Below are 56824 nucleotides of genomic sequence, written 5' to 3'. Positions count from 1 at the left end.
GTCGCCGCCGTGGAGTCCGTCTCGTATCTGGGCCACGCCCTGCCCGGAGTGGTCGTCGCCCTCGCCCTGGTCGCCCTGTCGCTCCAGTTCTTCCCCGCCGCCTATCAGAGCCTCCCCGTCCTGCTCGCCGCGTACGCGGTGCTGTTCCTGCCGAAGTCGATCGGGGCGTCCCGCGCCGCCGCGGCGGCCGTGCCCCCCGCGCTCGAGGAGACCGCCCGGACACTGGGCGACGGCCCATTGCGCACGTGGTGCCGGGTCACGCTCCCCGCCATGCTCCCCGGGATCCTGGCGGGGTGGGTCCTCGTGGCCACCGCCGTGGCGAAGGAGCTGCCCGCGACGCTCATGCTGCGCCCCCTGGGGCTGGAGACGCTGGCGACGACGCTGTGGGCGAAGACGTCGCTCGGCGCCTACGGGGCCGCTGCCCCCGTCGGAGTGCTCCTCATCGTCGCGGGCATCGTCCCCGCCCTCCTCCTGGCGCGCTCCCTCTCCCGATCGATCCCGCGGTCCGACGCGGATGCGGATGGGCGGGGACGCCGATGAGTGCGCGCCTGCGCGGCATCCACGCCGCGCACGGTCCGATCGATGTGCTCCACGACATCGATCTGCGGGTGGGCTCGGGCGAGCGGGTGAGCGTCCTCGGGCCGTCCGGCAGCGGCAAGTCGACCCTGCTGCGCGTGGTCGCCGGGCTCCATCGTCCCCGCGCCGGCAGCGTCGAGATCCACGGGCGGGACGTCACCGACGCCCCACCGGAGCGACGGCGCGTCGGATTCGTCCCGCAGGAGGGTGCCCTCTTCCCGCATCTGGATGTCGCGGGCAACGTCGGCTACGGCATCCGCGGGCTGCGCGCCTCCGCCGCGCGGCGCGATCCCCGCGTGCACGAGCTGGTCGAGCTCGTGGGCCTGCGCGGACTGCATCGGCGGCGACCGCACGAGCTCTCCGGGGGCCAGCGGCAGCGCGTCGCGGTCGCGCGCGCCCTCGCGACCGCACCCGACCTCGTCCTTCTCGACGAGCCGTTCAGCGCGCTCGACGCGGCCCTGCGCCGCCGGCTCCGCGACGACGTCGCCGAGATCCTCCGGGCGCGCGGAGTGGGAGCGCTGCTCATCACGCACGACCAGGAGGAGGCCCTCTCGCTCGGGGATCGGGTGATCGTCCTGCGCGACGGACGCATCGTCCAGGACGACTCCGCCCGCGCCGTGTACGCGTCCCCCGCCGATGCCTGGACCGCGCGCTTCGTCGGCGAGGCGCTGGTGCTCCCCGCCACCGCGCGCGGCGACGTCGCGTCGTGCGCGCTCGGCGACCTGCCCCTGGCACGCACCGCCGGGGGCCGGATCGCCGTGGTCGTCCGCCCCGAGCAGGTGCGCGTGACCGCGGCGGGCGGCGGGGTCCCCGGCGTCGTGGAGCGGACGCGCTACTTCGGCCACGACGCCCTCGTGGATGTGGTCCTGGGCGACGGCACCCGGCTGTCCGCGCGTCTCGCCGCGGGCCGGGACCTCCCCGCGGGCGGTCCCGTGCGGGTCTCGGTGACCTCTCCCGTCGCCCCCGTGGCCGCCGACGGCTGAGCCGGGCGGCACCGGGGTGTCGCGGCGCGGCGGGTCGGCGGGGCGGGTTAGCCTCGATGTCATGACTCCGGAGGCTTTCGCGCGCATCGCCCCGGACCTCGCGGCACGCGTCGTCGCCGACTCCCGCGATCGCGTCGGGTGGATGCGGGCCCGCTCGCGCGGGATCACCGCGACGGATGTCGCCCAGCTCACCAGCCACACCGCGATCGCGCGCGCCGCCGACGCGAAGCTGGGCGCCGGCCGCGGCTTCTCGGGCAACGCGTACACGGACCACGGCCGCCGCCGCGAGCCGGAGATCGCGGCCTGGGTCGCGGCGACACATGGCATCCAGCCGTCGTCGGCCCTGTTCCACGCGGTCGTCGAGAAGCGCCACCTCGCGACGCCGGACGGCATCGCGGTCGACGCGGAGGGCCACGTGACCCTCGCCGAGATCAAGACGACGAACAAGACGTGGCGGTCCATCCCCCGCACGTACCTCCGCCAGGTGTGGTGGCAGCAGCACGTGCTGGGCGCCGAGCGCACCCTCGTCGTCTGGGAGGAGCACGACGGCTTCGTGCCCGTCGGCGACGAACCCCGGTGCGCGTGGGTCGACCGCGACGAGCGCGAGATCGGTCAGCTCGTGCGATTGGCCACGGAGCTCATCGACGAGCTCTACCGCCGGACGATGCAGCGGCGCGCCCTGACGGATGCCGCCGTGCGCCCGCGCGAGGAGTTCCGCGCGCTCGCCCTCGCCGACTGAGCGAGCCACGCGAGCGGTCGCAGCCCGGGGCGCCCCGACTCGGGGGATCGTCGACGTCGATAGTTGACGCGACTCAACGATAGGCGTATCGTTGACGCCTATCAACCATTGATCTCAGTCAACGACTCGACCCGCCGCCGGACGATCGCGCGGCGACGTCACCCGAAGGAACATCCATGTCGCACCCGTCCTCCGACGCCGTCGCGAAGCCCCGCATGAATCACCGCCAGGTGCTCGAGGCCCTCTCCGGCCTCCTCCTCGGCATGTTCGTGTCGATGCTCGCCTCCACGGTCGTCTCCACCTCCCTCCCCGTGATCATCCACGACCTCGACGGGAACCAGGCCGCCTTCACGTGGGTCGTCACCGCCACGCTCCTCACCACGGCGATCTCCACGCCGATCTGGGGCAAGCTCGCCGACCTCACGAACCGCAAGGTGCTCTACCAGCTCGCGATCGCGATCTTCGTGCTCGCGACCGCCGCCGCCGGGTTCTCCCAGTCACCCGAGATGCTCATCGCGTTCCGCGCCGTCCAGGGCATCGGCGCGGGCGGTCTCGCCGCGCTCAGCCAGGTGCTGATGGCCGACATCATCAGCCCGCGCGAGCGGGGCCGCTACATGGGCCTGTTCGGCGCGGTCATGGCCCTCGCCACGATCGGCGGCCCCCTCCTGGGCGGCGTCATCACCGACGCGTGGGGATGGCGCTGGAACTTCTTCGTGGCCCTCCCGGTCGCGGTCGTCGCCCTCATCCTCGTGCAGTTCACGCTCCACGCGCCCGCTCGCCCGAAGAAGAAGACGTCGATCGACTACCTCGGCATCGTGCTGCTGTCGACCTCGGTCTCGCTGCTGCTCATCTGGGTCACCTCGGCCGGCTCGGACTTCGACTGGTGGAGCATGCCGACGTTCCTGATGGTGGGCGGCGCCCTCCTCGCCGCCGTCCTCTTCGTGATCGTCGAGCTGCGCTCGTCCGAGCCGCTGATCCCGCTCACGCTCTTCCGCAACCGCACCTTCACGCTGTCGGTGGTCGCGTCCATCGCGACCGGCATCGCGATGTTCGGCGCGTCCGTGTTCCTGAGCCAGTACATGCAGCTCGCCCGCGGCGCGACCCCCACCGAGGCCGGCTTCATGACGATCCCGATGATCGGCGGTCTGCTGGTCGCCTCGATCGGGGTCGGCGCCCTGGTCACGAAGTTCGGGCGCTGGAAGCCGTACCTGATCGCCGGGGCGATCCTGCTCATCGCGGGCGCCTACCTGCTGTCGACGATCCACTACGACACCGACTTCACGTTGGTCTCCGTGTACATGTTCCTTCTGGGCGCCGGGGTCGGCATGACCATGCAGAACCTCGTGCTGGTCGTGCAGAACACGACCCGCCCCGAGGAGATCGGCGTCGCCAGCTCCGGCGTCACCTTCTTCCGGAGCCTGGGCGGCACCGTCGGCGTCTCGGTGATGGGCGCGGCCCTGGCCTCGCGGGTCACCGACCTGGTGGCCGAGCGCAAGGACGACATCACGGCCGCGCTCATGACTCTCGGCGACAAGGCGCAGTTCTGGGGGGAGCAGCTGCAGTCCGGCTCTCTGCCCAAGGTCTCCGCCATGCCCGAGGCTCTGCGCGTCGTCTTCGAGGACATCTACGCCAACGGCATCTCGCACTCGTTCCTGATCGCGGTGCCCGTCGCGGTGATCTCCTTGATCGCGATCGCGTTCCTGCCGAACAAGCCGCTGACGACCATGACCACCGTCGAGCGGATGCAGGCCAGCGAGGCCGACCTCGCCACGGTGTCGGTGCCCGCCGGCATGGCCGTCGTCACCGGTTCGGTGCGCACCGTCGACTCCGACGATGCGTCGGTCGCTCGCTAGGCTCGAGCCGTGACCATCGACGAACTCCAGGCCCGCACCGAGGCGGTGCGGGCCCTGGAGGCCGAGCTCGGCGAGCTCGTCAACCAGATGAGGCGGGTCCTCGCCGAGAACGCCGAGCGGGTCGCGCCGGGCATGCTCCCCGGCGCATACAAGGTCTTCACGACGATCGTGCGTCGCGGGCGCATCTCGCAGTCCGCCCTCGCCGAGGCGCTCATGGTCGACAAGGGGCAGCTCAGCCGCGCCGTCCGAGAGCTGGAGCAGCGCGGCTTCATCCGGCGCGACCCCGACCCCGACGACGGACGCGCGAGCATCCTCTCGCCCACCCCGCTCGGGGTCGAGCGCCTCGCCGCCGCCCGCGCGCCGCAGGAGAGCACTCTCGTCGCCGCCCTCGCCGCGTGGCCGGTCGACGACATCGGACACCTGACGCGGCTGCTGCACGCCCTCACCGCCGGAGTCACCCCGAGCTCCTGACCCGGACTCCCCGCGCACCCGCCCCCGTCCGCCGGTGAAGCTTCCCGGGGAGGTTTCCGGGGAGGTTATCGGTGCGGTAGCACCCGCGTAACACGGGCGAGACAATCGCCGGGTTGACTGGGGTCATCCAGGCATCCTGGTGGCAATGTCGACACGCACGCGGAAAGGCGACGGATGGCCGCTCGTAGTTTCCCCCGATTCCGCCCCCTGCGCGGCGCGGCCGCGGGGGATGCCCCGCACGCCGACGTCTCGCCGGCCCCCGAGACCATGCGCGCCGTCGTCTTCGACGCTCCGGGCGGCCCGGAGAGCCTGCACGACGCCACCGTCGCCACGCCCCGCCCGGTGATGAGCGAGGTGCTCGTGCGCGTCGTCGCCGCCGGCGTCAACCCGATCGACGCCAAGACGCGCGCCGGGCGCGGCGTCAGCAGTGCCATCACGGCGTACCCGAGCACGCCGGGGTTCGACTTCAGCGGGGTCGTCGTGCGCGCGCCCTTCGCCTCGCACCCCTTCCCCGTCGGCACCGAGGTGTTCGGGATGGCGGCGTACCCACGCACGGGCGGCGCCTACGCCGAGTATGTCGTCGCACCGACCCTGTCGCTCGCCCGCAAGCCCGCCGCGCTGTCGCACGCGGAGGCGGCGGGCGTGCCGTTGGCCGCCCTGACCGCGTGGGGCCTCGTCGTCGAGACGGCCCACGCACACGAAGGTCAGCGGATCCTCATCCACGCCGGGCCCGGCGGAGTCGGGCACTTCGCGGTGCAGCTCGCCGCCTACTTCGGCGCCCACGTGACGGCGACCGGCTCGGAGCGCAACCTCGCCTGGCTGCGCGAGCTGGGCGCCGCCGTCGTCATCGACCACGCCACCACGCGCTTCGAGGACGTCGTGGGCGAGGTCGACGTCGTGATCGACCTGGTCGGCAACGCGCACGACGAGACGGGGACGCGGTCGCTCACGGTGCTGCGGCCCGGCGGGCTCTACGTCATGGTTCCCACCGGGTCGTGGCCGGGCTTCGCCGAGTCGGCGGACGAGGCGGGGGTCCGTGCCACCGGCTACACGGTGATCCCCGACGGCGGGGTCCTCGCCACCCTCGGGCGTCTCCTCGAATCGGGCGCGATCCAGGTGTACGTCGATCGGGTCTACCCGCTCGACGAGGCCGCGGCCGCCCATCGCGACCTGGAGCGGGGGCACACGCGGGGGAAGCTCGTCCTCTCCGTCGGCGAGGCCTGACGGCGAGGCTCGACGAACGGCGCGGCTCAGCCGGCGAGCACGCGTCGCCCCTCGGCGACGATCTCCTCCGCGACGGCGTCGAGCAGGGCGGAGCGGAGGTTCCACTGCTGCCACGACAGCGGCACGTCGATGACCGGCCCGCCCAGCGCGACGAGCCGGCCCGATGCCAGGTGCTCCGCGGACTGCAGGCGGGGCAGCAGCGCCCAGCCGAGCCCGAGGGCGACAGCGGTCGCGAAGTCCTGCGAGGCGGGCACGCGATGCCTCGGCGCACGCGTCGGATCGATGCCGCGCTCGAGGAGCCAGCGACTCTGGAGGTCGTCGCGACGATCGAAGTCGATGAGCGGTGCGCCCTCCCACGTCGTGCGTGCGGCTTCCGCCGCGAGGTCGTCTGCGTCGCGCACCCGCGGCAGCCAGCGGGCGACGTAGGAGGGCGCGGCGACCGCCTCGTAGCGCAGCACGCCGAGCGGACGCGAGCGGCAGCCGCTGACCGGGGTCTGGCGCGAGGTGACCGCCCCCATCACGGTCCCGTCTTCGAGCATGCCTGCGGTGAAGTCCTGGTCGTCGCGGTGGAGGTCGAACACGACGGAATGCCGGGCGGCCACCCGCGCCAGGGGCGCGAGGAACCAGGTGGCGAGGGAGTCGGCGTTGACCGCCAGAGGAAGCGCGACGGGGCCGCCCGCCTCTCCCAGCTCGGACGCGGCCTCGTCCTCGAGCAGAGCCACCTGCCGCGCGAAGCGCACGATCGAGTGCGCGGCCGCGGTCGCCCGCACGGGCTTGGCCCGGACGAGGAGCACCCGGCCGACCTCGTCCTCGAGGGCGCGGATGCGCTGGCTCACCGCCGACGGCGTGATGTGCAGGCGGGCGGCGGCACCCTCCATGCTGCCGGCGTCGAGCACGGCGGCGAGCGTCGCGGCCCCGCGCGGAGAGACCCGCATGATGAAGCTCCTCTTCATCGGAGAAAGAATTCTGAGCTGGACTGTATCAGCCCCCGCCCCTAGCGTCGGAGCGTGATCTCCTCAGCCCTCGCCGGTCTCGGCCTCGGCCTGTCGCTGATCGTCGCCATCGGGGCGCAGAACCTCTTCGTGCTGCGCCAGGGCATGCGTCGCGAGCACGCCGTCGCCGTCGCCGCCGTGTGCGCGCTCTCCGATGCCGCCCTGATCGCCCTCGGCGTCTCGGGCCTGGGCGTCGTGCTGCACGCCGTCCCGTGGCTCGTGGAGGGCGTCCGGTGGGCGGGAGCCGCCTTCCTCGTGGGCTATGCCGCCCTGGCGGCGCGGCGCGCCCTGCGTCCGGCGGCGTCCGGCCTCGATGCGGGCTCGGGGGCGTCCGGCCTCGATGCGGGGGCATCCGGCCTCGATGCGGCTCCGGCAGCGCCCGGCACCGGCGGTGAGGCCGTGACGGCCGCGCACACCGCGATCCGCCGCGCCCCCGTCATCCTCACCTGTCTCGCTCTGACCTGGCTCAACCCGCACGTCTATCTCGACACGGTGTTCCTCCTCGGCGCGGTCGCGAGCACGCACGGCCCCGACCGGTGGTGGTTCGCCGCCGGCGCGATGACGGCGTCGGTGCTCTGGTTCTTCTCCCTCGCCCTCGGCGCGCGGCACCTCGGCCGCCGACTGGCGACTCCGCGCGCCTGGCGCGTGCTCGACGGCATCATCGCGATCGTCATGCTCGTGATCGCGGCGCGCCTGGTCTGGCCGCACTGACGGCCTTCCCCTCCCCCACCGCGCACGGAAGGATGGAGCCATGAGACGTGTGCACGTGGTCGTCGGCGGCGAGGTGCAGGGCGTGGGCTACCGCTACACGATGCAGCACGTGGCCCAGCGGGCGCGGGCGACCGGCTGGGTGCGCAACCTGCGTGACGGGCGCGTCGAGGCCGAGGTGGAGGGCACCGACGCCGCGGTCGGGACGGTCCTCGCATGGATGGCGGAGGGCCCTCGGGGCGGACGCGTCGCCTCGCTCGACCACCGCGACATCGATCCCGTGGGCGGCACCGGGTTCGACGTGCGCCGCGACGGCTGAGGAACGACGCAGGGCCCCCACCCGGAGGTGGAGGCCCTGCGCTCGCTCGACGGGATGCGTCAGGCGATGGAGTTGACGTCCAGCGGGATGCCGGGGCCGAACGTGGTCGACACGGCGCCCTTCTGGATGTAGCGGCCCTTGGAGCTCGACGGCTTCAGACGGACGATCTCCTCGAGAGCGGCCTTGAAGTTCTCGTCCAGCTGCTCGGCCGTGAACGAGGCCTTGCCGACGACGAAGTGCACGTTGGCGTGCTTGTCGACGCGGAACTCGATCTTGCCGCCCTTGATCTCCTCGACGGCCTTGGCCGGGTTGGGGGTCACGGTGCCGGTCTTCGGGTTCGGCATGAGGCCACGGGGACCGAGGACCTTGCCGAGGCGACCGACCTGGCCCATGAGCTCGGGCGTCGAGACGGCCGCGTCGAACGCGGTCCAGCCGCCGGCGACCTTCTCGATGAGCTCGGCGCCGCCGACCTCGTCGGCGCCCGCGGCGATGGCGGCCTCGGCGGCCGGGCCCGTCGCGAACACGATGACGCGGGCGGTCTTGCCCGTGCCGTGCGGCAGGATGACCGTGCCGCGGACCATCTGGTCCGCCTTGCGCGGGTCGACCGCGAGCTTGAGGGCGACCTCGACGGTGGAGTCGAACTTCTTCGAGCCGGTCTCCTTGGCGAGGTTCACGGCCTCGGTGGACGTGTAGAACTTGTCGCGGTCGATCTTCGCCGCGGCAGCTTCGTAAACCTTGGACTTAGCCATTGTGCGTTCTCCCCCTCAGTCCTCGACCGTGATGCCCATGGAGCGGGCGGTGCCGGCGATGATCAGCGAGGCGGCCTCGATGTCGTTCGCGTTCAGGTCGGGCATCTTCGTCTCGGCGATCTGACGGACCTGGTCCTTGGTGAGCTTCGCGACCTTGACGGTGTGCGGGGTCTTCGAGCCCTTCGCGACGCCGGCGGCCTTCTTGATGAGCTCCGCCGCGGGCGGGGTCTTCAGGATGAACGTGAAGCTGCGGTCCTCGTAGACGGTGATCTCCACGGGGATGACGTTGCCGCGCTGCGACTCCGTCGCGGCGTTGTACGCCTTGCAGAACTCCATGATGTTGACGCCATGCTGACCGAGCGCGGGGCCGATCGGCGGCGCCGGGTTGGCGGCACCGGCGTTGATCTGAAGCTTGATCAGGCCGGTCACCTTCTTCTTCGGTGCCATTCTCTTTCCTTCTGTCGAGCGCCCGCGTCCGTACGGATCGGGGCGCGCTTCCACACGACCGGCGGACCCGGAAGGTGGTGGGGATGCCGCGCGACGAGCGCGCAACCTCTTGATTCTACCGGATGCCGCAGCATCCGTCACGTCGACCGAGAACAGGCGATCATACGAGAACAGGACGATCCCCGGAGGGAACGTCCTGTTCTCGGCGGATGCCCTGTTCTCGGGCGGCCGACTACTGCTTGGTGACCTGGTCGAACGACAGCTCGACGGGGGTCTCGCGCTCGAAGAGCGAGACGAGGACGGTCAGCTTGCCGCTCTCGGGCTTGATCTCGCTGATCGAGCCCGGCAGACCCGCGAACGAGCCCTCCTTGATCGTGATGGTCTCGCCGATCTCGAAGTCGACCTCGGTGACGACCGAACGCGCCTGGGTGGCGGCCCCCTTGGCCGCACCCTTCGCGGGGGCGACCTCGGCGACCTGCACGAGCGACTTCAGCATGTTGAACGCCTCTTCGAAGCGCAGCGGGGTCGGGTTGTGCGCGTTGCCCACGAATCCGGTGACACCGGGCGTGTGGCGCACGACGGACCAGGTGTCCTCGTTGAGCTCCATGCGCACGAGCACGTAGCCGGGGATCCGGACGCGCGTGACCATCTTGCGCTGCCCGTTCTTGATCTCGACGACGTCCTCCATGGGGACCTCGACCTGGTAGATGTCCTCTTCGACCTCGAGCGAGCTCTTGCGCTGCTCGATGTTGGCCTTCACCTTGCGCTCGAAGCCGGCGTAGGAGTGGATGACGTACCACTTGCCCGGCAGCGAGCGCAGCTCGGCACGGTAGGCCTCGTAGGGATCCTCCCCCGGCTCGCCGGAGTCCTCGGCGGCTTCGGCCTCGTCGACCACGTCCGCAGCCTCGGCGACCTCGGCCACGAACTCCTCGTCGAGGGCGGGCGCATCGGGCTCGCCGTTGACATCCGGCCCGTCGTAGGGAGCGACGTCCTCGGCGGCCGCGGCGGCGACCTCGGCCTCCTCCTCGGCGAGGGCGTCGGTGAGGACCTCGGCGGCTGCCTCGGCCTCGGCGGCCTCGTCGATCTCCAGTGCGTCGTTCACGATCGCGTCCGCCTCCGGGTCGTCGATGTCGATCTCGTCGTACTCGTCGGCGTCGACCTCCTGCTCCTCCTCGTCCACGACGTGGACGGCGAGGTGCTCGGCCGGCTCCGAGGAGCGCTCCTCTGCGGCGAGGATGTTGCCCTCCTGGGCTTCGTCGTCCTCACTGGACTGCTCTGCGGCAGTGGCCCAGTCGACGTCGTCGGTGAACTTCTCAGACACGTGCGTTCTCTTCCATCGGGGGTGGGGGTCGGCGATCGGATGCCGTCGCTCAGGCCGGAACGCCGAAGACGACGTTCACCACCCAGGTGAAGAGCAAGTCCAGGCCGTACACGATCGCCATCATCACGACGACGAAACCCAGGACGACCGCCGTGTACTTGACGAGCTCCTGCCGGGTCGGGGTGACGACCTTGCGCAGCTCGCCGAAGACCTGACGGATGAAGAGGGCGATCCGCTGGAAGACGTTCAGCTTCTTCTCGCGGGGCGCGCTGCCTGCCGCGACGACCTCGCCGTGCGCCTCTTCCTGGACCATGTACCCACCCGTGTGCATTGCTCGGACTTGCCTGCGTACCAGCGTGAGACTGGCGCGCGTTCGTTATCAGCTGTGCGCTGACGCGCAGGGCGGACAGGAATCGAACCTGCAACCTGCGGTTTTGGAGACCGCTGCTCTGCCAATTGAGCTACCGCCCTAGAGATCCTGCGGATCCCGGGGTGAAGACCGACTCATGCTCCGCGCCTCTCGGGCACGGCGAAAGAATGCAGACTTCGACTGCACTGTCCAGTGTACGTCATGGCTCCGACGGCCGCGAACGGAGCCGGAGCCGTCAGTACTGCGCCGTGCCGTATCGGTCGGGTTCCTCGCCGCGGCGCACGTCGCGGCCGGACAGCGACGTCGGCTCGATGCGGACGTAGTTGTACTTGATCGTGGGGACCCAGGGCTTGAGCGGCAGGGAGTCCGCCGCCGCGACCTCCTCGGTCGTGTCGAGGCGACGCGCCCGCCCGCGGACCACGACGCTCCAGGCATCGGTGTCGGTGTACTCGTCGACCTCGAAGAGCACCTCGTCGTTGATGGTCAGCTCGGTGAGCTTGCTGCCCTCCGCGGTGCGGAAGACGAGGCTCTCGCCGTCCACGGTGTAGTTCACCGGGAAGATGTCCAGCACGTCGCCCACGCGGGTCACGAGCCGGCCCAGCTGCTGTTCCGCGAGGCGGTCCCAGCACTCGCGGTCATCGAGGGGACTGACGGCTTCCGTGGTGTCCATGACACCATCCTGCCCGCGGCACGGGGGCGGCGCCACCCGTCCCGGCCGGTCAAAACCCCGCTCGGACGGGCCGGGATCTCGCCTAGCCTGGAGTGATCCCGCCCCGCCATCCGACGTCCGGCGTGCGCGGAACGCCGATGCACCCCACGACCCACCGAGGAGCAACGCTGAACGAGAGCACCGCCCACCAGTTCCAGGTCGATCTGCGCGGAGTGATCGACCTGCTCAGCCGCCACATCTACTCGGGGCCCCGGGTCTACCTGCGCGAGCTCCTGCAGAACGCCGTCGACGCCATCGCCGCGCGGCGCGCGCTCGACGGATCCGGCGGTCGCGTCCGGATCACGCCGGTCAGTGCGATGTCGGACGAGTTCGTGATCCGCGACGACGGCGTCGGGCTGACCGCCGCGGAGGTCGCGGACCTGCTCGCGACGGTCGGGCGCAGCTCGAAGCGCGACATCTTCGACCTGCCGCGCAGCGACTATCTGGGCCAGTTCGGCATCGGCATGCTGTCGTGCTTCATGGTGTGCGACACCATCGTCATCCGCTCCCGCAGCGCCGCCGGAGCCCCCGCGGTCCAGTGGGTGGGCCGCGCCGACGGGACCTTCGAGGTCGGCGCCTGCGACGAGGACATCCCGGTCGGCACGAGCGTCCACCTCGCGCCGCGCCCCGAGACGCGAGCACTCGTGGCCACCCCGACGGTGCTCGAGCTCGCGGAGTCGTTCGCGGCGTACCTGCCCGTGTCCGTCGTCGTCGACCTGCCGGGCGGCGGCGAGAGCACCATCACGACCGAGCCGCCGTTCCTCTTCGGCGACCGCGAGACCCAGCTCGCGTACGGGCGGGACCTCATCGGCTCCGAGCCGCTCGACGTCATCCCGCTGTCGGTTCCCGGCACGCAGACCCGTGGCGTCGCCTATGTGCTGCCCTACGCGCCGCCGCCCGCCGCCCGGCAGAGCACCCGCGTGTACCTGCGTCGGATGCTCCTCACCGAGCGGGCCGACGACATCCTTCCCGACTGGGCGTTCTTCGCGCGCGCCGTGATCGATGCGGAGGGGCTGCACCCGACGGCCAGCCGGGAGTCGCTCGTCGACGACGACGCCCTGGAGCAGACGCGACGCGAGCTGGGCGACGCCATCCGCCGGTGGATCCTCGAGCTCTCCCTGCGCGACCCCGCGCGATTGGCGCAGTTCGTCGCGATCCACGACCTCGCCCTGAAGTCGCTCGTCCGTCACGACGAGGAGCTCGCGCGCTTCATCGTGCGCTGGCTGTCGGTGGAGACGACGCAGGGACGGATGCGCGTCGACGAGCTCGTGCGCCGGTCCCCGCACGTGCGCTACACCGAGACGGTCGACGAGTTCCGTCAGGTCGCGAGCGTCACCCCGGGCGGTGCGGTGCTGGTGGACGGCGGCTACGTGTACGACGCGGAGCTCGTGCGCCTGCTGCCGGATGTCTTCCCCGAGGTGACGGTGGAGCGCGTGAACGTGGTCGACGAGATCGATCGGCTCGATCTGCCCCCGCTCGACGACCGCGAGGCCACCCTGCGTCTCGAGCGTCGCGCCGCCGCGGCGCTCGTCGACGTCGACGTCGTGGTGCGCAGCTTCGATCGTCCCGAGCTTCCCGCGCTCTTCGTCTCCGACCCGGCCGTGCTGCGGGCGATCGACCGGGGGCGTGCACGCCGCGCCGGAGGCGCGCTGTGGGGCGGTGTCCTCGACCGTGCGGCCGCGGTGGCGGGCGAGACTCCCGGCGACTCCGGGCCCGCGTCACGGCTCTGCCTGAACTGGGCGAACGCGCTCGTGCGCGACCTCGCCGCGGCGCCGGACGGTCGGGTGTTCGCCCTCAGCGCCCAGCTCCTCTACGTGCAGTCGCTCCTCGCGGGACACCACCCGCTGAGCTCCGCCGACCGTGCGCTGACGACCTCGTCGCTGTCGGAGCTCGTCGGCTACGCCCTGCGCGCCGAGGCCTCCCCCGGGTCTCCCCCCGAACCTCCTTTCGCCGAGACCGCCGACACCCAGAACCCCCCGCACGAAGGAGAATCATGACGGGCTACGAGACTCGCATCCGCACCCTCTTCGAGGAGATCGACGACACCCCCTGGGGCCGCCGGGAGCAGGCTCTGGTCGCCGAGGCGGTCACCCTCGCGCAGGAGAGCGGCGATGAGCGCCTGGAGTACGAGGCGCGGCTGCGGCAGACCTCCAGCGCGAACATGAGCGGCGACACCGACCTGATGCTCACCTCGTTCGCCTGGTGTCTCGCCCGCCACGACGACGACCCCGCGCGCTTCCCCGCGGTGGTCGAGCCCGCCGGGGACCTGCTGTGGCAGTACAAGTGGATGGCCGGCGCGCTGTCGGGCTCGCCCGAGTTCGGGTCGGAGCAGATCGCCGCCGTCCTGGATGACATGGAGACGCACTACCGCCGCGCCGGCATCGGCGAGTCGGGCGTGCTGATGGCGCGCTTCGAGGACGCGTGGTCGGCCGGGCGCGCCGACGAGGCCGTCGCCCTGCAGGAACGGCTCGAGGCGACGCCGCGCGACGACTACAGCCACTGCGACGCGTGCGTGCGCAGCCAGTTCGCGGACTTCTTCGCCGAGACGGGACGCCCGGAGGACGCGATCCGCCTCGTGCAGGAGATGATCGACGGCGGCTTCTCCTGCGGCGAAGAGCCGGAGCGCGCTCTCGGACGCATCCTCGTGACGTACCTGCGGGCGGGGATGCTCGACGAGGCCCGCTCCGCGCACCTGCGCAGCTACCGCCTCGCCAAGGACAACGCGGCCAACCTCGACATCGTCGCCGACAACGTCGTCTTCTGCGCCGTGACCGGCAACGAGGCCCGGGCGCTCGCCCTCGTCGAGAAGCACCTGCCGTGGCTCGTCCACGACGGACTGGACGCCGCCGCGCACGAGATCGCACTGGCCTCGTTCGGCGTGGGTCTCGACGCGATCGCCGCCGCCGGCCACCCCGACACCCCCGTGCGGGGTTCGGACGCGCCCGAGCTGGTCGCCGTCTTGGGGGAGCACGACGGACCCTGGAGCGTCGCCGACCTCGCCCGCCGCACGTGGGAGGTCGCCGGGCGGATCGCCGCCGCCTTCGACGCCCGCAACGGCACCGACGCGCACGCACGGTCGCTCGCGCGCCTGCGGGCGACGGCCACGGAACGGTACGACGTGCCGATCCGCACGCACGAGTTCTCCGCGGCAGCTCCGACCATCGCCCCGCAGACGCCCGCCGAGCGCGTCGAGCGCGCCCTCGCACTGGGCAGCGCGGGATCCGTCGCCGCCATAGACGCCATCCGGGCCGCGCTGCCCGAGGCGACGGCCGACGAGCGCGTCGAGCTCACCTCGCAGCTGATCTCCGCGCTCGTCTTCGCCGACCGTGCCGACGAGGCCGCGTCCGAGCTGCCGGCACGCGTCGCCCTCCTGCGCGAGCGGGGGCACGACGCGCAGGCCGACGCGGAAGAGAGGCTCGGCCTCGTGCTCTTCGGCGTCGACCTCGTCGCCTCGCTCCCCCTCGTGGAGGCCGAGCTCGATCGCGTGGCCGACGCCGAGAGCGCGGTGCGCGCCGACCTCCTGGCGACGATCGCGACCGGACGGCTGTGGTCGGGCGCCTTCGCGGAGGCCGCCGATGCGGCCCGCGTCGCGGCCGACCTCTTCGTCTCCGCCGGTGCGACCCGACGCTCGCACGGGATGCGGCTCCTGCTCGTCGACGCGTTCGCCGCCGCGGAGGATGCGACCAGCGCCCTCGCCGAGGCCGATGCCCTCCTGTCGGACCCGGCGGTCGACGACGGCCGTTCGGCCCGCGCGCGGTTCCTGCGCGCCCGACTGCGCGGAGCGACCGAGGACTTCGCGCGGGGAGCGGCCGACGCCGACGAGGCGGCCCGGATCTCCCTGACCATCGGGATCGACGACGCGATGACGACGGACGCGTTCCTGCTCGCCGCGATGCTGCATGAGGACGCGGGCGACGCCGCCGCGGCCGTCAGCCGCTACCGCGTGGCGGCCGAACGACGCGAGGCCGCCGACCGCCCCGCCGCGGATGTTCGGTACCGCCTGGGGCGGGCACAGCTCGCCGCGGGCGACGCCGTCGAGGCCGCCGACACCCTCAACGACGTCCTCCGCGAGGAGAGCGAGTCGGGCGAGGACGCGGCGTCGCGGGCGATCACCGCCGAGATGCTCGCGCAGGCGCTCGACGCCGCGCAGGAGTACGGCAACGCCGTCGGCGCGTGGGGGTACGCCGCCGACCTGCGCGCGGAGGCGGAGGACACGTCCGGGCAGGCGTCCGCGCTCGTGCAGCAGGGGCGCCTGCTGGGGCGCCTGGGCGCGACGGACGAGGCCATCGACGTCCTCGGCGCGGCGGTCGACCTCGTCCGCGACGACGACGAGGCGGCGGCGCTCCGGGCGGATGCCCTGCACACGCTCGCGCAGGGCCACCTGCAGCGCGGCGACCACGACGAGAGCCTCGCCCTCGTCGACGAGGCCCTCGATCTCGGTCGCCGCCTGGACGCCGGATGGTTCGTCGCGGACGTTCTCGACACGCGGGCACGGGTACTCGGCCGGCGAGAGGAGACCGAGGCCGCCGTCGCCACCGCTCTGCAGGCCGCCGACGCGTTCTCCGAGGCGGGCGACGTCGGATCAGCGGCGGGATCGGAACTGCTCGCCGCGCGCCTGCTGCGTGAAGCCGCACGGGCCGACGAATCGGTCGCTCTCTACCGCGCGGCCTTCGAGCACGCACAGGCCGTGGAGCCCCTCCGACAGACCGCGGCCCTCGAGCTCGGCGACGTACTGGAAGGCCTCGGCCGCCACGCGGAGGCGGCCGAGATCCGCTCCGTGCTGCCGGCCTGAGCCGCCGGCCCGAACGGCGTCGGCCGGCGGCCGCGGCACCCGGACGACGCTCAGCCCGCGACGCGGACGAGCTTCTTGTTGACGAACTCGTCCGCCGCCAGCAGCCCCATCTCCCGCCCGGTGCCGCTGCGCTTGACGCCGCCGAAGGGCAGCTCGGGCGAGTCGGCGAGCACGATGTTGACGTAGACCATGCCGGCGTCGATCCGGTCGGCGACACGCTCGGCCTGCTCGGGGTCCGTCGTGAAGACGTACGACCCCAGACCGAAGGGGGTGGCGTTGGCGATCTCCACCGCCTCGTCCTCGTCCTCGACCCGGTAGACGACGCCGACCGGTCCGAAGAACTCCTCGCGGTAGGCATCCATCTCGGCCGTGACGCCGGTGAGCACGGTGCCCGGGTAGTAGGCGCCGTCGCGGACGCCGCCGGTCACGAGCGTCGCGCCCTGCGCCACGGCGCGGTCGACCTGCGCGGCGAGCCGCTCGGCCGCGGCGAGCGACGACAGCGGGCCGAGGACGGTGTCCTCCGCGAACGGATCGCCCACCGTGGCATCCGCCATCACGGCCGCGAACTTCTCCACGAACGCGTCGTACAGCGCGTCGATCACGATGAAGCGCTTGGCGGCGTTGCAGGACTGCCCGTTGTTGTCGAGGCGTGCCTCGGCGGCCATCCCCACAGCGGCGTCGAGGTCGTCCGTCGACAGCAGCAGGAACGGGTCGGATCCGCCCAGCTCGAGGGCGACCTTCTTGAGGTTGCGGCCGGCGATCTCCGCCACGGCGGCCCCGGCGCGCTCCGAACCGGTCACCGAGACGCCCTGCACCCGCGGGTCGGCGATGACGACCGCCGCCTGGTCGTTGGTGAGGCGCACATCGGCGTAGACGCCGGCGGGGAATCCCGCGTCGGTGTACATCTGCGCGATGGCGGCGGCCGACTCCGGGCACTGCGGCGCGTGCTTCAACAGGATCGTGTTCCCCACCGCGATGTTCGGCGCCGCGAAGCGGGCCACCTGGTAGTAGGGGAAGTTCCACGGCATGATCCCGAGCAGGACGCCCAGGGGCGCCCGACGGATGACCGCGGTGCCCTCCCCCAGGATGTCGATCGGGGTGTCCCCGGTGATCCGGTCGATGTGGTCGGCGTAGAACTCGGTGATGTCGGCGGCGAAGTCGACCTCGCCCTCCGCGGCCGCGAGCGGCTTGCCCATCTCCCGCACGATGATCGCGGCGAGATCGTCGCGGCGCTCGCGGTGCAGCTGCGCGACGCGGCGCAGCAGGTCGGCGCGTTCCGACGGAGCCGACCTGCGACCCCACCCGTGGAACGCCTCGTCGGCGGCCGCGATCGCCGCGTCCACCTCGGCGTCGGTGGCGGTCGGATAGGTCGCCAGGGTCTCGCCGGTGGCGGGGTTGACGACGGCGTAATCGCTCATGATGTCCTCATCGGTCTCGGGGTCGGTGGAACGGCGCCTCAGGGCGCCGGGATCAGCGTGTACTTCGTGGACAGATACTCGTGGATGCCTTCCAGCCCGCCCTCGCGGCCGACGCCGGACTGCTTCACGCCGCCGAACGGTGCGGCGGCGTTGGAGACGACACCCACGTTCAGACCCATCATCCCCGTCTCCAGGCGGTCGATCATCCGCACGCCGCGCGCGAGGTTCTCGGTGAACACGTAGGAGACGAGTCCGTACTCGGTGTCGTTCGCCAGGCGCACCGCCTCGTCCTCGTCGCGGAACGTGGCGATCGCGAGGACGGGGCCGAAGATCTCCTCGCGGAGGATGTCGCTGCCGGCGGCGACCTCGGTGATGACGGTCGGCTCGAAGAAGGTCCCCGGCCCGTCGATCGCCGATCCGCCGGCGCGCACGGTCGCGCCGCGCTCGACGGCGTCCGCGACGAGCGCGGCGGTGCTCTCGACGGCCTTCCGGTCGATCAGGGGCCCGATCTGCACCCCCTCCTCGGTGCCGCGCCCGATGCGCATCGCGCGGACCCGCTCCGAGACGCGGTCGGCGAAGCGCTCGGCGATGTCGGCGTGCACGATGAAGCGGTTCGCGGCCGTGCAGGCCTGGCCGATGTTGCGGAACTTCGCGGCCATCGCGCCGTCGACCGCCTTGTCGAGGTCGGCGTCGTCGAACACGACGAACGGGGCGTTCCCGCCGAGCTCCATCGACACGCGCAGGACGCCCTCCGCCGCCTGGGCGATGAGCTTCTTGCCGACCGGGGTCGAGCCGGTGAAGGACAGCTTGCGCAGCCGCGGATCCGCGATGATCGGCCCCGACACGGCGCTCGAGGTCGTCGTGGTGACGACGTTGACGACGCCGTCGGGGAGCCCCGCCTCGACCAGCAGCGCGACGAACGCGAGGGTCGTGAGGGGGGTGAGCTCCGGCGGCTTCACGACGACCGTGCAGCCGGCGGCGAGCGCGGGCGCGATCTTGCGGGTCGCCATCGCGAGCGGGAAGTTCCACGGGGTGATGAAGAAGCAGGGGCCCACCGGGCGCTGGCTGATGACCATGCGACCGGTGCCCTCGGGGTTCTCCCCGTAGCGTCCGGCGATGCGCACCGCCTCCTCGCTGAACCAGCGCAGGAACTCGCCGCCGTAGGTGACCTCGCCGCGGGCCTCCGCGAAGGGCTTGCCCATCTCGAGGGTCATCAGCAGCGCGAACTCGTCGGCGCGCTCGGTGAGCAGGTCGAACGCCCGGCGCAGGATGTCGCTGCGCGTGCGGGCCGGGGTGGCGGCCCAGGCGTCCTGCGCGGCGACGGCCGCGTCGAGGGCACGGATCCCGTCGGCGGGGGACGCGTCGGCGATCTCGACGAGCACGTCGCCGGTCGCCGGGTCGTACACGGGGAACGTTCCGTTCTCGCCGTCGCGCCACGCGCCCGCGATGAACAGGCGGCGCGGGACTTTCGCGAGCAGGTCGCTCTCGGTGATCATCGTGCGTTCTCCTTGGATCGGCGGAGGGAGGGAGGGGCATCCGTGGCGAGGGTCTCCCCACGGAAGAAGGCGGGGCGCTTCACCGACTGCCAGATCATGATCGCGATGCCGGTGACGATGATGGTCACGCCGAGCACGAAGACGAGGCCCACGCCGAGCACCTCGGAGCCGCTGCCGTAGTCGGGCGACATCGAGTCGATCAGCGTCGTCACGAACAGGACGGCGAGGATGACGCCGCCCACCAGCGGGAACAGCAGGGTGAAGAAGAAGCTGCGCGCCGAGTCGAACCACTGCCGGCGGAAGTACCAGACGCACGCGAAGGCGGTGATCCCGTAGTAGAAGCAGATCATCATGCCGAGGGTCAGGATGGTGTCGGAGAGCACGTTGGTGCTCACGACGCGCATCACCGAGTAGAAGCCCGCGGCGACGGCCGCCGAGACGATCGTGGCGAACCCCGGGGTGAAGAAGCGCGGGCTGACCTTCGCGAACGACGCGGGGAGCGCCCCGTAGTGGCCCATCGCCAGCAGGGTGCGCGCCGGGCCGACGAAGGTCGACTGGAGCGATGACGCGGAGCTCGTGAGCACCGCCAGCGACACGAGCGCGGCGAAGGGCCCGAGGATGGGCCCGGCGAGCGCGAAGAAGGCGTTCGACTGGATGTCGGGGTTGCCGAGGCCGAACTCGCCGTCGCCCGTGCCCGCGTACATGATCATCGACACGGCCAGCAGGAGGTAGAGGGACACGATCGTGACGACCGTGATCGTCGCCGCCCGGCCGGGCGTCTTCTCCGGGTCCTTCGTCTCCTCGTTCATGGTGAGCGTGACGTCCCAGCCCCAGAAGATGAAGATCGAGAGCGACAGCCCCGCGGCGAACGCGCTGAACGACGAGACCGCGAACGGGTTGAACCACTGCCAGTCGAACGGGGTCGCATCGAACGCCTGCCCGCTGGAGAACCGCGCGAACGCCGCGATCGCGAAGCCGACGAGCACGATGACCTGGAAGGTCACCAGGACGTACTGGAGCTTCTGGGTCGTCTGCATGTCGCGGTAGGAGACGAAGGTGGCCGCCACCACGAACAGCAGGCACACCGCGATGTTGACGGGGATGACCGCGGCCAGGTCCGCGATGCCCGGCTGACCGGTCAGCTGGGCGATCAGGAGGAAGAGGAAGTCCACGGCGATGCCCGCGAGGTTCGAGAGCACGATCACGGTCGCCGCGACCAGCCCCCACCCCGCCATCCAGCCGATCCAGGGCCCGAACGCCCGTGCGGCCCACGTGAACGACGTGCCGGAGTCGGGCATCCGGCTGTTCAGCTCGCGATAGCCGAACGCGACGAGGAGCATCGGGATGAACCCGACGAGGATGATCGCGGGTACCTGCACGCCCACCGCCCCCACGGTCGGCCCGATCGCCGCCGTGAACGTGTAGGCGGGTGCGATGCACGAGATCCCGATGACGACGGCGCCGATGAGGCCGACCGTCCCCGCGCTCAGGCCCTTCTTCGACAGACCGCCGGTGGGCGCCGTTGCGGTGGGTGCAGGGCTGCTCATCGTCGAGCCTCCTCGGTGAGATCGGAACGGGTGCGCGGGACGACCACGACCGGCACGGTGACGGCGCGCAGCATCTTCGCCGCCGTGGATCCCAGGAACAGGCGCCGCGGCTGCGCGAGCCGGCTCGATCCGACCAGGAGCAGCTCGCCGCGGTCCCACTCGAGGTGCGACACCGCGTCCTCGATGCTGTCTCCCGCGGCGACGACGACGTCGGCCGCGAGACCGGCGGGGAGCTCCGCCGCCGCGGCGGCGAGGACCTCGTCGGCCTCCGTGGACCCGGCGATGCGGATCGCGGCGGTGTCCGCCGACGCCGGGAGGTCGAACGGGAGGAGCGAGAGCAGCCGCACCGGCACGCGCACGGACTCGGCCAGAGCCGCGGTCGCACCGATGAGGGCGTCCGCGCCCGGGCGGGTGCCGATCGCCACGGTCAGCCGCGTGATCCCCGTCTCGGGGGCCACCTTGCGCGCACCGCGGGGAACGAGGACCACGGGGATGTCGGACGAGTGCAGCAGCTCGTTCGTGGTCGAGCCGAGCCGATGGCGCCCGCGCGACGCTCCGTCGGCCGCGCCCACGACGATGAAGGCTGCGTCGAGCTCGTCGCCCAGGTGGACGAGGCCCTCGGCGAACGACTCGGCGCTGCGCACGTGCGCGTGGCCGACGACCTCGGCGGGGATGCGGTCGATGGCGGCCGCGATCCAGGTCTGCGCCTGCTCGCGCAGGTGTCGCTCGTACCCGGCGTCGGGCGGCGTGATGACGCTGCGGGTCGCGCTGGGCAGGATGATGGCGACGTCCAGCACCGCACCGGTGGCCGCGGCCAGACGCGCGGCGAAAGCCACCGCATCGCGCCCGGTCTTCGTCGCCGTGTACCCGACGACGATGTGCGATGTCATGCACGGACCTCGTCGATGATCTGCGAGGCCACCAGCCGTCCCATCCGGATGGCGCCGTCGACGTGCTGGTAGCCCGCGCCGGCGAGGTCGCTGCACGCGAAGCGGATCGGCCCGACGGGCTCACGAAGGTGAGCCCCGTAGCGCGACAGCCCGCCGAGGTCGAAGCTCGCCGCGTACGCGCCGCGCGTCCACTCCTCACTCCCCCAGTCGCTCTCGTAGTAGACGACGGGGTTCTTCGCCTCGGGGCCGTAGTAGTGCGACAGCGACTCGAGGATGCGCTCCTTGCGCTCCTCGGCGCCGAGCTCGAACACCCCGTCGGCGTTGAGGTCGCTGACGAATCCGACGAGGGTGCCGCGCTCGTCGCCGTGGTTGGTGTTGTCGTACGCCTCGTGCGACAGCTCGTACGGGCTGAACGCCGTGCCGGACAGCCCCTGCTCGCGCCAGAACGGACGGTCGTAGACCGCGTGCACCTTGATGACGAAGCCCATCGAGATGTGCTGGTGCATCTGGTGCTGCAGGCGCGGGAGCGCGGGCACGAAGCCGATGCGCGGGTAGAGGATCGGGGCGAGGGCGAGGATCACCTGACGCGCCCGCACGGTCATCCCGTCCGAGACGACGGTCACGCCGGCATCCGACCACTCGACCGTGCGCACCGGCTGGTTCAGGAAGACGTCGTCGCCCAGCCGCTCGGCCAGCAGGAGCGGGACCTGCTGCAGGCCGCCGACGACGCGCTTGTCGAGGATGAAGTCCGCGTCGACGAGGTGGGAGTAGCTGCCCGCGCTCGCGGCCATGAGCAGCGACTGCAGGAGCGACATCGCGTGCGTCGGCTTGGTGAGCATCGCCGAGCCGGTCGCGAAGGCGAGGTTGCGCACCGCCTCGTCGTCGTCGGTCTGCCGGCGCAGCCACGCGTCCCACGAGATGCTGTCCCATTCGGCGGCCTTCTCGTGGGCCCACGGGCGGTCGGGGTCGATCTCGGCGACCATGGCGTCGAGGCGCTCGGTGATCTCGGCGATCGCCCGCTCGGTCTCGGGCGAGACGGGGAACATCTCCCCCGTGAAGCGGTGGGCCACCCCGTCGGGGCCGACGTAGACGCTGTCGCCCTCGCGGTACCGGCTGAAGGTGTCGAGTCCCAGGTCGTCGACCGTGTCGATCAGCGCCTGCTGGTCGGGCGAGATCCACTGACCGCCGATCTCGAGCATCGCGCCGTCGATCGTGTCGGTCCACAGTCGCCCGCCGACCCGGTCCCGCGCCTCCAGCACGGCGACCGAGAGCCCGGCCTTCTTCAGCTCGTTGGCGGCGGTCAGGCCGGCCGCCCCCGCCCCCACGATGACGACGTCACGGGTGATCTCGGTCATTGCGAACCTCTCCTTCGAAGCGGGTGGTCGGCCCCGGCGGGGCGGACGGTCAGTGGGCGGCCAGGGCCGCCGCGACGACGTCGAGTCCCTCGGCGAGCAGCTCGTCGGGGATGCTCAGCGGCGGCAGGAAGCGAATGACGTTCCCGTATGTCCCGCACGTGAGCACGATGACGCCCGCCGCGATCGCGGCCTTCGCCACCGCCGAGGTGAGGGCGGCGTCCGGCGCCTGGGTCTCGGGATCCACGAACTCGGCGGCGATCATCGCGCCGTGGCCGCGCACATCCCCCACGCGCGGATCCGACGCCTGAAGGGACTCGAGGCGGGCGCGCAGGATCCCCCCGATCTGCTGCGCCCGCCCGAGCATCCCTTCGTTCTCGAAAGCATCGATGGCGGCCAGCGCCGCGGCGCACGCGACCGGGTTGCCGCCGTAGGTGCCGCCGAGTCCGCCGCCGTGCGTGGCGTCCATGATCTCGGCGCGACCGGTCACCGCCGCGAGCGGCATGCCGCCCGCGATCCCCTTCGCGGTCGTGATGAGGTCGGGGACGACTCCGAAGATCTCGCTCGCGAACATCGCCCCCGTCCGGGCGAAGCCCGTCTGGACCTCGTCGGCGATGAACACGACGTCGTTCGCGCGGCACCACTCGACGATCGCGGGCAGGAACCCGTCGGCGGGGACGATGAACCCGCCCTCCCCCTGGATCGGCTCGATGATGACGGCGGCGAGGTTGTCGGCGCCGATCTGCTTCTCGATGAGGGAGATCGCCTTCGCCGCGGCGTCCGCCCCGGTGAGGCCGTCGCGGAAGGGGTACGAGGCCGGGCTGCGGTAGACCTCGGACGCGAACGGACCGAAGCCGCTCTTGTAGGGCATCGACTTCGCGGTGAGGGCCATCGTGAGGTTGGTGCGACCGTGGTAGGCGTGGTCGAAGGCGACCACGGCCTGCTTGCCGGTGAACTTGCGCGCGATCTTGACGGCGTTCTCGACGGCCTCGGCGCCGGAGTTGAACAGAGCGGTCTTCTTCGCGTGGTCGCCGGGCGTCAGCCGGTTGAGCGCCTCGGCGACGGCGACGTACGACTCGTACGGCGAGATCATGAAGCACGTGTGGGTGAACTGCGCGACCGCGTCCTGGACGGCGGCGACGACACCGGGGTGCGCGTTGCCCACGCTCGTGACCGCGATGCCCGAGCCCAGGTCGATGAGCGAGTTGCCGTCGGCGTCGACGACGACGCCGCCGCCGGCGGCGACCGCCTCGATCGGGACGGTGTGCGCGACGCCCGCGGCGACGGCGGCGGCCTTGCGCTCCAGCAGCTCCTGCGAACGCGGACCGGGGATCGCGGTGACGATGCGACGTTCCTGCGGAAGGGCGGGACCGCCCAGGAGGGTCGGGGAGGAGGTGCTCATGCGGGGAGCGTATGCGGGCGGCCCGCGAGGACACACCCGCCGCAGTGTACATTCTGGGAGTGCGCGCGTACGTCGCGTACATCGTCGACGGGGTCGCCCGTCCCTGCCCCGGAGGCGCGCGTGCCCGAGTCCGACCCGCCCACCCTGCCGACGCTGCGGGCTCTCCTGGCGCGCGCCGACCTCGATCTGCGCCTCGCCTCGCTCGAGGCGGACCTGCCCCACGACGCCCTCGACACCCCGCTGCGCTGGGTGCACTCGTCGGATCTCGCCGACCCCACTCCGTTCCTCGCCGACGACGTCCTGCTGCTGACCACGGGAACGCAGTTCGTCGGCGACGGCCCGTCGGTCGACACCGACGGCTCGGCGTTCCGCGGCTATGTGACGCGGCTGCGGGCCCGCGGCGTGCGCGGGCTCGGGTTCGGCACCGAGGTCGTGCGCGACGGGATCCCGCCGGGCCTCGTCGACGCGTGCCGGGACGAGCGTATGCCGCTGTTCGAGGTGCCCTACCGCACCCCCTTCATCGCACTCGCCCGCGCCAACGCCGAAGCGATCGCCGCGCAGGCGTACGCGCGGCGCAGCTGGGCCCTGTCGGCACAGCGGGCGATCTCGCTCGCCGCGCTCCGGCCCGACGGACTGGGGGCGACCGTCGCGGAGCTCGCCAGGCAGCTCGGCGCGTGGGTCGGCCTGTACGACGCGGCGGGGACCCTGACGCAGGGGCATCCCGCAGGGCTCGACGACGCGGCGCGCGCCGCCCTGGACGTCGAGGTGGGAGCGGTGCTCCGGCGCGGTGCGCGCGCCGCCTCGCAGTTCGATCTCGACGGGACCCGCGTGAACATGCAGACCCTCGGGCGCGGGGGGCACCTGCGCGGCCTGATCGCCATCGTGGGCGCCGACCTCGACCTCGAGGCGCGCAGCGTGGTGACCGCGGTGATCGCGATGGCGGGACTCGCGCTCGAGCAGAACGTCTCCATCGGACGGGCACGCACGGCGCTGCGGGCGGGGCTCGTACAGGCGCTGCTCGCCGGAGACCCGCAGCTGGCCCGGAGGGTGTCGCGCGAGCTGTGGGGGCCCCTTCCGACAGCGCCCGTGCGGGTCGCGGTCGCGCGCCTCACCCCCTCCCGCGCGGACGCCGCGACGGACTGGCTCGAGCTCCGCGTGGCCGAGCAGCGGGGCGTCCTCTTCCACGGGCGCGGCCCCGAGGGACACGTCCTCGTGGTTCCCGCCTCGGAGAACGCCGCCCTCACCGCCGTCGCCGGCCTGTTCGACGCCGCCGTCGGGTGCTCCGATCCGACGGACTACCCCGAGTTCGCCCGGGCGCACGGTCAGGCGGTCGTCGCCGTGCAGCGCGCACAGCCGGGCGTGGTGTCCGACTTCGCCGATGCGGCCGCCGGCGGCGTCCTCGCGGCGCTCGCGACCGATGACGGCCGCGCCCTCGCCGACGCGCGACTCGCCCCCTTGCGCGCGCACGACGCCGCGAACGGCACCGCCCTGGTCGAGACCGTGCGCACCTGGCTGGAGCGCGACGCGCGCATCGACGAGGCCGCGCAGACGCTCGGCATCCATCGGCACACGGTCCGGGCCCGCGTCGCCCAGGCCCAACGGGTGCTGGGGCTGGACCTGAGCACCTTCCCCGCGCGCGCCGAGCTGTGGGCGGCCCTCGTCGCCACCTCGTGACACAGGTGCGGTTCCGGGGGCCGGTCGCGGGGATTCGGGGGCCGGTCGCGGGGATCCGGGGGCCGGTCGTCGGATCGGTGGGGCGAGCGGGGTCTGCCGACACCCCGGAGGCGACACCCGCCCCACCGGTCCGACGACGAGCACGCCATCGGGCAGGTGGGGGTCAGCAGCCGCAGCTCTGCCGGACGACGAGCCGGGGCGCGAAGACGGCATCGAACCGGGTCTCGCCCTCGGGCGGGGCTCCCGCATGGCCGGCCAGGATGCGCGCCGCAGCGCGCCCCATCGCCTCCATGGGCTGACGCACGGTCGTGAGGGTGGGCGTGCTCAGCCGTCCCGCCAGGATGCCGTCGAACCCCGTCACGACGACGTCGGCGGGCACCTGGAGACCCTGCGCGCGCAGCACGTCGATCGCGAGGAGGGCGTGCTGATCGGTCGAGCAGACCAGGGCGGCGGGCAAGGCGCCGCCGTCGATCAGGGCGTGCAGCTGCTCGACGAGACGGTGGTCGCCCTGGACGGTCGCATCGATCGGCTCCGGCCGCGGTCGCAGTCCCCGGCGGCGCAACGACGCCTCGTACTCGGCGAAGCGTTCGATCCCGTCGCTGCTCTCGAGGCGTCCGACGAACGCGATGTCGTCGATCCCGTGGGTCTCCACGAGATGGTCGACGATGTCGCGCATGCCCCCGCGGTTGTCCACCCGGACGCGGTGGTACGGATCGTCGTCGGGTGCGACGCTGAAGAGCACCGTGGGCATGGCGACCGGCAGCCGGGCCAGCGCCGACGGCAGGGCTGCGGAGGGGAAGATCGCCAGACCGTCGACGCGTCCGGCGGTGTCGGCGACCGAGACGTCGCTGTCCGTCCCGCTCGAGATCATGACGGGGCGCCCGAGCATCCAGCATTCGAGGGCGAAGCCGCGCTGCACCTCGTCGACGTAGAGCGGGAACGCGCGCGGATCCGACAGCGGCTCGTCGTCGCTGAGGCCCCACGGGATCACCCCCGCGCCCAGCGGAGGTCGGTGCGCGCGCTCGGACGGATCGGCCCGCTCCCCCGGATCGGCGCGCTCGAGCATCAGGTCGAACGCGTGCAGGCCGAGGGTCCCGGTGCGACCCCGCGCGAGCCCGCGCGCCGCGGCACTCGGCGCGTAGCCGAGCCGGCGCGCGGCGGCCAGCACACGATCGCGCGTCGACACGGACAGGCGATCGGGATGCCGGAAGGCGAAGGACACCGAGGCGATGGAGACCCCCGCCTCCTGCGCGACGTCGTAGACGGTGGGCCGGTGCGGCGGCACAGGCGGATCCGACATGGTCGTGTCCTCCTCGTGACGCAGGCCGCCCCCGCCCCCTACGCGCGCGCGGCCCCCAGGGTCAGTCCGAAGTGGACCGGGAAGAGCGGGTCCTCCGTATCCGACGGTACATCCTCGCGCGAGGCGCGCACGGCGTCCATCGACCGCGGAAGCTCCACCGGAAGCCGGCCCTCCGGCGCGATCCGGCCGGTCAGCGCGTCCAGCACGGCGGCCCCCGAACTGCCGAAGTCGGCGGCGATCGCCGACGCGAACTCCGCGAACGGCGTCAGCACGGCGGCGCGGTCGAGGTTCGCGACGATCACGAGGGGGCACTGCTCGGCGATGCGTCGCATCCGGTAGACCCGGCCAGGCGGGAACTCGAGCGAGCCCTGGTGGAACCAGGCCTCGAGGAACAGGTCATCGCGGGGGTCGAACGGGGCGCCGAGCCGCACGAGGGCGAGATCCGCATCCGCCGGATCCGCGACGAGCTCGCCGAGCTCGGCGACGTCCTCGGGCCGGAACCCTTCGACGTACACCCGAGCGACGGGCCGCAGCGGCAGCGTCGGCGCTCCGGTGGCATCCTCGCGGTTGACGAGCAGCGTCAGCGATCGCGCCTGCGCGCGCTCGCCCTGCGCCCGGAAGTCGGCGTTGCCGACGATGCGCTCGGCCTCGTCGGGGTCGACGTAGGGGTCGTCGAAGAGGCCGAGCCGGAACTTCACGAGCAGGATGCGCCGCGCCGAGGCGTCGACGCGCTCCTCGGCGACCCGGCCCGAGCGGACGAGGTCGATCAGCAGATCGACGCACTCCTCGCCGCCGAACTGGTCGGCGCCGGCATCGAGGATCTTCGCCATCCGCTCTGCGGGCGTGAGCTCCTCGACGCCCCAGGCCCGGGCGGGCAGCACCTGGTCGCCGACGTGGTTGTCGTTGACGAGCTCCCAGTCGGTGACGACGACCCCGTCGAAGCCGAGCTCGCCCCGGAGCAGGTCGGTGACGATCTGGCGGTTGTAGCCGAAGCCGACCTCCTCGATGTGCTCGCCGCCGCGTTCGAGCCCGACGGGCATCCCGTAGTACGGCATCATCGCGGCCGTGCCGCGGCGGATCGCCTCGCGGAAGGGCTCCAGGTGGTACTCGAACATCCCGCCCGGGTAGACCTGCTCGCGTCCGTACGGGAAGTGCGCGTCCTCGCCGTCCTTCTGCGGGCCCCCGCCGGGGAAGTGCTTCGTCGTGCAGGCGACGCTGTCGACGCCGAGCTCGTCGCCCTGGAAGCCCTGCAGATAGGCGGCCGTGAACTCCGCGACGCGCTGCGCGTCCTGGCCGAGCGTCTGCGCCTGCCTGCCCCACCGGGGCTCGGTCGCCAGATCGATCTGCGGATGCAGGGCCGCGCGGATGCCCACGGCGCGGTACTCGCGGCGGGCGATGTCGGCGAACTCGCGCACCGTCTCGACGTCGTCGATCGCGGCGAGGCCGAGCCCCTCCGGCCACTGCGAGAAGGGGCCGGCGGCGAATCCCACCCCGGTGTTCTCGACGAAGGCGTGCCGGGGATCCGTGCTGATGGTGACCGGCACGCCGTGCGGGGTCTGCTCGGCGAGCGCCTGCAGATTGTTGTTCCACACGGCCGCCTGCCGCGCGCTGCGGATCGCGTGGACGTTGAAGTGCGAGAGGTTCTTGCCGACGACGACGGTCGTGGTCGGCGACTTCGAGATGAAGCCGGGGGCCTCAAGCAGCTCGCCGTCGGCGCCGACCTCGATGACGGTCTGGAACATCAGGCCGCACTTCTCCTCGAGGCTCATCCGCCCGACCAGGTCGTCGGCGCGTTCCTCGGGGCTGAGGCGCGGGTCCTCGTAGGGGTCCATGACGCCGTTGCCGTTGAGGTCGCGGAAGCGGGTGCCGTCGGGGGCGGTGGAGAGGGAGGGTGTCATCGGATGCCTTTCTCGGGCGGAGTGCGGGCGAATGGTTCGTCTTCGAACGGGGCACTTCTTGTTCGTCATCGTGTTCGTCATCCACGCTAGTTATGCGCTTAACTCCGGTCAACCCCCCTCCTCGTCACTCCCCCGGCTGTGGCGCGGCGCCGGGACCCGCGCCGGTCGTCGGAGAGATGGGGCGGGCGAAGCCGACGAGACGCCACGGGGTGACACCAGCCCCACCGGTCCGACGACCGGCACCCGGACCCCGACCCGACGCCCACCTCGGACGTCAGATCGAGGCGTCGTCCAGGTTGTCGGAGAGGATGCCCAGAACCTGGGCGCGGACGGCCCGGGCCCGCTCGCCGAGGGCGCCGGCGACGGTGTCGACGAACGCCTCCACGAACGCCGCGTGGGCGACCCGCGAGGTGTGGGCGAGCTCCTCACGGAAGCTCACGCCGGTCGGGGCGATCACCAGAGACAGGTCGGACAGGTCCGCCAGCGGGCACGAGGCGAAGGAGGTGACCGCGACCACGCGGGCTCCGGCGTCTCGCGCCCCGGCGGCCGCGCGCAGACTCGACACGTTCGCTCCCGACCCGCTGACCACGACGCACACGTCGGCGGAGGACAGCTGACGCGCCGCGATCTGCTGGGCGATCGCATCGGGGATCACCTCGGCGGGGCGTCCGACGGCGGTGAGCCGCATGGCCAGATCGCTCGCGACCGGCGCGGACAGTCCGTTGGCGATCACCAACAGGCGGGAGGCCTCGGCGACCATCCGCACGGCGTCGGCGATGTCGCCGTCCGACATCATGCCGGTCGCGCTCGCGAGTCCCTGCGCCGTCCGGGCGAGGGCCGCGCGGATCTCACCCAGGGGGCCGTCGCCGTGGTCGTCGTCGTGCGGGGGCTGCGCGCCGAGCTCCGCCGCGAGAGCCACCCGCAGCTGCGGGTACCCGCGGTACCCGAGAGACTGACAGGCACGCACGACGGACGAGCGGGCGACGCCCGCGCGCTCTGCCAGCTGTTGCGCCGTGAGCTCGACGACGGCGTCGGGTTCGGCCACGATCAGGTCGGCCACCCGCCGCTCGGTGGGCTGGAGCGTGTTGCGCATCGCGGCGATGCGCACCGTCGTCGGTGCGTCAACGGACACGCGGGCCCTCCATGATTCGCCGGCGGAGCATGCCGCTCACGGCATCGATCGCCATCGTCACGACGATGACCACGATGAGCAGCATCCCCACGGTGGACCACTCCCGGTACTGGGTGTAGGACGTCAGCATATCGCCGATGCCGCCGACGCCGATGAGGCCCAGGACCGCCGACGAGCGCACATTGATCTCGAAGCGGTAGAGCCAGAACGACAGGAACACCGGCTGCGCCTGCGGCCACACGCCCCAGCGCAGCACCTGCCCCGTCGACCCGCCCGCCGCGCGCGCGGCCTCGATGGGGCCCGGCGGCACGGCCTCGACGGCCTCGTACCCCCACTTGCCGAGGGTGCCGACACCGTTGACGGCGAGCGCGAGCGCACCCGTCAGGGGCGTGAGTCCTGTGACCGACAGGATGATGATCGCGATGATCAGCTCGGGGACGGCACGGATGACGGAGAAGACGAGCCGGAGGATGCCCCGCAGCCACGCCGGTCCGAACCCGCGAGCGGCGAGGAGGCTGAGCGGCGTCGCGATCAGGATGCCGAGGACGGTCCCCACCCAGGCCATCTCGATGCTCCGCCACGTCTGCCAGAGCGCCTCGGGCAGCTTCGACCACTCCGGCGCGGAGAACATGAGCCAGAGGTAGCGGCCGATGTCGGCGGGGAGGTCGGCGAGCCGGTCCCACGAGACCTGCACGGACCAGAAGGCGACGACGACCACGACGGTCACGACGATCGCGGCGAGCATCCGCCACGGCGACCGGGGGCGCGGAGGGACCCGCACCGCCGTCGGCGTGCGGGGGGCGAGGACGGTCATACGAGCCTCCGGCGGATCGCATCGCTCACCAGGTCGATCGCGATGACGACGACGAGCACCTCGAGGATGATGAGCGAGAGCTGGTCGTAGCGGTAGAAGGTGCGCACCGCGTCGATGAGCAGGCCGATGCCGCCGGCACCGACGAGCCCGAGGACCGTCGAGGCGCGCACGTTCAGCTCGAACACGTAGAGCGTCTGCGAGACGAACGCGGGCCAGGCATCCGGAAGCGCGATGGCGCGGTTGATCTGGGCCTGGGTGCCGCCGGCGGCGCGACCCGCCTCGATGGCGCCGGCATCCGTCGCGTCGATCGATTCGGAGACGAGTTTGACGACGATGCCGATGTTGAAGATCGCGAGGGCCAGGATGCCCGGGAGGGCGCCGACTCCGACCATCGCGACGAGCACGGCGGCGTAGACGAGTTCGGGAACGGCCCGCACGACGTTGAGGAACGCCCGCACCGCGCCCCGGAACACGGGATGCGGATTCGTGGGGCGCGCCGCCCAGAACGACAGCGGCAGCGAGACCGCCGCGCCCACGACGGTGCCGAGGACCGCCATCTGCAGCGTCTCGATCATCGGCGCGACCGTGCGCGGGAAGAACGCCCAGTCGGGCGTGAGCAGGGCGACGACCTTGTCCGCTCCGTTGCGCCAATTGGCGAGGATCGGAGCGAGGTCGAGTCCGACGCCGATGCCCGGCAGGCACGTGATCACCGTGATCGCCGCGACGACGGCCACAGCGATCCACGCTCCCGCGCGGCCCCGCGGGCGAGGAGGGACCGCGAGTGCCGCGCTCATCGATCCAGCCGATCGTCGCCGGTGAGCGAGCGACCGTAGATGTGCTCGAAGTCCGCGTCCGTCGCACTCGCAGCCGGACCGTCGAACACCACCTCGCCGGCGCGCATGCCGATGATGCGCGCCCCGTACTGACGCGCGAGGTCGAGCAGGTGGATGTTGACGAGCACGGTGATGCCGAGGTCGGCGTTGATCCGCCGCAGGTCACCCATCACGCCGTGCGCCGTGGGCGGGTCGAGACTCGCGACCGGCTCGTCGGCCAGGACGATCCGGGGCTGCTGCGCGAGGGCGCGGGCGATGGCGACACGCTGCTGCTGACCCCCGGACAGCGCCGAGGCGCGTTCCCACACCTTCGACAGGATGCCGACGCGGTCGAGCGCCTCGAAGGCGACCCGCCTGTCCGCGTCGCGATACGCCCCCACCAGGGTGCGCCACCGCGGCGTGTGGGTGAGCCGGCCGACCAGCACGTTGTTGAGCACGGAGGTGCGTCCGGCGAGGTTGAACCCCTGGAAGACCATGCCGATCTGTCCGCGCAGCGACCGCAGTCGACCGCCGCGGGCCGTGTCGACGCGCTGCCCCCCGACGGTGACGGTCCCTTCGGTCACGGGCACGAGGCCGTTGATCGTGCGGATGAGCGTCGACTTGCCCGAGCCGGAGAGGCCGACGATGCAGACCATCTCGCCCGGGGCGATCTCGAGGTCCACGCCGCGCAGCCCCACGGTGCCGTTCGGATAGCGGACGGAGACCCCGTCGAGGCGGATGCCCCAGGGCACCGAGGCCGCAGCCTCGGTGCCCTGGGCGGGGACGGGAGAGGTCACTGCAGTCCCAGCTGCTGGGCGGCGCGGGCGACGACGTCGAGCGACGCGGGGTCGGCGGGAGCGAGCTTCGTGATGGAGTAGATGCTCTTCAGGACCGCGGAGCCCGCCTCGGTGTTCGAGTAGTCCGCGAGCGCCGTGCTGATCTTGTCCTGAAGCTCCGGGGAGAGGGTCGACGAGACCGCGACGCCGTCGTTGGGGATGGGGTCGCTCAGGGCGAACACGACGACCTTCTGGCCGACGTCGGGGGTGTCCTTCTTCACGATCGTGCGCGCGTCCCAGAAGCTGAAGCCGACCTCGGCGTCGCCCTTGTAGACGGCCATGACCGAGGCGTCGTTGGCCGTCACCGGGATCTTCTGGAAGCCGTTGTCGATGTCGACTCCGGCATCCTTCAGCGCGAGCATCGGGTAGATGTAGCCGGCGGGCGAGCCGGGACCCAGCACGGCGACCTTCGCGCCCGTCACCTTCGTGATGGCGTCGAGGCCGCTCGGGGTCGCGAGGGTATCGGTACCGTTGCAGTACAGCATCCCGTCCTTGTCGACGGGGGTGTCGGCGCAGTACTTGGCGGGGTCGTTCGTCATGAACTGGGCGGGATAGGTGATGGCGCCGTTGCGCTCGGTCTGCAGGACGACCTTCGCCCCGTAGCGGTCGCTCGCCTGCCACAGCTGGAGCGACGGCAGGAAGCCGATCTGCGCCTGGTCGGCGCCCATCGCCTCGACGGCGGCCTGGTAGTCCTTCGACACGACTCCGGTGACGGGGATGCCGAGGGTGTCGCTGAGCATGTCGGTGAGCGGCTTGGCGGTGTCGACCAGGCCGGCCTGATCCTGCGAGGGGACGAGGGCGAGCACGAGCGAGCTCGGGTCGGCGGGGGCGGCCGAGCCCGACGCGTCGGAGCCGGCGGAGCCGGTGGAGCAGCCGGCGAGGAGGGCGGTGGCGGCGAGCGCCGTCGCGGCGGTCGCCGCGAGGCGGGAGCGGGTGATGCGCATGAGGGTTCCTTCGGGGTCGGGTGATGCGGGGGGTCGGGAGCGGTCAGCGGGCGAGCGCGCGAGCGCGCACCCAGTCGGTGAGGGCGGGGAGGAGGTCGGGAAGGGTGCGGGCCTGGAAGTCGGGGGTCGCCGCGGGGTCGGGGTATCCCCCGACCAGCGCCGTGGCGTGGCCGCGCTCGTGAGCCGGCGCGAGGTCGTTGCGCCAGATGTCGCCCACCGCGAGGACGTCGGCGGCGCCGAGCCCGTCGAGCAGGGCGGCGAGCCCCCCGGGCTTGCCCGCGTCGACGACGACGCGGTCGAACAGGCCCTCGAGGCCGAGGGCGACGAGGGCTTCGCTGATGCGTACGCCCGGCGCGTTCGTGACGAGCACGCGCTCGGCATCGACGGAGGAGAGGAAGTCCGCGAGCCCGGCCGGTGCGACGATGGGGGCGTCGTCCGTGGCGAGGCGGGCGCGACTGGCCGCGTATCCGCGAGCGAGGTCGTCGGCGCTCGCACCGGCCGCGGTCGCCCGCACACGCACCAGGTCGTAGGCGTCGATGGCATCCGGGTCGACGACCTCGGTGCTCCCGCCGTCCTCGGTCGCGGCCAGACCCGCCACGACATCGTCGACGAACGACGGCGCGAGTCCGGCCTCGGCGGCCACGGCGCGCGCATAGGCTCGCACGGGGCCGTCGCCGAGGGCGACGGTGCCGTCGAAGTCGAAGATGAGGATGGGACGAGGCACGGGACTCCTTCGGGGATGGGTGGACGCTTCGTCCATGGTGAAGGACAATCGTGGACGTAATGACCACAGCAGATGAACATCAGGTAAAAGCTGGAGAGCACGCGCGACTGATCGAGGCCGCCGCGAGCGACGACGCCTCCGCTGCGATCGCGATGCTCCCCTGGCTCGGCGCGTCGATCGACGCCGACGCGGCAGCAGGCCGCTTCGATCGATGGGGTCGGTCGACAGTGATCGACGAGAACACGGGGTCGGCCGTGGTGACGGTGGGGCTGTTCGATCAGCTGCACACGCGGGCGGGCATCTCCGCGACGTTCCCGGTGGGCAACGCGGGCCTGCTGCACGTCTACGGCTACCTGCTGTCGACGGAGCCCACCCCGTACGGCCTCAAGCGGGAGCGCTGGCTCGACGGCGCACTCGCCCGGGCCTACGGCCTGGATGCCGACGCCTTCCTGCCGTGGACGCGGCCGGACACCCTGCTGGCCCGCGTCGACGCCGCGGCGAGCGCCCTGCTCACGACCGCCACCGTGCACGAGGAAGACCTCGGCGACACGGTGGCCCGCATCGCCGTCGCCCGATACGCACCGTCGGGACCCTTCGCCCTCGCCTACGAGGTCGGCGGGCGCCTCATCACGACCTTCCCGGTCACCTCACCCGACGTCGTCACGGGGCGGGCGGACGGCCGACTGCGGTGGAACGCCGTGGCCTGACCCCGACGTCACGGCGTCGCCGCGTCGATGACGCGACCCGTCGTCGGAACGGTGGGGCGGACGGCGTCTGCGAGTGCTCACCGGGTGACATCTGCCCCACCGGTCCGACGACGGGCACCACTCCCCCGCCCGTGGGTCACCCCGGGGCGTGAGCGTCGAGGAACTCGTACAGATCGGTGGTGTCGACACCCGGGAACGACCCCGTCGGCAGGGTCGCGAGAAGGGTCCTGGGCGTGCGGACGTTCGGCCACGCCTGATCGCGCCACGTCGACTCGAGCTCGGCGGGTGCTCGGCGGCAGCAGACCTCGACGGCGTGCCGCGACAGGCCGCGGTTGGTGGTCTCCCGCCCGAGGAACCACTTAGTGTCGTCGAAGCGCACCCCGACCGACACCGAGTGGGCGCCCTCGCTCGACCCCTCGACGCGCGCGGTGCACCAGTACGTGCCGTTGCCGGTGTCGGTGTACTGGTAGTACGGGTTGAACTTGTCCGGGATGTCGAACACGACCCGGCTCGTCCAGCGTCGGCAGCACATCTGCCCCTCGATCGACCCCAGACGGTCGGCGGGGAAGTTCACGTCGTCGTTCTCGTACGCCTTGGTGATGGTGCCCGACTCGTGCACCTTCAAGAAGTGCACCGCGATGCCCAGGTGCCGGGTCGCGAGGTTGGTGAAGCGGTGGGCCGCCGTCTCGTAGGAGACCGAGTAGGTGTCGCGAAGATCCTCGATCGACAGGGCTCGGCGGGACTTCGCCTCCACCAGCCCAGGAACGGCGTGGTCTTCGGGGATGAGCAGGGCGCCGGTGAGGTAGTTGGTCTCGACACGCTGACGCAGGAACTCCGCGTACGAGCGAGGCTCGCTGTGCCCGAGGATGCGGCTGGCGAGCGCCTGCAGCACGGCGGTGCGCGAGTCGCCCTTCGCCGGCACGGTGCTCGACAGGTAGAGCCGACCGTTCTTGATGTCGGCGACCGAACGGGTCGACGCCGGCAGGTCGGGCACGTAGTGCAGGGAGAAGCCCAGGTGGGCGGCGATGTCCGACGCGTTCCGCTGGGTCAGGGGCCCTCCCGGGTGGTCGACGGCCCGCAGGATTCCGCGCGCCTGCTCCTCCAGGTCGGCGAAGTAGTTGTGCTCGCGACGCATGAGGTGACGCAGCTCCACGTTGGCGCGACGCGCCTCCTCGGGGGTCGCCGACCGTTCGTCGCCGAGTCGTTCGATCTCGCCCTGCAGGGCGAGCATGGCCCGCAACGCGTCATCCGGCAGGGACTTGCCGATCCGGAACGGCTCGATCCCGAGCGCGCGGAAGGTCTGCCCCTTCATCGCCCGCTCGAGGGCGATCTCGAGCGTCGCGCGCTCGTCGAGCGTCTCCGCCTCGAGCAGCTGGTCGACCGTGGCCCCCAGGGCGCGCGCGATGGTGCGCAGCAGGGTCAGCTTGGGTTCGCGCTTGCCGGTCTCGATCATCGACAGCTGGCTGGGGGCGCGCTCGACGGCGGTGGCGAGTTCGTCGAGCGTCATCCCGCGCGCGGTCCGCAGCTGGCGGATGCGGCGCCCGATCGTCAGGGCATCGGCCTCGCGCTCGGAGTCGGCCTCGTCGGAGGCCGTGCCCGCGGGGCCGAGAACGTCGGTGTTCGTCATGACGGGAAGTGTGTCACGAAAACAGAAGATCGGCAAAACTTCTCGATCGATTTGGTACGGCCGGCCCGCGTTCTTCACGCACAGTGGACTCACGCCCCACCGAGCCTCACCCTCGACGGAGCGCACCGGCCCGGTGCACCACACCTCGGCTTCGCAGTTCCACTGATCCAGTGGCAGGACGGCCCCTCGTCGGCACCACCCGCCGAGGGGGCCCGTCCCCACCACCCGCAGATGCGACACAGAAAGACAGGGCCATGACTCCCACCGCCACGGGCTTCGCGCCCACCACGACCGACCGCCCGACCACCGGGCCGATCCCGACCACCGCGATCTCCGTCACGGGGCCGCTCCGTCCGCGCTACGACGAGATCCTCACGCCGGGCGCGCTCGCCTTCCTCACCGAACTCCACGCGCGTTTCGCGGGCCGGCGCCACGATCGCCTGGCGGACCGCATGCGCCGCCGCTTCGAGATCGGCAACGGCCACGATCCGCAGTTCCGCGCCGACACCGCGCACATCCGCGAGGACGCCGAGTGGCGGGTCGCTGGCGCCGGGCCCGGCCTCGAAGACCGCCGCGTCGAGATCACCGGACCCACCGACCCGAAGATGACCATCAACGCGCTCAACTCCGGGGCGAGGGTCTGGCTCGCGGATCAGGAGGACGCCACGAGCCCGACCTGGCGGAACGTGATCGAGGGTCAGCTGTCGCTCCACGACGCGATCCGCGGACGACTCACGTACACGTCGCCCGAGGGCAAGGAGTACCGCGTCACCGCCGAGCACACCCCGACGATCGTGATGCGCCCGCGGGGTTGGCACCTGACCGAGAAGCACATCGAGTTCACCGATCGCGCGGGGCGCCGCATGGCGGCATCCGGCTCGCTCGTCGACTACGGCCTGTACTTCTTCCACAACGCGGCGCAGCTCATCGAGAACGGCGTGGGCCCGTACTTCTACCTGCCGAAGATCGAATCGGCCGAAGAGGCTCAGCTGTGGGACGACGTCTTCACCTTCAGCGAGGAGTACATCGGCATCCCGCACGGCACGATCCGTGCCACCGTGCTCATCGAGACGCTGCCGGCCGCGTTCGAGATGGAGGAGATCCTCTTCGCCCTGCGGGACCACGTCGCGGGCCTGAACGCCGGGCGATGGGACTACATCTTCTCGATGATCAAGAACTATCGCGGGCGCGGGGCACGGTTCGTCCTGCCCGACCGCAGCCAGGTGACCATGACCGTCCCGTTCATGCGCGTCTACACCGAGCTGCTGGTGAAGACCTGCCACAAGCGGGGCGCCTTCGCGATCGGCGGGATGAGCGCGTTCATCCCCAACCGCCGCGACCCCGAGGTGACGGCGCAGGCCTTCGAGAAGGTGTCGGCGGACAAGAAGCGCGAGGCCGGCGACGGCTTCGACGGGACCTGGGTGGCCCACCCCGACCTCATCCCGGTGGCGCAGGCCGAGTTCGACGCGGTGCTCGGCGAGCGCCCGAACCAGCTCGACCGGCAGCGGCCCGAGGTGAGCGTGCAGGCCTCGCAGCTCATCGATGTGCACATCGGCCTGCCGATCTCGGCCCAGGGCGTGTATGCGAACGTGTCGGTCGCGATCCGCTACATGGAGGCGTGGCTGCGCGGACTGGGCGCCGTCGCGATCGACAACCTGATGGAGGACGCTGCCACGGCGGAGATCAGCCGCTCGCAGGTGTGGCAGTGGATCCACCAGGACCGCTCGACCCAGGACGGCACGAAGATCACCCGGGAATACATCGAGGGCCTGATCGACCGGGTGCTCGGCGAGGTGGAGCGACGCGAGGGGGACCGCTTCGACGACGCGGCGGCGATCTTCCGCGATGTGGCGCTCGGGGAGGAGTTCCCGACGTTCCTCACTCTCGGGGCCTACGCCCAGTACCTCACCGACGAGGACTGAGCGCGGGCGGGGGGCGGATGCTGCGGCATCCGCCCCTCCGTTCGTCCGCCCGTCCGCCCGTCCGCCTGTCCGCCGTGGACCGTCGAGACCGCGTCCGCGCGTCGAGACCCGCGACGCCGCCGCCGGTCTCGACGCCGGACGCCGGTCTCGACGCGGAACCCGGGTCTTGACGCCGGACGCCGGTCTCGACGCCGGACCCGGGTCCCGACGCAAGACGCGGGTCTCGACGCGACACGCGGGTCTCGGCGCGAGGGGCGTCCGACTACGCTGGGGGCGTGACCGAACGCGCCCCTCTGTCCCGGAAGCTGTCCGCCATCGCCGAGTCGGCGACCCTCAAGGTCGATGCCAAGGCCAAGGCCCTGAAGGCGGAGGGCCGCCCGGTCATCTCCTACGCCGCCGGCGAGCCCGACTTCCCGACGCCGCAGTTCATCGTGGACGCCGCAGCGGAGGCTCTGCGCGACCCCGCCAACTTCCGCTACACGCCCGCGGCCGGACTCCCGGTGCTGCGCGAGGCGATCGCCGCCAAGACCTTGCGCGACTCGGGGCTCGAGGTCTCGCCGAGCCAGATCATCGTGACCAACGGCGGGAAGCAGGCCGTCTACCAGGCGTTCCAGGCGGTCGTGAACCCGGGCGACGAGGTGCTGCTGCCCGCGCCCTACTGGACGACCTACCCCGAGGCGATCGCCCTCGCCGACGGCGTTCCCGTCGAGGTGTTCGCCGGCGCCGATCAGGACTACAAGGTCACCGTCGAGCAGCTCGAGGCGGCCCGCACCGACCGGACGACCGCGCTCGTGTTCGTGTCGCCCTCCAACCCGACGGGCTCCGTCTACACGCCCGAGGAGACCACCGCCATCGGCGAGTGGGCGCTCGAGCACGGCATCTGGGTGATCACCGACGAGATCTACCAGAACCTCGTCTACGAGGGGGTCCGCGCCGTGTCGATCGTGGAGGCGGTGCCCGACCTGGCGAGGCAGACGATCCTCGTCAACGGCGTCGCCAAGACCTACGCCATGACGGGGTGGCGCGTGGGCTGGATGGTCGGCCCGGCCGACGCGATCAAGGCGGCCGCCAACCTGCAGTCCCATCTGAGCTCGAACGTCAACAACATCGCGCAGCGCGCGGCGCTGGCCGCTCTCACCGGACCGCAGACGGAGGCCGAGGAGATGCGCCTGGCCTTCGATCGCCGCCGTCGGCTCATCGTTGCGGAGCTCGCGAAGATCGAGGGCGTGACGGTACCCAACCCGCTCGGCGCGTTCTACGTGTACCCCGATGTGTCGGGGCTGCTCGGGCGAGAGTGGAACGGCACGCGCGTCGACACGTCGCTCGAACTCGCCGATCTCATCCTCGAGAAGGCCGAGGTCGCGGTCGTCCCGGGCGAGGCGTTCGGCCCGTCGGGCTACCTCCGGCTCTCGTACGCGCTCGGCGACGATCAGCTCCTCGAGGGCGTGCAGCGCCTGCAGCGCCTGTTCGGCTGATCCGCGCGGGCTCACAGCACCGCGCGGACGCGGAACTCCGGGACCGCGCGGACTAGAGCTCGACGCCGACCAGCACGGGTTCGGGCTGCAGGGTGAGCCCGAACTCCGACTGCACCCGCTGCCGGATGAACCGGGCGAGTTCGGCGACCTCACCCGCGGTGGCACCGCCGCGGTTGGTGAGCGCCAGCGCGTGCTTGCTCGACAGGGCGGCCCGCGATCGCGGCAGATGGAACCCCTTGCCGAGCCCCGCGTGCTCGATCAGCCACGCCGCACTGACCTTGACGTCCGGCTGGACCGACACCGGCGGCGCGACGACGCCGTCGTACGCCGCGAGCGGGATGACCGTCACCGGATCGAGGCGCGGGGCGAGCGGCCACCGCGGGCACTCCGGAGGCAGCGTGCGCGCGAAGGATGCCGAGACGATGGCGTTCTGGAAGAACGATCCCGCGCTGTGCGTGTCGGGATCGGCATCGTCGAGGACCATGCCCTTCCGCGACCGCGTCGACAGGACCGTGTCGCGGATGCCGCGAAGCGTGGCGGACGCACCGTCGGGCATGCCGAGCGCCTGGCGGAGTTGCACGCCGCGCACCGGGAACTCGCCGTGCCCGACCTCCTCGAGCTCGAGTGTGATCGAGAGGATGACGCCGCTGCGCTCCGGGACGCTGCCGTAGTGGGCCTTCAGCACCGAGGTGCGGAACCCCAGGCCGAGCTCGGCCGCGGGCACTGTCTCGATCTCGCCGGTGGCCTCGTCCAGCAGATCGACGTCGACCAGCGTCTCGACGATCTCCTGCCCGTACGCGCCGACGTTCTGGATCGGCGCGGCCCCCGCTCGCCCCGGGATGCCGCTCATCGCCTCGATCCCGGCGAGCCCTTCCTGCACGGTGTGCGCGACCAGCTCGTCCCAGTCGTGCCCCGCCTCGACGCGGAGGCGGGCACGCCCTGCGGGCGCTCCGCCGACGCGCTCGATCCCGTTCGTGCGGACGAGGACGACGGCGCCGTCGAACGGCTCGTCGCCGACGAGGAGGTTGGAGCCGCCGCCGATGACGAGCCACGGCTCGCCCTCGGCCCACAGGCTCCGCAACGACGAGACCAGCTCGTCGCGCGTGCGAGCCTCGATCATGCGTGTGGGAACGCCGCCCGTGCGCAGCGTGGTCAGCTGCGCGACGGGGACCGGCTCGATCTCGGGCATCTCAGCCGTCCAGGCGCACGCGCACCTGGGCTTTGCCGAGCACGGTGGTGCCGTCGACGGCGACGGTCAGGTCGATGCGGGCGGACGTCTCGTCGATCGCGCCGACCTTGGCGGTGACGACGAGGTCGGCGCCGTTCTCGGCGTCGACGACGACCGGTCGGGTGAAACGGACACCGTACTCGCTGATGCGTCCGGAGTCGCCGAGCCAGCCGACGATGGTCTCGACGGCGAGGCCCATCGTGAGCATGCCGTGCGCGAGTACGCCGGGGAGACCCACGCGTGCGGCGACATCGTCGCGGTAGTGGATCGGATTGAAGTCACCGGATGCGCCCGCGTAGCGCACGAGGGACTCGCGCGTGAGGTGTACGGGGCGTTCGGCGACCACGTCGCCGACGGCGAGCGAGGCGACTGCGGGCGTGGTCATGCGTCTTCCCCTCCGACGAGCAGCACGGAGGTGGCCGTCACGACGTGGCCGCCGTCGGCATCCGAGATCTCCGCCTCGCTCGTGATCATCGCGCCCTTGCCGAAGGGCCGTACGTTCGTGATCTGCAGCTGGGCGACGAGCTCGTCGCCGGCGACGATCGGGCGCGTGTAGCGGAAGCGCTGCTCGGCGTGGACGGTGCGCTCCAGCGCGATGCCGGAGTCGGGCGTCTCGAGCAGCTGCTGCAGCGTGAGGTCCTGGACGACCATCGCGAAGGTCGGCGGAGCGACGATGTCGGCGTAGCCGAGCGCGCGGGCCGCCTCGGGATCGACGTGCTGGGGGTCATCGGCGAAGACGGCTCGCGCGAACTCGCGGACCTTCTCCCGGCCGACCAGATACGGTGCCGTCGGCGGGAACGATCGGCCGACGAGCTCAGGATTCACGGACACGCCTCGATCCTACCCGGGGCCCTCGACCCCGCCGCGGCCGCACGGCGTGCGAAATCGCCTCAGCGCGCGCGGCGTGCTCGGATCGCCTTCAGCGCCATCTGCGTCGCGATGAAGGCGAGGAACGCGGCGAACAGGATGTTCGCGACGAGCGGGTCGAGAAGGGTGGAGAACCACGCCCCGAGCGCGGTCGTCGTGCACGCGGCGGCGCCGACGCACGCGGCCGCGACGAGATCGGCGTTGCCCCGCCGCACGTTGCCCACGGTTCCCGAGATCGCCGTCGGGATCATCATCAGCAGGGACGTCCCCTTGGCGACGAGGTCGCTCGTGCCGAAGAGGATGATCAGCGCGGGAACGACGACGACGCCGCCTCCGACGCCCAGCAGGCCGGAGAGGATGCCCGTGATGAGCCCCAGGACGGCGAGGCCCGCGACGGCCCAGCCGGTCAGGACCCACTCACCGTCGCGCGAGGGGATGACGATGAACAGCATCACGATCACGAAGGCGAGGAACGCCACGAATCCCCAGCGCAGCGCGTTCTGCGGCAGGCGCGCCAGCAGCCAGGTGCCGATCTGCGCACCGGCGACGGCGAAGACGGCCAGGATGATCGCGGGGATCCACGCGACGGAGCCGTGCACGGCATAGGAGATGACGCCCACCATCGCCGTCGGGACGATCGCGGCGAGCGACGTCCCCGCCGCCCGGCGCTGATCGAAGCCCAGCAGGAACACCAGCATCGGCACGATGACGGTGCCGCCGCCGACGCCGAACAGGCCCGACAGAAGACCGGCCGCGAGACCGATGCCCACACAGGAGAGGACGAAGCGCGCACCGCGCGGGCGCCCCGGAACGATCTCTGTACTCATGCGCCCGGTGCCTCCGAGATCACGTCGTCGGAGGTCGCCGCCTGCTCGAACTGCGAGCGGTACAGGCGCCAGTAGGCTCCCTCGGCGGCGATGAGCTCCTCGTGGGTGCCCTTCTCGACGATGTCGCCGTGCTCCATGACCAGGATGAGGTCGGCATCGCGGATCGTCGACAGTCTGTGGGCGATGACGAAGGACGTGCGCCCCTCGCGCAGCGCCGCCATCGCGTGCTGCAGGAGCAGCTCGGTGCGGGTGTCGACCGAGCTCGTCGCCTCGTCGAGGATGAGCACGCTCGGCGACGCGACGAATGCCCGCGCGATCGTGATGAGCTGCTTCTCCCCCGCGGAGACGTTCGCCGCATCCTCATCCAGGACCGTGTCGTAGCCGTCCGGCAGCGAGTGCACGAAGCGGTCGACCCGGGTGGCGACGGCTGCCTCCATGATCTGCTCGTCGGAGGCCGTCTCGTTGCCGTAGCGGATGTTGTCTCGGATCGTCCCGGCGAACAGCCACGGATCCTGGAGCACCATGCCGGTGCGCGAGCGCACGTCGTCGCGGGTGAGCTCGGCGATGTCCTGCCCGTCGAGCAGGATGCGTCCGCCGTCGAGCTCGTAGAAGCGCATCAGCAGGTTCACAAGCGTCGTCTTGCCGGCGCCCGTCGGACCCACGATCGCGACCGTCTGACCGGGTTCGACCCGGAAGGAGAGGTCGCGGATGAGCGGCTTGTCGGGCGCGTATCCGAATGCCACGTGCTCGAACTCGATGACACCGCGTCCGTCGCGCAGTGCGGGGGCGTCGGCGGCATCCGGCTCCTGCTCGTCTTCGTCGAGCAGGTCGAACACCCGCTCGGCGGAGGCCGTGCCGGACTGGACGACGGCGGCCATCCCGCCGAGTTCGGAGAGGGGCTGGGTGAACTGCTGCGAGTACTGGATGAACGCCTGCACGTCGCCGAGACGCAGCTGCCCCGACGCCACCATCAGCCCGCCGAGCACGGCGATGCCCACGTAGCTGAGCGAGCCGATGAACATCATCGCGGGCATCATCAGACCCGACAGGAACTGCGCCATGAACGCGGCCTGGTAGAGCTCCTCGTTCTCCGCCTGGAACTTCTCGCGCGAGTCCTCCTCGCGCCCGTAGACGCGCACGAGCGCGTGACCGGAGAACGACTCCTCGACGCGGGCGTTGAGGCGTCCGACCTTGCGCCACTGCGTCGCGAACGCCTTCTGCGACTTGGGTCCGATCACGCCGAAGACGACGGCCATGAGCGGCAGCGCGATCAGGGCGACGATCGCGAGCTGCCACGAGATGGAGAACATCATCACGAGGACGCCGACGACGGTGAGGACGTTGGTGACCGCGGTCGACAGGGACTGCTGCATCGTCTGGGTGATGTTGTCGATGTCGTTCGTGACGCGCGAGATCAGCTCGCCGCGTTGCACGCGGTCGAAGTATGACAGCGGAAGGCGGTTGATCTTCGCCTCGACCTGCTCGCGCAGGCGCCACATCGTGCGCACCATGATCACGTTGATGACGTAGCCCTGCAGCCAGGTCAGCACGGCGGAGGCGATGTAGATGGCCATCACCGCGACGACGACGCCGCGCAGGCGATCGAAGTCGACGCCCGCCCCGACCTGGAAACCGTGCATCGCGGAGACGATGTTCGCGATGTCGGCCTGCCCGGCGCTCTGCAGCGCGGCGACGACGTCCGCCTGAGAGGTCCCGGCGGGGAACTGCCCCGCCAAAGAGGCCGACACGACCCCCTCGAAGATGATGTTCGTCGCCTCACCGAGGACCTTCGGGGCGATGACAGCGAGGACGACGCCGACGGCGCCGAGCAGCGACACGAGGGCGAACGCCCACTTGTACGGTCCGAGCAGCCCGATCATGCGGAAGAAGCTCGCGCGGAAGTTGCTGGCCTTGCCCGGGGCGACCGAGTCCCAGTCGCCGGAGTTCAGGCGCGCCTGCTCGGCCATCTCGAGCTCGTAGCGCTCCTCCTCGGAGAGCTCGGCGGTGTTGGGCGCGCTCATGCGTCAGTCTCCTCTGTGCGACGACGGGCGTTCACGCGTCGACTCCGAGCTGCGATTCGACGATCTCTCGGTAGGTCTCGTTGGAGGCGAGCAGATCCTCGTGGGTTCCGGACCCGACCATCCGGCCGTCGTCGAGCACGATGATCCGATCCGCGTCCGTGATGGTCGAGATGCGCTGGGCGACCACGATCTTCGTGACCTCGGGGAGCTGTCGCCACAGCGCCTGGCGCAGACGGGCGTCCGTCGCGACGTCGAGCGCGGAGAAGGAGTCGTCGAACACGAGAACCGTCGGCCGGTGGGCGATCGCGCGTGCGATCGACAGGCGCTGCCGCTGCCCGCCCGACACGTTCGTGCCGCCCTGAGCGATGCGCGCCTCGAGGCCGCCCTCCATCTCGGCGACGAAATCGCGGCCCTGCGCGATCTCGAGCGCGTCCCACAGCTCGTCGTCGGTCGCGTCCTCGCGCCCGAACCTGAGGTTCGAGGCCACGGTGCCGGTGAACAGGAAGGCCTTCTGGGGGACGTATCCGATCCCCTGCCACATGAGATCGAGGTCGGCGTCGCGCACGTCGACGCCGCCGACGCGGACCACGCCGCCGGTCACGTCGAACAGACGGGGGATCAGCGAGACGAGGGTCGTCTTGCCCGATCCGGTCGACCCGACGATCGCGACGGTCTCGCCGGGCTCGGCGCGGAACGAGATGCCCTGCAGGACCGCGGCGTCCGCGCCCGGGTAGCTGAACGTCACGTCGTCGAACTCGACGGCTCCCGGAGTCGGGAAGTCGGACACGGGGTTCGCCGGCCGGGTGAGGGCGTCCGTCGATCCCAGCACCTCGCCGATCCGATCGGCGGAGACCGCGGCGCGCGGGATCATGATCGTCATGAAGGTCGCCATGAGAACGCCCATCAGGATCTGACCGACGTACTGCATGAAGGCGAACAGGGTTCCGATCTGGACGTGGCCGGCATCGACCTGGATGCCCCCGAACCAGATGACACCGACGACGGTGACGTTGAGGACGAGCATGGCCAGCGGGAACATCAGGACGAAGAGCGACCCGACCTTGCGACCGACGACGAGGATGTCGGTGTTCGCGCCGCGGAACCGCTCCTCCTCGATCCGCTCGCGGACGAACGCACGGACGACGCGCACACCCGTCAGCTGTTCGCGCATGATGCGGTTCACGGCGTCGAGCTTCGTCTGGTACGAGCGGAACAGGGGCACCATGCGGCTGATGATGACGCCCGCGACGATCAGCAGCACGGGGACGGCGACCCCGATCAGCCAGCTGAGGCCCACGTCCTGCTGCAGAGCCATGATGATGCCGCCGATCGCCAGCAGCGGTGCGGTCACCAGCATCGTCGCGCCCATCATGGCGAGCATCTGCACCTGCTGGACGTCGTTCGTGTTGCGGGTGATCAGGGTGCCCGCCCCGAAGGAGGAGACCTCGCGCTCGGAGAACCCGCTCACCTTCTCGTACACGTCGCGCCTCATGTCACGGCCGGCGCTCATCGCCGCACGTGCGGCGAAGTAGGTGGCAATCACGGAGGCGACGATCTGCCCCAGGGCGATCGCGAGCATGAACACGCCCCGCGACCAGATGTAGCCGGTATCGCCGGTCGCGACGCCCTGGTCGATGATGTCGGCGTTCAGACGCGGCAGATAGAGCGAGGCCATCGCGGAGGCGAACTGGAAGACGAGCACGCCCAGCAGCCACCACTTGTAGGTCCAGAGGTACCGGACCAGGAGCTTACCGAGCATGCGCGATCTCCGTTGCTGCGGGATGGGGACGCCCCATGGTATCGCCGGGCCCGGACATCGACAGACGGCCCGGGTCCACGGCACGCGCAGAGATCCGGACGTTCAGCTCTGCCTCGCATCGCGAGGCGGCGTCACCGCCGGCGCGCCGGATCGGTGAGCCGGTCCATCGCCATCGCGACGCGACGCCGGCTCATCAGCCGGAGCCCGGCCGCGGCCACGCGGTTGGTCCTCCCATCGATCACGCTGGGGTTCGGCGATGTGCTCTCCAGATGCGACAGGGCTGTCGAGACCACATCCGCCGCGGTCCGCGGTCGCGCTCCCGCCGTGGCGTCCTCCGTGCCGACGACGGAGTTGAACTCGGTGCTGGTCGCGCCCGGGGAGAGCGCGAACACGGTCAGGCCCGTACCCTTCAGCTCCGCCCAGAGCGCCTCGGTGAAGCTGAGCACGAAGGCCTTCGCGGCACCGTACACAGCCATCCGGGGTGTCGGTGTGTAGGCGGCCATGCTCGCGACGTTGACCAGCATCCCGTCGCCCGCGGACAGCAGGTCGGGGAGGAACGTCGAGGTGAGCCGGACGGGCGCGCTCACGTCGACGGAGATCTCCGCCTCCAGACGGTCGGGGTCCTCCTCGACGAAGGCTCCGAACGTGCCGAATCCGGCGTTGTTGATCAAGCTCGTCACTCGCACTCCCGCCGCATCCGTCGCGGCCTTGATCTCGGAGGCGACGGTCGGGGATGTCAGATCCGCCGGCACGACCGTGACGGCGACGCCGTGGTCGTGGCGGAGGGCGTCGGCGAGATCGTCGAGTCGGTCACGGCGGCGCGCGACCAGCACGAGCGACGAGCCGCGCGCAGCCAGCTCACGGGCGAACCGAGCGCCGATTCCGGAACTCGCGCCGGTGAGCAGGACCGTCTGGGATGCGTAGGAAAACGTCATACCTGGCACAATAGGCGATCTGCGCCTCAGTGCCAAGTATGTATGATCGATGTCATGCGCACCGACACGGCGTGGGACAGACAGCGCGCGGCGATCCGCGCGGAGATCACCGCGACCGCGCTCGATCTGTTCCTTCGACAGGGATTCGAGGCGACGAGCATCGACCAGATCCTGGACCGCGTCGGGGTGTCGCGTCGATCCTTCTTCCGCTACTTCGGGACCAAAGAGGATGTCGTTCTCGGCGACCTCATCGCACGCGGTGAGGCCATCGCTGCCGCGCTCGGCCGCCGGCCGATCGAGGAGGATCCGTGGACCGCGCTCCGCACCGCGTTCGGCGACGCGGCCGAGACCTCCGCAGTGGACTCGACGAGGACCCTCGCGGTGGGGCGCATGCTGTTCGGCACGCCGTCTCTCCGCGCACGCCACCTGGAGAAGCGGCTGCGATGGCAGGAACTGCTGGTCCCGCTCATCGCGGCGAGACTCCCCACGAGCCCCGACCGGGAACTCCAGGCGAACGCGATCGTGGCGGCCGCGCTGACCTGCCTGGATGCGGCGTCGAGAGCCTGGCTCGATTCCGATGGCCGCGACGATCTGGGAGACCTCTACGATCGCGCCGTCGCGGCGGTCCGCATGCCACCGGGGAATGCGGAGACGACGGCGGAGCCCCACTGACCCGAACTCCACTCGGAGACCGGCCGCGTCGCCCGCCCCGTCCGGGCGAGTCCCGGTGACCGGTGCGTGCCGGCGCTACTCGGGGTCGCCCACCCGAGGAACGGCGATCTCGCGTTCGCGATCGGCGTGGGCGTTCAGCGCGGAGAGCACCGCGGCCCGAATGAGGAAGAACAGCACCAAGAGCGACACGGCGCTCACGAACAGGTAGGTGAGGATGTCGGGCATGGCATCAACCCTAACGACGGGCTCCGGGCGGCTCCGGTCCTGGGCGGAGCGCCGACGGAAGCCGCGTCGCTACGATGGGCCCCGATGTCCAGCGATTCCCGGTTATCTCCCCCGCGGCGTCGTCGGTGGCTGATCGCCACCGCGGCGGTCGGCCTGGGTGTCCTGGTCGCGGCGATCGCCCTCGGCCAGAGGAGCTCCCTCACGACGAACGTGACGATCGCGCTGAGCTACGTGGGAGACGACGGACGGACCTACTCGTGCACCTACGACTACCGCACTCCGAAGCGTCTGCCGATGCCCGCCGACATCGCTCAGGACATGAACGGACGGGACTGGTCCGAGACGGGTCGGCTCGTCTACGAGTGGGCGAAGAATCACCACGCCGAAACCTGGACGACCCAGGATGACCTGCCCGCGGACGATCCGCAGTCGACACGCGCGGAGGCGTCGTGGGCCCTCGCGATGGAGCGTTTCGTCAGATTCCCTCCGTGGACGGTCGATGCCGGCGACGGCCCGGAGTACGAGCTGTGGTGGGAAGCACGACAAGGAAGCGATTGCGAAGACGGCCTGCGATGAGCGGTGCCTGCAGCTGAGTGCGATCGCGTGGTTCCCGTTCCGACGACGTCAGTCTCGCCGTTCCTCTCGGTTCAGCGATCGGAGAATCAGCCCTTGCGACACGGCGACGAAGAACATCCCCGCAACCGTGAGCCAGAGGCCGGGGCCCACCACGCCGGTGAGGATGAGCACGCTCACCACCAGGCCGTAGACCACCCCCAGCCCCAGGAACACGATCGCAGCTCTCCGGCGACCGCTCGTTCTCTGCATGCGACCCATCCTCTCAGCGCGCCGCCGAGGCATCCAGCGGCCCGCCGCGCTCTGCCGAGCGTGTAGACAGGAGCCTTCCCGTCACCTCAGGCTTGCCAGTACGCTGCCGACCGCGAACGTGACCACGAATGCGGTCAGCACCCACGAACCGATCGTTCGGCGGCGAGACCGCACCGTCGCCGATGCGCCCAGCCCCTCGCTGAGCCCCGCGATCAGGAAGACGACCGCGACGACAGCAGAACTTCCCGCGAGCACTGCGAACACGATGATCCAACCGACGAGCTCGGGACGGAACGGGCACACCCGTATGCTCAGCGACACGAGGTTGTAGGCGACGATGCTCGCAATGATCGACCCGAGCGCACCTTGCATCTGCATGCCCGCCGTCGTCGTGTTCTTGATCGCCGTCGCGCGGCTTCGAGGCATCGGAATGTGACTCGCCTCCATCACGAGTCGAAACCAGGCGGCGGATGACCTCGCCGTGACCACCAGGCTCACACAGATGGCCAGCAAGAATGCGCCCCCTGTCATGGCGGCGAAGCCGCCGAATCCGGAATTGATCACGTATCGCTCACCGGGCACATTCGGAGAGTGCCCATCTCAGTTCAGGGGAATCGGTCGATGGTGCGGGGAGCCCGAGAGAGCGTCCGCGGCGCGCGTGCAGAAGTCTCCTAGCTCCGCCCCACGCAACCGTCGTGGCCAGACTACGGCGTGCGGGTCCACCGGGAACACCACGACCGGCGGAAGCGGCCCGCACAGTCGGGCCCGCACGTCCCATTCTGGGGCAACCACCCAGACCGTCTGCGGCGTCGGGGTGGCGCCGTCGCGGCAGAGTTCGAAGGCCTGGGCAGGGGCAGATGTGTTCGTCGACGCGATTCTTCTCGAGTCGGCGTAATAGTTCGCGGTGGCGCGGTTCTCTTGGTTGTGACCTCAGCATTTCTTGCGAGGGTCACCCGAGTGGCGAGCGGCCGGAACCCTCGCCACGGACCACGTCGGCATCCCCTTCACCCGACGGCCCACGAGCGTGGGGTGTCCCAGCGCCCCACGCTCCGGACGGTAGAAGTAACCGCTCTGACAGAGTTGCCCTGCGCGTGGACGATCGACTCAACTCTGCGTCGACTGCCCGCGCCGCTTGGACGTGCTGGCCGCCGTGCGGGATCTGCAGCTACGACGAGCCGACACCCGCCCGCTGCGCCATACGTAGAGGACGGCGCTGATGAGCAGAACACCGGCGATCGCGGCCCACCAGGGGAACCCTGGCAGGTCCGGCCTCGCTCCGGCCTGAGCGACGATGTCCGGAGGCGTGGGTGTGACCCGCTCGGCCGTCACGAGGATGCGATGGGAGTTGACGCCGAGGGGTGTACACGTGACGAGAGTGACGAGGTCCTTGCCCGGAACAGGCATCACCTTTTGCGATTCCTCTGGAAGGACAGTCTGGGTCTCGAACACGCGGTAGGTGAGCACGTCGCCGAAGATCTCGATGGTGATCAGGTCTCCTACCCTTACCAGGTCGAGATGATCGAACAGTGTCGCTTCCGGTAGGCCCCGATGCGCGGTCAACACGGTGCGCTGTGAGGGTCCGCCCACGGGGAGAGAGGTGCCCTCGAGATGCCCGACGCCTCGCGCGAGCGTGTCGTCACTGGTCCCGTGGTAGATCGGCAGGTCGACGTTGATCGAGGATACCCGCAGGCGTCCCATGACACCGTCATGGTTGGCGTTGAGCAGTGATTCGTACTGCGCGTGTGCTCCGGGATCGCCGGCGACCGTCGGCAGCCTGCTGCCGGGCGAGACCAGTGCGCCGCCGACGAGGAGATCGTTGTAGCGTGCGGCTGCGACGAGTTGCGCATCGAGTTCGGCGCTTCCCTCGAGGGCCTGACTGCCGGTCACCTCGGTGATCAGGGTCGACTGCTGGTACTGGGAGTACCAGCTCGAGATCTCGGGGTAGCCGAGAACACCGAATCCGGCGAGGAGGAGCAGAGCCGCTCCCGCCGACCCCCAGGGCATTCGCCACCGCCGCGCACGTCGTGCGTCCGCGCGTGTCGATGGCGTGCGCGGTGACCGTGGATCAGCGGTGACGGTCATAATCTCTTCTTTCTGGTCCGTGCCGTTCGACGTCAACGAAGGGGGCGAGGATGCACAATCCCCGCCCCCTTCGGATCGATCAGCGCTGGGCGCGACGGCGTAGCGTCAGCAACGCGCCCGCGGCGATCACGATCAGCGCCAGACCACCGACCGTGAACCACACGGTCCCGTCTGCGCCCGTCAGCGGAAGCTGCGGGCCCTGGACCTTCGTGTTGGGGAAGGTGTACTCCGTGACGGCGGTGCCGTTCGCGCTGATCGTCACGAGACGAGGTGCGCTGTCGAGGACGTAGCCGTTGGGGGCCTGGGTCTCAACGAGGCAGTAGTTCTTCGTGCCGGGCTCGATGCCGGCGTTGGTGTTGCTGATCCACAGCGCCTGCGAGAACGTGCCGTCGGCACCGGTCTCGCCCGTCGCCACCGCGGTAGTGGGCAGCTGGGTGCAGTCGGCGCCCACGGCCTCATAGACCGCGAATGCGGCACCGGCCAGGGTCGTCTTGGCGGACGCATCCTGCTTGAGCACGCGGAGCGTGCCCCAGTTGGTGGTCGGAGGGTTCACAGGCGTCGTCGTGCCGTTGAGGGTGACGTCAGCCTCGTTCTTGATCAAACCGACCGCCGAACCGTCGACAGTCGTCGTGAGTGCTGCCGTGACGGTAACGGCGCCCGCCGTGGCAAGCTCGTTGACCTTGTCGAGGCCACTCGCGGTGAGTGTCACCGTGGCGCCGCTGACGGTGTAGTCCCCGGCCGCGAGTGCGGTGCCGTTGACAGAGATCGCGTCCCACGCGGTGAACGTCATCCCTGCGGCGGGGTTGTCGGTGATCACCAGCGACTGGTACGCGAGAGGGGACTGCGGAACCGGGACGGTGATCGTCCACGGCACGACTGCGCCGGGCACGACGACACCGTCCTCGTTGGAACCGGCAACCGTCTTCTGCGGTACGAACTGGTTCAGCGTGTTCTTCGGGTACACGTGTACGTCGAAGTTCCAGCTCGCAGTCTGACCGTCGCTGCTCTGTACCGGGAAAGGGACGGTGACGAGGAACGGAGCAGCAGGCGTCTTGATGAGGTTGCCTCCCGACCCGGTCTCCTTCACCAGGTAGAGGCCCTTCAGACCCGAGAACGCCGTCGCACCGTTCTCGTCGGTCGCCTGCGTGGTACCGGCGGTGCTGATCTCGCAGAACCCGGCCGGAACATCCCCCGTCGCCGAATCGAAAGCGGCGGACGCGGTCGTGACGTCCGCCCAGCCGGCAGGCGTCATCAAGTCGACCGGAGAGCAGGTGGCACCGTTCGAGGTCCCGAGCTGCCAGATCGTGAACTCCACGCCCTGCAAGGCCGGTAGGTTCACGCTCTGTGCCGAGCCGTCGTTGGGCTGGCCCGTCGGATCACCCGCGTACTTGTGGACCGTCAGGGTGCCCGGCTGATCAGGGACGACCGGGAATCCGGCCGCATTCGCCGCACCGCCGAGGCCGCTCAGGCCCGCCAGCGCCAACGCGAACACCCCCGCCGCCATCGCAACCCGCCGCAACGGGCCCGTGTTGTTCGTCATCCTTCTGCCTTTCTTTGTGATCGAAGCGCGTGCAATCCGCCTGCGCCCCTACTGCTGGTCGAGGAGCGAGCGGGGCCGCGCGCTCCGGGGGTCAATGACGTGGTCGCTGGATGCGTCGGAAGCACCCAAGACAACAGATGTCAGAGGCGGCGGGTTCGTCGCAGTCGTCGGACGCCGAAGATCGCGGCGGCGATGGCCATGATCGCGAACCCGCCGAAAATGTAGGCATCTCGGCCGACCCCGCCCGTCAGCGGCAGCGTCGGTGGGACCACCGGTGTGTTGACGAACGCACCGATCGTGACGACCGTGCCCGCGTTCGTGCCGTCGATCGTGAAGCCATGCGAGGTCGGGTCGATGAGGTAGCCGATCGGCGCCGTCTTCTCCACGAGCGTGTAGGTGCCCCATGTCAGGCTCACCACGGAGAACGTCCCCACGGCGGGGTCCGCATCGGGGCCGGTGCACGGCGCCTGCACGCAATCGACGACCTCAACGGTCGGGCCGGTGCTGCCGGGGCCGGTCAGAGTCCATACCGATCCGCCCAACGAAGCGCCCTCAGGATCTGTCTTGGTCCAGGTGACAGCGCCCGGCCGGCTCACATTGGTGAACGTACAAGTCACGTTGCCGGTGACGGGGACGACGACCTTCGTCACCGCGGCCGCGTCGCCGCCGCAGATGATCCCTGTGAGCTGGTAGCCCGCGATCTGGTTGATCTCTTCGAGGGAGTACTCCCCAGCCGGGAGGTACTTCTGCTCCCCCGTGTCAAACGTGTAGGTCGCGGTACCGCGCTTCGCGGTGAGCTTCTGGTTCCAGTCGGAGGAGACAGCGCCGCCGCCGTTGGTGTTGTCGACGTTCTTCACGAGGGTCAGCGACCCGCGTTGCGCGGTGTTGGTGACTGTGAACGCTGCCGGCGCACCTGCCGCGACCGTCGCCTGCGCAGGCGAGGCGACGCCGGAGGCCCACGACCACGACGAGTCGCGGAACAGCGCATTGGACGGCGTGTTCTCGGAGACCGCGCACGCGGCGGTCAGCGGAATCGTCGCGAGGCTTCCGGTGGTCGCGGTGAGGGTGGCCACGCCGACCCCGGCTACCGTCCAGCCTCCCCCCGCCACAACGGTGCCCGTCGGGTATTGACAGCTCCACGCGCCTGTGAAAGTCGCGTTGCCGATGAGGTCGGCGGCCGTGACGCCGCCCGCCAGCGCCTTGGTGACCGTGATCGACCCATACTTGCGGGTGGTGGTGTTGGTGACGGTGAACGATTTCGTCGTGTCGGTCACGATCGTCTGCGCTCCGGCCGGAGAGAGCACTCCCGAGCTGGCCGCCGCCCAAGAGTAGGACGCGTCGATCAGCTTGCTCTGGGTCAGTTGGGTCGTGTCCTCTGAGACCGTGCACGAACGGCCGTTGGGGATGCCCGCTACTGTGACGGGTTGGGCCGTGGTGACATCCACCGCGCCGGTGAAATCGGGGCCGCAGTTGTACGAGACGACGAAAGGCGTCGTGGACGCGACCCCTCCCCCAGAGACCACCTTCGCGATCCTCAGCGCTCCCACAAGGGGCGAGTTGGTGAAGGTACAGCTCAGCGATTGACCCGAGCCGGGGCTGGTCACAGACAGCGTCGACCCCATGCCACTCGCGCCGTTGGTGCAACTCCAACTCGTCGAATACGCGCTGAGCGACCCGGATGCGGCCGTCTCCGTCATCGTGAGGGCGGTCCCGGATGGAACCGGGACGGGGCCGATCTGCTGGGCCTGAATGCCGTTCGAGGTGCCGCTCGTCGTGGCGGTGGCGACCGTGGTCGGACCGTTCTTGAGCGTCATCGTGAACTGGTCGCTCGATGCGGCCCGGCCCACGACGTTCTTGAGCACCGTCACGTTCGCCGGAGAACTGCAGCTGGCCAGGTCGGTGCTGCTGGACAAGGTGGTCGTCGACGTGGACACATACGTCCATGTCGTCGGGTCGTACTTGCGGACGGTGTCCGAGCTGCCCAAGAACACGGTGCCGTCGCCGTTGAACGCGAGCCCGTTGACCGTGCCGAAGCCCGTCAACGTGAAGGATGCAGACGCGGAGCGATTGATCTGGTTGCCGGGGCTCGCGAGCGCGTTGGCGAGGGTCGCCGCTGTCACTGAGTAGATGTTGACCGAGGTCCCCGAGCGCACGACGTAGAGATTGCCCGCTGAGTCGAAGGCCATGTCTCCGTTGGCGGTGGTCGTGCTGCTGCTCAAGCCGGTGTCGATGTAGCCGACGAACATCGTTGCGTTGGTAGTCGGATCGAAGTCGTAGAGCCGGAACACGAGGCGCGAGCCCATGTCGTGGTATCCGCCGAACAAGAAGTGGCCCGTCACGAGGTTGACGGCACCTGCTATCAGGGACCGAGAGTTGTTGGTGGTGGATGCTGTGTTCGGCAGCGAGACCCAGGATTTCGTTGCCGGCGTGTAGCGCAGGATGGATGCAACGTTCTGGCCCACACGGCCGGCCCGGTCATACGCGTAGGCGACATCGCCGTTCGCCCCCACAGCCAGCCCGTTGACGTCGGAGACCCCCGTCCAGCTGCCCACCGTCGTGACAGCCGACCCCGAGATCTGCCGCACGGCGCCCCCCGCCGAGACGGAATACAGCGTGTCGGCCTGGCAGAGCAACGGGTTCCCGGCGGCCCGGGGCACAGCTGCGTCGCGGGGCGCGCTCAGCGTGGGCTGCTGCGGAGCAAGGGGATCCTCGATCGACGAGGGCTGCGAAGCCTGGCTAGATGACTCACTCGAAGTCGGCGCCTCAGGCGAGAGCGGGTCTTGCGGGGGCTCCCCCGTTGTGGGGCCAGTCGCGTTCACGGGGACTTCGCTCACACCCGTGGCACTCGGTGATGGCGACGCTTCCGCCGCAAGTGCGACCGGCGCGTTCCATGACAAAGCGATGGTGAGCGTCAGCACAGTCACGAGGCCAGCCGTAAAGGACAATTTTCGCAGCACCACTGGCCACAGACGCCGCCGACCGCGTCGGCTTTCCCCGGTCGGAACAAGTCCGAAAATGTCACGAGCGTCGCTCATGATCCCCACAACCTGTCACATCGTCGAGCGAGCTCCCACCTCACCCGATGGCAACGGACACCCCAGCCCGTTCAGTCGAGCGCAGCCCCCCGGCCATCGACTCGACCACTTCCGAACGTAGCCCGACCATGTGATAGCGAACACAGCCGGGTCGCCGTGAAAAACGGATCGGTGACGGGTTGACCCGCCCCACGGGCGTGGTGCCAGTCACCTCCTCGTGCAGCAGTCCCCAGCTCCACTCCCGCCTTCGCGAACTGCAGATCACGAAGCACGAAGTTCGGTCACATCTGGGTCGACGACGACGGACACCTCCTCCAGGTCACCCACGAGCTCCAGCCCCTAGTCGCAGCCATCCGCGACGCCGCCCTCCACACCGCCACCAACAAGAAAAGCGCCGGAGAGATCTCCGACGCTTCCTCTTCCGAACGCCTCGACCTTTATCTCAAGGTCATTTGTTCGAGTAAAACTAGTTCGGTAGCGGGAGCGGGGCTTGAACCCGCGACCTCACGATTCTCAGCCGGTGTCTTCCAGTGCATTCCTTTGCCTTCCATTTATCCCGCTTGATCTGCGCTTTCGGGCCGCAGT

Annotated in this window: 50 protein-coding genes and 2 tRNA genes (1 of these 52 cut by a window edge); 16 read left to right on the top strand and 36 right to left on the bottom strand. The window is 70.8% G+C overall.

Going from position 1 to position 56824, the window contains the following annotated elements:
* The 6 genes from WFI00_RS06215 to WFI00_RS06190 all read left to right on the top strand — a co-directional run.
* Positions 1 to 540, top strand: the 3' end of a protein-coding gene (locus tag WFI00_RS06215) for an ABC transporter permease (RefSeq protein ID WP_336631463.1). The gene continues 930 nt to the left of window position 1, outside the view; the window shows 540 of its 1470 coding nt (coding positions 931-1470); its start codon lies beyond the left edge, outside the window; the stop codon is at positions 538 to 540.
* Positions 537 to 1559 carry an ABC transporter ATP-binding protein gene (locus WFI00_RS06210; protein ID WP_336631462.1) on the top strand — a complete coding sequence of 341 codons (1023 nt, stop codon included), beginning with the start codon at positions 537 to 539 and terminating at the stop codon, positions 1557 to 1559. Before WFI00_RS06215 ends, WFI00_RS06210 begins: the two co-directional genes overlap by 4 nt.
* A gap of 61 nt (positions 1560 to 1620) precedes the next feature.
* Entirely contained in the window at positions 1621 to 2298 is a 678-nt protein-coding gene (locus tag WFI00_RS06205) for a YqaJ viral recombinase family protein (protein WP_336631461.1), read from the top strand.
* 176 nt (positions 2299 to 2474) lie between these two features.
* A complete protein-coding gene (locus WFI00_RS06200) occupies positions 2475 to 4151 on the top strand; it encodes an MDR family MFS transporter (protein WP_336631460.1) in 1677 nt (558 codons plus the stop codon).
* A gap of 9 nt (positions 4152 to 4160) precedes the next feature.
* The gene (locus WFI00_RS06195; protein WP_336631459.1) at positions 4161 to 4622 is read left to right on the top strand and encodes a MarR family winged helix-turn-helix transcriptional regulator; all 462 of its coding nucleotides are present in this window, start codon (positions 4161 to 4163) and stop codon (positions 4620 to 4622) included.
* Between the two features lie 174 nt (positions 4623 to 4796).
* The gene (locus WFI00_RS06190) at positions 4797 to 5846 is read left to right on the top strand and encodes an NADP-dependent oxidoreductase (protein ID WP_336631458.1); all 1050 of its coding nucleotides are present in this window, start codon (positions 4797 to 4799) and stop codon (positions 5844 to 5846) included.
* Positions 5847 to 5872: 26 nt separating this feature from the next.
* On the opposite strand, the gene WFI00_RS06185 is transcribed toward WFI00_RS06190, so the two are convergent.
* Complete coding sequence (locus tag WFI00_RS06185; RefSeq protein WP_336631457.1) at positions 5873 to 6781, bottom strand: LysR family transcriptional regulator ArgP; 909 nt, start codon at positions 6779 to 6781, stop codon at positions 5873 to 5875.
* A gap of 72 nt (positions 6782 to 6853) precedes the next feature.
* Here WFI00_RS06185 and WFI00_RS06180 point away from each other — a divergent pair, with 72 nt between their 5' ends.
* Together WFI00_RS06180 and WFI00_RS06175 are read left to right on the top strand one after the other, a co-directional pair.
* Positions 6854 to 7549, top strand: a complete 696-nt coding sequence (locus WFI00_RS06180; protein WP_442928302.1) for a LysE/ArgO family amino acid transporter — start codon at positions 6854 to 6856, stop codon at positions 7547 to 7549.
* A 40-nt stretch (positions 7550 to 7589) separates the two neighbouring features.
* Positions 7590 to 7865 (top strand): acylphosphatase, encoded by a 276-nt coding sequence (locus WFI00_RS06175; protein WP_336631456.1) that lies wholly within the window; start codon positions 7590 to 7592, stop codon positions 7863 to 7865.
* Between the two features lie 59 nt (positions 7866 to 7924).
* On the opposite strand, the gene rplA is transcribed toward WFI00_RS06175, so the two are convergent.
* From rplA to WFI00_RS06145, 6 genes are all read right to left on the bottom strand, one after another.
* On the bottom strand, positions 7925 to 8614 hold the full coding sequence (rplA, locus tag WFI00_RS06170) for a 50S ribosomal protein L1 (RefSeq protein ID WP_076689701.1): 690 nt from the start codon (positions 8612 to 8614) through the stop codon (positions 7925 to 7927).
* A 15-nt stretch (positions 8615 to 8629) separates the two neighbouring features.
* Positions 8630 to 9061, bottom strand: a complete 432-nt coding sequence (gene rplK / locus WFI00_RS06165; protein WP_137417828.1) for a 50S ribosomal protein L11 — start codon at positions 9059 to 9061, stop codon at positions 8630 to 8632.
* A gap of 232 nt (positions 9062 to 9293) precedes the next feature.
* Positions 9294 to 10382 (bottom strand): transcription termination/antitermination protein NusG, encoded by a 1089-nt coding sequence (gene nusG / locus WFI00_RS06160; protein ID WP_336631455.1) that lies wholly within the window; start codon positions 10380 to 10382, stop codon positions 9294 to 9296.
* A 49-nt stretch (positions 10383 to 10431) separates the two neighbouring features.
* On the bottom strand, positions 10432 to 10695 hold the full coding sequence (secE, locus tag WFI00_RS06155; protein ID WP_336631454.1) for a preprotein translocase subunit SecE: 264 nt from the start codon (positions 10693 to 10695) through the stop codon (positions 10432 to 10434).
* 85 nt (positions 10696 to 10780) lie between these two features.
* Positions 10781 to 10853 (bottom strand) — tRNA-Trp (locus WFI00_RS06150).
* Positions 10854 to 10987: 134 nt separating this feature from the next.
* Positions 10988 to 11422 carry a pyridoxamine 5'-phosphate oxidase family protein gene (locus tag WFI00_RS06145; RefSeq protein WP_336631453.1) on the bottom strand — a complete coding sequence of 145 codons (435 nt, stop codon included), beginning with the start codon at positions 11420 to 11422 and terminating at the stop codon, positions 10988 to 10990.
* Between the two features lie 137 nt (positions 11423 to 11559).
* Between WFI00_RS06145 and WFI00_RS06140 the strand changes: the two genes are divergently transcribed.
* Together WFI00_RS06140 and WFI00_RS06135 are read left to right on the top strand one after the other, a co-directional pair.
* Positions 11560 to 13458 (top strand): HSP90 family protein, encoded by a 1899-nt coding sequence (locus WFI00_RS06140; protein WP_336631452.1) that lies wholly within the window; start codon positions 11560 to 11562, stop codon positions 13456 to 13458.
* On the top strand, positions 13455 to 16253 hold the full coding sequence (locus WFI00_RS06135) for a hypothetical protein (RefSeq protein WP_336631451.1): 2799 nt from the start codon (positions 13455 to 13457) through the stop codon (positions 16251 to 16253). Before WFI00_RS06140 ends, WFI00_RS06135 begins: the two co-directional genes overlap by 4 nt.
* 50 nt (positions 16254 to 16303) lie before the next feature.
* On the opposite strand, the gene WFI00_RS06130 is transcribed toward WFI00_RS06135, so the two are convergent.
* Genes WFI00_RS06130 through gabT form a run of 6 tightly spaced genes read right to left on the bottom strand, consistent with a single transcriptional unit; the run spans position 16304 to position 24358 of the window.
* On the bottom strand, positions 16304 to 17671 hold the full coding sequence (locus WFI00_RS06130) for an NAD-dependent succinate-semialdehyde dehydrogenase (protein WP_336631450.1): 1368 nt from the start codon (positions 17669 to 17671) through the stop codon (positions 16304 to 16306).
* A 38-nt stretch (positions 17672 to 17709) separates the two neighbouring features.
* Positions 17710 to 19167, bottom strand: coding sequence for an NAD-dependent succinate-semialdehyde dehydrogenase (locus WFI00_RS06125; protein WP_336631449.1), 1458 nt, complete (start codon positions 19165 to 19167; stop codon positions 17710 to 17712).
* A complete protein-coding gene (locus tag WFI00_RS06120) occupies positions 19164 to 20714 on the bottom strand; it encodes an APC family permease (RefSeq protein WP_336631448.1) in 1551 nt (516 codons plus the stop codon). Before WFI00_RS06120 ends, WFI00_RS06125 begins: the two co-directional genes overlap by 4 nt.
* Positions 20711 to 21604, bottom strand: a complete 894-nt coding sequence (locus WFI00_RS06115) for a universal stress protein (protein ID WP_336631447.1) — start codon at positions 21602 to 21604, stop codon at positions 20711 to 20713. The genes WFI00_RS06120 and WFI00_RS06115 overlap by 4 nt, the downstream gene beginning before the upstream one ends.
* Complete coding sequence (locus WFI00_RS06110) at positions 21601 to 22959, bottom strand: flavin monoamine oxidase family protein (protein ID WP_336631446.1); 1359 nt, start codon at positions 22957 to 22959, stop codon at positions 21601 to 21603. The genes WFI00_RS06115 and WFI00_RS06110 overlap by 4 nt, the downstream gene beginning before the upstream one ends.
* 49 nt (positions 22960 to 23008) lie before the next feature.
* Positions 23009 to 24358, bottom strand: a complete 1350-nt coding sequence (gabT, locus tag WFI00_RS06105) for a 4-aminobutyrate--2-oxoglutarate transaminase (protein ID WP_336631445.1) — start codon at positions 24356 to 24358, stop codon at positions 23009 to 23011.
* 120 nt (positions 24359 to 24478) lie between these two features.
* On the opposite strand from gabT, the gene WFI00_RS06100 reads away from it, so the two are divergent.
* Positions 24479 to 26032 (top strand): PucR family transcriptional regulator, encoded by a 1554-nt coding sequence (locus WFI00_RS06100; RefSeq protein WP_336631444.1) that lies wholly within the window; start codon positions 24479 to 24481, stop codon positions 26030 to 26032.
* Between the two features lie 163 nt (positions 26033 to 26195).
* Here WFI00_RS06100 and WFI00_RS06095 read toward each other — a convergent pair whose 3' ends face one another.
* The 8 genes from WFI00_RS06095 to WFI00_RS06060 all read right to left on the bottom strand — a co-directional run bounded on the left by WFI00_RS06095 (position 26196) and on the right by WFI00_RS06060 (position 34492).
* Complete coding sequence (locus tag WFI00_RS06095) at positions 26196 to 27332, bottom strand: LacI family DNA-binding transcriptional regulator (protein ID WP_336631443.1); 1137 nt, start codon at positions 27330 to 27332, stop codon at positions 26196 to 26198.
* A gap of 38 nt (positions 27333 to 27370) precedes the next feature.
* Complete coding sequence (locus WFI00_RS06090) at positions 27371 to 29230, bottom strand: glycoside hydrolase family 3 protein (protein ID WP_336631442.1); 1860 nt, start codon at positions 29228 to 29230, stop codon at positions 27371 to 27373.
* 274 nt (positions 29231 to 29504) lie between these two features.
* Positions 29505 to 30362, bottom strand: a complete 858-nt coding sequence (locus WFI00_RS06085; protein ID WP_336631441.1) for a MurR/RpiR family transcriptional regulator — start codon at positions 30360 to 30362, stop codon at positions 29505 to 29507.
* Positions 30352 to 31176, bottom strand: coding sequence for a phosphonate ABC transporter, permease protein PhnE (phnE, locus tag WFI00_RS06080; RefSeq protein WP_336631440.1), 825 nt, complete (start codon positions 31174 to 31176; stop codon positions 30352 to 30354). The genes WFI00_RS06085 and phnE (WFI00_RS06080) overlap by 11 nt, the downstream gene beginning before the upstream one ends.
* Positions 31173 to 31970: a phosphonate ABC transporter, permease protein PhnE gene (phnE, locus tag WFI00_RS06075; RefSeq protein WP_336631439.1), complete on the bottom strand. Its 798-nt coding sequence runs from the start codon at positions 31968 to 31970 to the stop codon at positions 31173 to 31175. The genes phnE (WFI00_RS06080) and phnE (WFI00_RS06075) overlap by 4 nt, the downstream gene beginning before the upstream one ends.
* Positions 31967 to 32785 (bottom strand): phosphonate ABC transporter ATP-binding protein, encoded by an 819-nt coding sequence (gene phnC, locus WFI00_RS06070; RefSeq protein ID WP_336631438.1) that lies wholly within the window; start codon positions 32783 to 32785, stop codon positions 31967 to 31969. The genes phnE (WFI00_RS06075) and phnC overlap by 4 nt, the downstream gene beginning before the upstream one ends.
* Entirely contained in the window at positions 32782 to 33768 is a 987-nt protein-coding gene (gene phnD, locus WFI00_RS06065; protein ID WP_336631437.1) for a phosphate/phosphite/phosphonate ABC transporter substrate-binding protein, read from the bottom strand. Before phnD ends, phnC begins: the two co-directional genes overlap by 4 nt.
* Positions 33769 to 33811: 43 nt before the next feature.
* On the bottom strand, positions 33812 to 34492 hold the full coding sequence (locus WFI00_RS06060) for an HAD family hydrolase (protein WP_336631436.1): 681 nt from the start codon (positions 34490 to 34492) through the stop codon (positions 33812 to 33814).
* A gap of 59 nt (positions 34493 to 34551) precedes the next feature.
* Here WFI00_RS06060 and WFI00_RS06055 point away from each other — a divergent pair, with 59 nt between their 5' ends.
* Complete coding sequence (locus WFI00_RS06055; RefSeq protein WP_336631435.1) at positions 34552 to 35199, top strand: amino acid deaminase; 648 nt, start codon at positions 34552 to 34554, stop codon at positions 35197 to 35199.
* Positions 35200 to 35335: 136 nt separating this feature from the next.
* On the opposite strand, the gene WFI00_RS06050 is transcribed toward WFI00_RS06055, so the two are convergent.
* The gene (locus WFI00_RS06050) at positions 35336 to 36826 is read right to left on the bottom strand and encodes a helix-turn-helix domain-containing protein (protein ID WP_336631434.1); all 1491 of its coding nucleotides are present in this window, start codon (positions 36824 to 36826) and stop codon (positions 35336 to 35338) included.
* A gap of 254 nt (positions 36827 to 37080) precedes the next feature.
* On the opposite strand from WFI00_RS06050, the gene aceB reads away from it, so the two are divergent.
* Positions 37081 to 38748, top strand: coding sequence for a malate synthase A (gene aceB / locus WFI00_RS06045; RefSeq protein WP_336631433.1), 1668 nt, complete (start codon positions 37081 to 37083; stop codon positions 38746 to 38748).
* A 275-nt stretch (positions 38749 to 39023) separates the two neighbouring features.
* Complete coding sequence (locus tag WFI00_RS06040) at positions 39024 to 40223, top strand: pyridoxal phosphate-dependent aminotransferase (RefSeq protein WP_336631432.1); 1200 nt, start codon at positions 39024 to 39026, stop codon at positions 40221 to 40223.
* A 52-nt stretch (positions 40224 to 40275) separates the two neighbouring features.
* Here the strand turns inward: WFI00_RS06040 and WFI00_RS06035 are convergent, their stop codons facing one another.
* The 7 genes from WFI00_RS06035 to WFI00_RS06005 all read right to left on the bottom strand — a co-directional run bounded on the left by WFI00_RS06035 (position 40276) and on the right by WFI00_RS06005 (position 47860).
* Entirely contained in the window at positions 40276 to 41412 is a 1137-nt protein-coding gene (locus WFI00_RS06035; RefSeq protein ID WP_336631431.1) for a UDP-N-acetylmuramate dehydrogenase, read from the bottom strand.
* A gap of 1 nt (position 41413) precedes the next feature.
* Entirely contained in the window at positions 41414 to 41836 is a 423-nt protein-coding gene (locus WFI00_RS06030; protein ID WP_336631430.1) for a MaoC/PaaZ C-terminal domain-containing protein, read from the bottom strand.
* Entirely contained in the window at positions 41833 to 42282 is a 450-nt protein-coding gene (locus tag WFI00_RS06025; protein ID WP_336631429.1) for an FAS1-like dehydratase domain-containing protein, read from the bottom strand. The genes WFI00_RS06030 and WFI00_RS06025 overlap by 4 nt, the downstream gene beginning before the upstream one ends.
* A 59-nt stretch (positions 42283 to 42341) precedes the next feature.
* Positions 42342 to 43145: a sulfite exporter TauE/SafE family protein gene (locus WFI00_RS06020; protein WP_336631428.1), complete on the bottom strand. Its 804-nt coding sequence runs from the start codon at positions 43143 to 43145 to the stop codon at positions 42342 to 42344.
* Entirely contained in the window at positions 43142 to 45166 is a 2025-nt protein-coding gene (locus WFI00_RS06015) for an ABC transporter ATP-binding protein (protein ID WP_336631427.1), read from the bottom strand. Before WFI00_RS06015 ends, WFI00_RS06020 begins: the two co-directional genes overlap by 4 nt.
* Before the next feature lie 31 nt (positions 45167 to 45197).
* Positions 45198 to 46925, bottom strand: coding sequence for an ABC transporter ATP-binding protein (locus tag WFI00_RS06010; RefSeq protein ID WP_336631426.1), 1728 nt, complete (start codon positions 46923 to 46925; stop codon positions 45198 to 45200).
* A gap of 131 nt (positions 46926 to 47056) precedes the next feature.
* Entirely contained in the window at positions 47057 to 47860 is an 804-nt protein-coding gene (locus WFI00_RS06005) for an SDR family NAD(P)-dependent oxidoreductase (RefSeq protein WP_336631425.1), read from the bottom strand.
* Positions 47861 to 47914: 54 nt separating this feature from the next.
* On the opposite strand from WFI00_RS06005, the gene WFI00_RS06000 reads away from it, so the two are divergent.
* Positions 47915 to 48532, top strand: a complete 618-nt coding sequence (locus WFI00_RS06000; protein WP_336631424.1) for a TetR/AcrR family transcriptional regulator — start codon at positions 47915 to 47917, stop codon at positions 48530 to 48532.
* A 75-nt stretch (positions 48533 to 48607) separates the two neighbouring features.
* Here the strand turns inward: WFI00_RS06000 and WFI00_RS05995 are convergent, their stop codons facing one another.
* The gene (locus WFI00_RS05995) at positions 48608 to 48757 is read right to left on the bottom strand and encodes a hypothetical protein (RefSeq protein ID WP_336631423.1); all 150 of its coding nucleotides are present in this window, start codon (positions 48755 to 48757) and stop codon (positions 48608 to 48610) included.
* 84 nt (positions 48758 to 48841) lie between these two features.
* On the opposite strand from WFI00_RS05995, the gene WFI00_RS05990 reads away from it, so the two are divergent.
* The gene (locus WFI00_RS05990; RefSeq protein ID WP_336631422.1) at positions 48842 to 49333 is read left to right on the top strand and encodes a hypothetical protein; all 492 of its coding nucleotides are present in this window, start codon (positions 48842 to 48844) and stop codon (positions 49331 to 49333) included.
* Positions 49334 to 49381: 48 nt separating this feature from the next.
* Here the strand turns inward: WFI00_RS05990 and WFI00_RS05985 are convergent, their stop codons facing one another.
* The 6 genes from WFI00_RS05985 to WFI00_RS05960 all read right to left on the bottom strand — a co-directional run bounded on the left by WFI00_RS05985 (position 49382) and on the right by WFI00_RS05960 (position 56800).
* Complete coding sequence (locus tag WFI00_RS05985; RefSeq protein ID WP_336631421.1) at positions 49382 to 49582, bottom strand: hypothetical protein; 201 nt, start codon at positions 49580 to 49582, stop codon at positions 49382 to 49384.
* Between the two features lie 81 nt (positions 49583 to 49663).
* Complete coding sequence (locus tag WFI00_RS05980) at positions 49664 to 50146, bottom strand: hypothetical protein (RefSeq protein WP_336631420.1); 483 nt, start codon at positions 50144 to 50146, stop codon at positions 49664 to 49666.
* Between the two features lie 540 nt (positions 50147 to 50686).
* Positions 50687 to 51586, bottom strand: a complete 900-nt coding sequence (locus WFI00_RS05975; RefSeq protein WP_336631419.1) for a class C sortase — start codon at positions 51584 to 51586, stop codon at positions 50687 to 50689.
* 157 nt (positions 51587 to 51743) lie between these two features.
* Complete coding sequence (locus tag WFI00_RS05970; RefSeq protein ID WP_336631418.1) at positions 51744 to 53204, bottom strand: SpaH/EbpB family LPXTG-anchored major pilin; 1461 nt, start codon at positions 53202 to 53204, stop codon at positions 51744 to 51746.
* 140 nt (positions 53205 to 53344) lie between these two features.
* Entirely contained in the window at positions 53345 to 56128 is a 2784-nt protein-coding gene (locus WFI00_RS05965) for a DUF5979 domain-containing protein (RefSeq protein WP_336642278.1), read from the bottom strand.
* Positions 56129 to 56714: 586 nt separating this feature from the next.
* Positions 56715 to 56800 (bottom strand) — tRNA-OTHER (locus tag WFI00_RS05960).
* Positions 56801 to 56824: the final 24 nt, after the last annotated feature.

This window comes from Microbacterium sp. MMO-56 (genome assembly GCF_037146215.1).
GTDB lineage: Bacteria > Actinomycetota > Actinomycetes > Actinomycetales > Microbacteriaceae > Microbacterium.
The sequence above is the reverse complement of the archived record's forward strand: the minus strand, read 5'-3'. Positions and strand labels throughout refer to the sequence as shown.

What these genes read in the sequence shown, in the direction of transcription:
- WFI00_RS06035 (WP_336631431.1), bottom strand. Translation starts at nt 41,412, where the DNA reads ATGCCCGAGATCGAGCCGGTCCCCGTCGCGCAGCTGACCACGCTGCGC.
- phnE (WP_336631439.1), bottom strand. Translation starts at nt 31,970, where the DNA reads ATGAGCGCGGCACTCGCGGTCCCTCCTCGCCCGCGGGGCCGCGCGGGA.
- WFI00_RS06140 (WP_336631452.1), top strand. Translation starts at nt 11,560, where the DNA reads ATGCACCCCACGACCCACCGAGGAGCAACGCTGAACGAGAGCACCGCC.
- WFI00_RS06090 (WP_336631442.1), bottom strand. Translation starts at nt 29,230, where the DNA reads ATGACACCCTCCCTCTCCACCGCCCCCGACGGCACCCGCTTCCGCGAC.
- WFI00_RS06210 (WP_336631462.1), top strand. Translation starts at nt 537, where the DNA reads ATGAGTGCGCGCCTGCGCGGCATCCACGCCGCGCACGGTCCGATCGAT.
- WFI00_RS06015 (WP_336631427.1), bottom strand. Translation starts at nt 45,166, where the DNA reads ATGAGCGCGCCCAACACCGCCGAGCTCTCCGAGGAGGAGCGCTACGAG.
- WFI00_RS06130 (WP_336631450.1), bottom strand. Translation starts at nt 17,671, where the DNA reads ATGAGCGATTACGCCGTCGTCAACCCCGCCACCGGCGAGACCCTGGCG.
- WFI00_RS06050 (WP_336631434.1), bottom strand. Translation starts at nt 36,826, where the DNA reads ATGACGAACACCGACGTTCTCGGCCCCGCGGGCACGGCCTCCGACGAG.
- WFI00_RS06110 (WP_336631446.1), bottom strand. Translation starts at nt 22,959, where the DNA reads ATGACCGAGATCACCCGTGACGTCGTCATCGTGGGGGCGGGGGCGGCC.
- WFI00_RS06175 (WP_336631456.1), top strand. Translation starts at nt 7,590, where the DNA reads ATGAGACGTGTGCACGTGGTCGTCGGCGGCGAGGTGCAGGGCGTGGGC.
- gabT (WP_336631445.1), bottom strand. Translation starts at nt 24,358, where the DNA reads ATGAGCACCTCCTCCCCGACCCTCCTGGGCGGTCCCGCCCTTCCGCAG.
- WFI00_RS06000 (WP_336631424.1), top strand. Translation starts at nt 47,915, where the DNA reads ATGCGCACCGACACGGCGTGGGACAGACAGCGCGCGGCGATCCGCGCG.
- phnD (WP_336631437.1), bottom strand. Translation starts at nt 33,768, where the DNA reads ATGCGCATCACCCGCTCCCGCCTCGCGGCGACCGCCGCGACGGCGCTC.
- WFI00_RS05985 (WP_336631421.1), bottom strand. Translation starts at nt 49,582, where the DNA reads ATGCAGAGAACGAGCGGTCGCCGGAGAGCTGCGATCGTGTTCCTGGGG.
- WFI00_RS06200 (WP_336631460.1), top strand. Translation starts at nt 2,475, where the DNA reads ATGTCGCACCCGTCCTCCGACGCCGTCGCGAAGCCCCGCATGAATCAC.
- rplA (WP_076689701.1), bottom strand. Translation starts at nt 8,614, where the DNA reads ATGGCTAAGTCCAAGGTTTACGAAGCTGCCGCGGCGAAGATCGACCGC.
- WFI00_RS06190 (WP_336631458.1), top strand. Translation starts at nt 4,797, where the DNA reads ATGGCCGCTCGTAGTTTCCCCCGATTCCGCCCCCTGCGCGGCGCGGCC.
- WFI00_RS06125 (WP_336631449.1), bottom strand. Translation starts at nt 19,167, where the DNA reads ATGATCACCGAGAGCGACCTGCTCGCGAAAGTCCCGCGCCGCCTGTTC.
- WFI00_RS06185 (WP_336631457.1), bottom strand. Translation starts at nt 6,781, where the DNA reads ATGCGGGTCTCTCCGCGCGGGGCCGCGACGCTCGCCGCCGTGCTCGAC.
- WFI00_RS05995 (WP_336631423.1), bottom strand. Translation starts at nt 48,757, where the DNA reads ATGCCCGACATCCTCACCTACCTGTTCGTGAGCGCCGTGTCGCTCTTG.
- WFI00_RS06115 (WP_336631447.1), bottom strand. Translation starts at nt 21,604, where the DNA reads ATGACATCGCACATCGTCGTCGGGTACACGGCGACGAAGACCGGGCGC.
- phnE (WP_336631440.1), bottom strand. Translation starts at nt 31,176, where the DNA reads ATGACCGTCCTCGCCCCCCGCACGCCGACGGCGGTGCGGGTCCCTCCG.
- WFI00_RS05970 (WP_336631418.1), bottom strand. Translation starts at nt 53,204, where the DNA reads ATGACGAACAACACGGGCCCGTTGCGGCGGGTTGCGATGGCGGCGGGG.
- WFI00_RS06030 (WP_336631430.1), bottom strand. Translation starts at nt 41,836, where the DNA reads ATGACCACGCCCGCAGTCGCCTCGCTCGCCGTCGGCGACGTGGTCGCC.
- WFI00_RS06145 (WP_336631453.1), bottom strand. Translation starts at nt 11,422, where the DNA reads ATGGACACCACGGAAGCCGTCAGTCCCCTCGATGACCGCGAGTGCTGG.
- secE (WP_336631454.1), bottom strand. Translation starts at nt 10,695, where the DNA reads ATGGTCCAGGAAGAGGCGCACGGCGAGGTCGTCGCGGCAGGCAGCGCG.
- WFI00_RS06135 (WP_336631451.1), top strand. Translation starts at nt 13,455, where the DNA reads ATGACGGGCTACGAGACTCGCATCCGCACCCTCTTCGAGGAGATCGAC.
- rplK (WP_137417828.1), bottom strand. Translation starts at nt 9,061, where the DNA reads ATGGCACCGAAGAAGAAGGTGACCGGCCTGATCAAGCTTCAGATCAAC.
- WFI00_RS05990 (WP_336631422.1), top strand. Translation starts at nt 48,842, where the DNA reads ATGTCCAGCGATTCCCGGTTATCTCCCCCGCGGCGTCGTCGGTGGCTG.
- WFI00_RS06205 (WP_336631461.1), top strand. Translation starts at nt 1,621, where the DNA reads ATGACTCCGGAGGCTTTCGCGCGCATCGCCCCGGACCTCGCGGCACGC.
- WFI00_RS05975 (WP_336631419.1), bottom strand. Translation starts at nt 51,586, where the DNA reads ATGCCCTGGGGGTCGGCGGGAGCGGCTCTGCTCCTCCTCGCCGGATTC.
- WFI00_RS06095 (WP_336631443.1), bottom strand. Translation starts at nt 27,332, where the DNA reads ATGTCGGATCCGCCTGTGCCGCCGCACCGGCCCACCGTCTACGACGTC.
- WFI00_RS06010 (WP_336631426.1), bottom strand. Translation starts at nt 46,925, where the DNA reads ATGCTCGGTAAGCTCCTGGTCCGGTACCTCTGGACCTACAAGTGGTGG.
- WFI00_RS06055 (WP_336631435.1), top strand. Translation starts at nt 34,552, where the DNA reads ATGACCACAGCAGATGAACATCAGGTAAAAGCTGGAGAGCACGCGCGA.
- WFI00_RS06005 (WP_336631425.1), bottom strand. Translation starts at nt 47,860, where the DNA reads ATGACGTTTTCCTACGCATCCCAGACGGTCCTGCTCACCGGCGCGAGT.
- WFI00_RS06020 (WP_336631428.1), bottom strand. Translation starts at nt 43,145, where the DNA reads ATGAGTACAGAGATCGTTCCGGGGCGCCCGCGCGGTGCGCGCTTCGTC.
- aceB (WP_336631433.1), top strand. Translation starts at nt 37,081, where the DNA reads ATGACTCCCACCGCCACGGGCTTCGCGCCCACCACGACCGACCGCCCG.
- WFI00_RS06120 (WP_336631448.1), bottom strand. Translation starts at nt 20,714, where the DNA reads ATGAGCAGCCCTGCACCCACCGCAACGGCGCCCACCGGCGGTCTGTCG.